This is a genomic window from Gemmobacter aquarius (genome assembly GCF_003060865.1).
GTDB lineage: Bacteria > Pseudomonadota > Alphaproteobacteria > Rhodobacterales > Rhodobacteraceae > Paragemmobacter > Paragemmobacter aquarius.
The window spans coordinates 3313751-3368786 of the sequence record NZ_CP028918.1; the positions used below are offsets into that span (position 1 = coordinate 3313751).

Genomic DNA, 55036 nt, shown 5'->3' on the forward strand with positions numbered 1-55036 from the left:
ACGTCAACCCTTCCGCTGTCTTGGCCCTGTCCCGCTGACCTGCGGGCAAAGCAATTAGGTGGCGCACGCTGCTGCGCGCGTCGGCTCTAGATTTTGCGCGTCATTAGCAGAGGTCCATGCACCCCGCAATCGCTTAGGTCGCGCATCGTCAAAGGAATAATCCAAGTTTTTCTGTGCGCGCTGCGGCCGCCAAGGCACCTGCGACGCTTTGCTGCAAGCCGCCACCGGGCGGGGCGGGGAATCAAACGGCCAACCGGCCTGAAACCAGAGTTTGACACAAACTCTGCATCGGAAATTGACGCAATTTCCGGGCGCTCCGCATCAACCCGCACGACCTCGAAATCCGCGTCGGATTTCGGCGCGGAATTTGCGTCAAATTCCGCCTTCCCCGCGTGTCATCGCCGGTTCCGGCACGCCCTTGCCCACGCCCTCCAGCACCCGCAGCGGGCGTCGCACCACCGCGCCCAATCCGCCCCGTGTCGGCGCGTAAACCTGCTTGCTGGCCTCGACCATCAGCACGCCCCCTGCCAGCCACGGGCCGAAGCGGCGACCGAAACTTTCCCAGAAATCCGCCGTCCGCAGCCAGAACCGGCTTTGCGCGGGCGGGGCGAACAGCGCGGCGCAGGTGCGTTCCGGCGTAAAACCATGCCGTTTGATCTGGGTTTCCAGCTGGCTCATCGAATAGGGGCGGCCAAAGCCAAAGGGCGTGCCGTCGCGCCGCGCCCATAGCCCCGACCGGTTGGGCACGATGAACAGCGCCTTGCCCCCCGGCCCCAGCACGCGATGCGCCTCCTGCAACACTTCCGAAGGATGTTCCGATGTTTCCAGCCCGTGCAGCATCACCAGCCGGTCGATGAAGCCCGTGGAAATCGGCCAATGCTCTTCCTCGCACAGCACCGACACGTTCTCCAGCCCCGCAGGCCAGGGCATCACCCCCTGCGGCCCCGGCATCAGCCCGATCACCCGCCGCGCCTCGGTCATATAAGGGCGCAACAAGGGCACCGCGAAACCGAAGCCCGCCACGGTCTGCCCCGCCTGCACCGGCCACATGTTTACGACCTGATCGCGGATCGCCCGCTGCGCCACGCGGCCCAACTGCGTGCGATAATAGAAATTCCGAAGGTCGAGCACATCGAGGTGCATTGCACTTGGCTTTCCTGCCGGTCCAGACTGGCACCAGAATAGCGAAGAACGGAGCGAAGGCCATGGCGCTTGAACTGGTGACGATCCCCTGCCTCAAGGACAATTACGCCTACCTCCTCCACGATCCCGCAACCGGCGCCACCGCCTGCATCGACGTCCCCGAAGCGCCGCCGATCCTTGCGGCCCTGGCCGAACGCGGCTGGCAGCTTTCAGAAATCTGGCTGACGCATCACCACTGGGACCATATCGACGGCGTCGCAGCCCTTGTCGCGGCCACGGGAGCCCGCACCTTTGGCGCCAAAGCCGACGCCCACCGCCTGCCCCCGCTCGACACCGCGCTTACGGGCGATTTCACCTTTGCAGGGCATGCGGTGCAGGTGATCGACGTTCCGGGTCACACCGTCGGCCACATCGCCTTTCACCTGCCGCAAGCGAAACTCGCCTTCACCGCCGACAGCCTGATGGCCGCAGGCTGCGGCCGCCTGTTCGAAGGCACGCCCGACCAGATGCACGAAAGCCTGCAGAAACTGGTGACACTTCCCCCCGAAACCCTGATCTGCTCGGGCCACGAATACACCACCGGCAACATCCGTTTCGCGCTGACCCTTGAACCCGCGAACGCCGCGCTTATCTCTCGGTCAGAACTGGTGGCAAGCCTTCGCGCTGCAGGGAAACCCACCGTGCCCGTCATGCTTTCCGAAGAACTGGCAACCAACCCCTTCCTCCGCACCCACAGCGCGGAAATAAGGGCCAACCTGAACCTTGGCACCGCATCCGATGTCAAGGTTTTCGCCGAAATCCGGTCCCGCAAGGACAGCTTCTAGGCAAAACACCCGCCGTCCGTTCACTTTTTATCACCCTTCGGCGGCAAACCGAAATTAGCGCCAAATAGTCCTTGAAGTGTGGCGAATAAAGCCGAACTCTAGAACCATGAGGCCACGGTCGGAGCGGGTCTTGCAGACCCCGACCGACCCGCAGGACAGGAGCACCAAACGTGCCGTCATTTTCAACCACCCTCGAGCAGGCCATTCACGGCGCCTTGGCGCTGGCGAATGCACGCAGACACGAACTCGCCACGCTGGAGCATCTCCTTCTGGCCCTGATCGACGAACCCGATGCCGCCCGCGTGATGAAGGCGTGTTCGGTCAACCTCGATGATCTTCGCAAGACGCTGGTGGAATTCATCGACGACGACCTTTCCACCCTCGTCACCGATGTCGAAGGCTCCGAAGCGGTGCCCACCGCCGCCTTCCAGCGCGTCATCCAGCGCGCCGCAATCCACGTGCAGTCGTCAGGCCGCACCGAAGTGACCGGCGCCAACGTGCTGGTCGCGATCTTCGCCGAACGTGAATCGAACGCCGCCTACTTCCTGCAAGAGCAGGACATGACCCGTTACGATGCGGTAAACTTCATCGCGCATGGCGTGGCGAAAGACCCGTCCTACGGCGAATCCCGCCCCGTTTCCGGCGCCGAAGAGCATCAGGAAACCCCGAAAGCCGAAGCAGGCGAGGCGAAGGAATCCGCCCTGTCGAAATACTGCGTCGACCTGAACGTCAAAGCCCGCAAGGGCGATGTCGACCCCCTGATCGGCCGCGATGCCGAGGTAGAGCGTGCCATTCAGGTCCTCTGCCGCCGCCGCAAGAATAACCCGCTTCTGGTGGGCGATCCGGGCGTGGGCAAAACCGCCATCGCCGAAGGTCTGGCATGGAAGATCGTCAAGAAAGAAGTCCCCGAAGTTCTGGCCCATGCCACGATTTTCTCGCTCGACATGGGCGCGCTTCTGGCTGGCACCCGCTATCGTGGCGACTTTGAAGAACGCCTGAAAGCGGTCGTCAAGGAAATGGAGGATCACCCCGACGCGATCCTGTTCATCGACGAAATCCACACCGTCATCGGTGCAGGTGCCACGTCGGGTGGCGCGATGGATGCAAGCAACCTGCTCAAGCCCGCGCTTCAGGGCGGCAAACTGCGCTGCATGGGTTCGACCACCTATAAAGAATTCCGCCAGCACTTCGAAAAAGACCGCGCCCTGTCGCGCCGCTTCCAGAAGATCGACGTGAACGAACCTTCGGTCCCCGATGCGATCAAGATCCTGATGGGTCTGAAACCGCATTTCGAGGAACATCACGACCTGCGCTACACCTCTGACGCCATCAAGTCGGCAGTGGAACTGGCCGCGCGCTACATCCACGACCGCAAACTGCCCGACAGCGCAATCGACGTGATCGACGAGGCCGGTGCCGCCCAGCACCTGCTGCCCGAAGGCAAGAAGCGCAAGACACTCGGCACCAAAGAGATCGAGGCTGTCGTGGCGAAAATCGCCCGCATCCCGCCCAAGAACGTGTCCAAGGACGATGCCGAAACCCTGCGCGACCTTGAAAAAACGCTCAAGCGCGTGGTCTTCGGTCAGGACAAGGCCGTCGAGGCCCTGTGTTCGGCGATCAAACTCGCCCGCGCCGGCCTGCGCGAACCCGAAAAGCCCATCGGCAACTACCTGTTCGCCGGACCCACGGGCGTGGGTAAAACCGAGGTCGCCAAGCAGCTCGCCTCCTCGCTCGGCGTGGAACTGCTGCGCTTCGACATGTCGGAATACATGGAGAAACACGCGGTTTCCCGCCTCATCGGTGCGCCTCCGGGTTATGTCGGCTTCGATCAGGGCGGCATGCTTACCGATGGCATCGACCAGCACCCCCATTGCGTCCTGCTTCTGGACGAAATGGAAAAGGCGCACCCCGATGTCTACAACATCCTCTTGCAGGTCATGGACCACGGCAAACTGACCGACCATAACGGTCGCACGGTCGATTTCCGCAACGTCATCCTGATCATGACCTCGAACGCGGGCGCGTCGGAAATGTCGAAATCGGCCATCGGTTTCGGCCGTGACCGCCGCACGGGTGAAGACACCGCCGCAATCGAGCGGACCTTTACCCCCGAATTCCGCAACCGCCTTGACGCGGTGATCTCCTTCGCCCCCTTGGGCAAGGAAATCATCCTGCAAGTGGTCGAGAAATTCGTGCTGCAACTCGAAGCGCAGCTTCTGGACCGTGGCGTTCACATCGAACTTTCGCCCGAAGCCGCACTTTGGCTGGGTGACAAGGGTTATGATGACAAGATGGGCGCCCGCCCGCTTGGCCGCGTGATTCAGGAATACATCAAGAAGCCGCTGGCCGAAGAACTGCTGTTCGGCAAACTGACCAAAGGTGGCGTGGTCAAGGTTCTGGTCAAGGACGGTGAAATCGTCCTGAACGTCGAAGAACCCGCCAAGCCGCGCCTTACGGGGTCGAAACCGCCCCTGCTAACGGCGGAATGATCAGGCTATCAGCGATATCATTGGCCCTCGCCCTTCCGGCGGGGGCCTTTGAATTGGTGCAGCCGGTCGATTGCACCATCGGCACCACCTGCTTCGTGCAAAACTACTTCGACCATGACGCCAGCCCCGGCGTGGCTGACCCGTTCTGTGGCCCGCTGGGCTATGACGGCCATGACGGCACCGATTTCGCCATTCCGACCCTTACCGAGATGGAGGCAGGTGTCACCGTCCGCGCAGCGGCGGGTGGCACCGTCCGCGCGATCCGCGATGGCGTGCCCGACACCCAACCCTTCCCCGCAGGGCAGGATTGCGGCAACGGCCTCGCCATCACGCACGCAGACGGCTGGGAAACCCAGTATTGCCACATGAAACAGGGCAGCATCCTCGTCGCCGCAGGCCAAGCGGTCACGGCGGGCACCCCCCTCGGCCAGATCGGCCTGTCTGGCAACACGCAATTCCCCCACCTGCACCTCTCGGTCCGCAAGGGCGGCAAGGAACTCGACCCCTTCGCCCCCGAAGCCACCACCTGCGGCGGCGTGACCGATGATCTCTGGCGCGACCCGATGCCCTATCTTGCCGGCGGCATCGTCGGCATCGGCCTTTCCCCCGCCGTGCCGGAATTCGATGCGATCAAGGCAGGCACCGCGCCCACCGCCAGCGCGACCTCTCCCGCGCTCGTCATCTGGGCGCATCTGTTCGGCCCGCGTCAGGGCGACGAACTGACCCTTTCCATCATCGGACCCGAAGGTGAGGTGATTTCCGACACAGTCACCATCGACCGCACGCAGGCCCGTTCCTTCCGCGCCATCGGTCGCAAGGGCGCGAACTGGCCAGCTGGAGATTACACCGCCAGCGTGGTCCTTACCCGCGACGGGGTCGAACTCGACCGAAGCTCTGAAATAATGAACCTGCGTTAAGCCTTTTTGCCGTTTCGTCTGCACAGGGTGTGCATCGGTTGTGCATCGCGCCTACCGCTCGGTCAGCTTCAACTCGATCCGCCGGTTCATCGCCCGCGACGCCTCGTCATTTCCGGCCGCCACGGGGCGATATTCGCCAAATCCGGTCGCCGCCAACCGCTCGGGCGGAAAGCCAAGACCCGTCTGCATATAGCGCACGACTGACAGCGCGCGGGCCTGCGAAAGCTCCCAGTTGTCGCGGAAAAGCCCGTTGCCCGACAGCGGGATATTGTCGGTATGGCCGTCAACCCGAATGATCCAGTCGATGCCTTCAGGGATTTGATCCTTGATTTCATTCAGGATTTTCACCACCCCCGCAATCTGCGCCTGCCCTTCGGGTGCCAGATCGGCAGCACCGGGCTGGAACAGGACCTCGGACGAAAACACGAACCGGTCGCCGACAACCCGCACGCCCTGCCGCCCGTCCAGCAGTTGCGACAGCTTGCCGAAGAATTCCGACCGATACTTGGCAAGGTCCGCATTTTCAGCCGCCAACCGCACCCGTTCGGCCGCTTCCATCTCGGCGCGCTTCCTCTGTTCCGAAGCCACCTGCGCCAGCGCCGCGTTAAGCTGTGAGCCGAGGTTTTCCAGCTGGACCTTGGCCGCAGCATCCTTGTCCGCCGCCTCGTTCAGCACCGCTTGCAGGCTTGCCAACTGCCCCCGCAAAGACGCGATCTGTTCGTTCAAAAGCGCCATTTTGCGCTGCGCGTCCAGTGACTTGGCCTGTTCCTCGCTCAGCGCCTGACGGGCAATTTCCAGCGCCGCATCCTTGCCCGTCACACCCTCGGTAGCCTGCGCCGCCGCTGTCTTGGCCGCCGCCAAAAGCGTTAACGTATCCTCGGCTTCCTTGCGCTTTTCCTCCAGCGCCAAGGTCATCGCGGTGATCTCGTCATCCGAAGATTTCAGCCTTTCCCGCAGCTCTTCCAAGGCCTTGGCATCCACCAGACGCGCCGCCTCGGCATCCGAAAGCCGCGCGGTGGCCTCGGTCGATTGCTTGCGAAGCGTCTCGACCAATGCGGCCAAAGCCTCGCGCCGCGCCGCCGCCAACCGCGCCTCTTCGGCCTGCTTGTCGATTTCGCCCCTTGCCTGCGCCAGCGCAAGCTGCGCCGCCTCTTGCTCGGTCAGCAGTTTTTTCTGTGCATCCTCAAGCTCTTGCACCGAAGCGGTCAGGGTCTGCTTGTCGGCAAGCAGCGACGCCACCTGCGCCTCGAAGCTGACGATCTTGCCCTGCGCCGCCGCCAGATCACCCTGCGCCGTGGCCAACTGACCGGAAAGTGAAGCGATCAGCGACGCCTGCTGTTCCCCCTTGGCCTGTGCCGCGGCCAGTGACGCATCCAGCGTTGCGACCTGCGCCGTCAGGTCCGCCGCCCTCTGCTTCTCGATGCCCAGCGCATCGGCCAGTTGGGCAATCTGGTCGGTCAGGCTATCCAACTGATTCGATTGGGTATTTATCTCGTCGCGCAGCACAACCTGCATCATGGTAAAGATGGTCAGGATGAACATCATCACCATCAAAAGCGTGGTCACGGCGTCCACGAACCCCGGCCAGATCATCGCTGAATCGCGCCGTGACCGCAGGCCCATGGCTTACCCTCGCCCGACCGTGCCGCGCGACAGCGTGCGGATCGCAGCCGTCAGCGCCGACAGATCACCGCGCAGATCGGCGATGCTTTCCTGTCGTCCTGCCGAGATTTCTTCAAGGATACGAAGCAGTTGCACATCGATCGACCGCAGCCGCATCCGGCTTTCGGCATCCGCGCTCGCCCCGCCCTCGGCCCCCGTAAGCGCCGCGATCAACCTATCCTGCCCGTCGGCAATCCGGCCCAGCACCGCCACCTGCCCGCTTTCCGCCTCCATCCGTTCGGCCAACCTGCTGATGGCACGCGACAGATCGTCGATCTTGTCCTCGACCATGACCCGCGTGATGTCGGATTGGGTGTAAAGCGTTTGCAGCGCGTCCATTTGCGCGCCCATCTGGTCAAGCACCGCCGCCATAGCGCTGCTATCTCCACCCTCGCCCTCGGACGCCAGACTGACGCGGGTGATCGACGACAGCCATTCCTCCAACTCGCGGTAAAACCGGTTCTGCCCGTGGCCCGCGAACAGTTCCAAAAGCCCCACGACCAGCGACCCGGCAAGCCCCAGCAGCGACGACGAAAACGCCGTGCCCATGCCGCCCAATTGGCTTTCAAGGCCCCCATCAGCTTGGAAAACACCTGTATCCCCGTCTCGCCCTCTTTCGGGGCAAGCGAGCGGATCGTTTCAACCACCGCCGGAACCGTTGTAGCAAGACCGTAGAACGTGCCCAAAAGACCAAGGAAAATCAGCAGGTTCGTCAGATAGCGCGTGATATCGCGCGCCTCGTCGATGCGCGTCGCCACGGATTCGAGGATCGAACGCGATGACGAATTGCTCACCTGCATCTTCTTGGCCCGTGACCGCAGCAATGACGCGAGCGGCGCCAGCAAACGCGGCGGGCGGGTATTTTCGTGGCCCGGAATATGGCGCACGAAATCCTCGATCCAGCTGACCGATTGCATCAGGATCAGCACCTGCCAAAAGCAGGTCAGGACGCCCAGAAAGAACACGCCCGCGATGAACCCGTTCAGCAGCGGATTGGTGCGGAAAATCTCGGTCACCTGATTGTGGATGACCCAAGCCCCCGCCGCGACCAGCACGACGACGACAAGCATCGTCACAAGCTGCCGGATCGGCTGGCTAAAGGTCGTGGCCGGTTCGGCCCGGAACTTGTCCATCAGGTCACATCCAAACGATTTTATACCGGCTTACCATAACAGTCCGGCGCCCCGTGCCAAGGGCCAGCCCGTCATGCCGAAAGCAGCCGCACCCGTGCGCTAAGCCAATCGAGGTCTGCATCCGCAATGCCAAGTTCCCCAAGATGTTCCGCCGTTGAATAAAGGTAATCGCGGTTCGGCCCGCGCCCGCCCTTGGCCGATGCGATGATCGCGGCTTGCTCTTCCAGCGGCAGGCCGCCGCAATACTGGTCATGCGCGGGGTCGATCACATAGGCCAGCGCCACCACCTCGCGGCCATCCGACAGGGTGACGCCAAGCCATTCCTCCAGATAGGCCGAAGAGATCAACTCGCGTTCGCGCAGGCGGGCCAGCGTTTCCTCCTCAAACCCCGGTGCGACGCGAAAGGCCACGCCGTCGCAATGCGCGCCCGAAGCGCGGTCGAGCGCCAGCACCAGACCGGGGTCGTCCACCGTACCGCGGTGATGGATCGACCGCATGCAAAAGCTGCGATGCCAATCGCGCAGCCGCGCAACATGCCGTTCGGCCACCGGAAAATCGGGGTGCCAGATCAGCGAACCGTAGCCGAAGACCCAAAGCATCCTGTCCATTCACTGGCCCTCATGGTGTTACCCTTGTAAACAACAGCCGGAACAACTTGGAAAGGGCATCCGGATGCGGGCGATGCTGATTGCGCTTCTGGTCGTCTCGGGGCTGTGGGCGGGCTATTGGGTCGTAGGGTCGCGGGCGATGGAAAGCGCGGTCGATCAATGGTTCGCACAGCCGCATGGCGAGCTGACCGCGTCGCGCAGCGATGTTTCGATCAGCGGATTTCCAAACCGTTTCGATCTGACCGTCACCGATCCTGTCCTTGCCGATACCACGCTCGGCTGGGGGTGGAGTGCGCCCTTTGCACAGGTTTTCATGATGACGTGGAAACCATGGCACCTGATCGCAGCACTGCCGCAGGAACAGCGCATCGATACGCCGATGGGGCCGTTCACGCTTCGGTCGAGCCAGCTTGAGGGCAGCCTTGTCGTCATCCCCGGCACGGCGCTTGCGCTAGATCGCACCGTGCTGTCGGGCGAAGGGTTGGCGCTATCCGGCAAAAGCGGCTGGGAGGTTGCGGCAACGAAAGCGACCTTTGCCACGCGCCTGATGCCCGATGACGCAAAAGCGCACGAGATCGGGTTCGACGCGACGACGGTCAGCCCCGACGCCAGCTTTCTCATGGCGCTTGCGGGGCGGTCAGATCTTCCCGAACAGATCGAGGAAATCCACCTCGATGCGGTGGCCACCCTGACCGCCCCGCTTGACCGCTATTCGCAACAGAACGCACCACAACTGGCGCGCCTTGTCGTCAAGCAGGGCCTGCTGCGCTGGGGCACCTTGGTGGTTTCCGCCGAAGGCATGGTCGAACCGGACGCGAACGGGCTTGCCAGTGGCCGCATCGACCTGCGGGTCGAAAACTGGCGCGAACTTGTGCCCGTGCTGGTCGCGGCGGGCCTGATCACGGCCGAGGTCTCCCCGACCGTCACCCGCGCGATGGAGCTTTTGTCCGCACAGGGCGACAACCCGACGATCCTGACCGTGCCACTGTCGTTCCAATCGGGCCGGATGAGCCTTGGCCCCCTGCCGCTTGGCCCCGCACCGCGTCTCAACTAGCGGCAGTAGGGGCCGGAGCGATAACTTGCCGTGTCAAAATGCAAGTGGTCTTCGTGATAGCCATCGGAACCGGGGCCGAGCGTGGTGCCGAATATACCGCAGGCCGCCTTGTGCGCCTTGCGCATCTGACGGTTATAATCGCGTGACACCGACCATTCGCTGCCATCCGAAAACACGAAAGCCGCGATGTCGACCGCCTTGCCGCGCCCGTGCTCGCTGATCTTGTTGCCGCGCACATTGTTACGGGGGCGGCAGACATAGCTGCCGGCAATCTGCAACTCGACCACCTCTTTCGACATGGCGGGTCGCATTCCCTTTTCGATCCAGGTTTTCAATGCGCTTGCCGTTTCGCAGTTTATCGTCGCCGTGCCACGCAGGCGGATGCCGTCGATGGAAGTGATGCGAACGGGCTCGTCTATCCCGCAGCCTTTGACCTTTGACGTGACCGGGGCAAGTTCGTCTCCCCTGATGTCGGGATCGCCGCAGACGAACCCGTCGGTCGCCACCGGTTTACGTGGCTTGCGGTTGCCGAACAGCCCGCCCAGCCCGCCCTTTTCCGGCTTTACCGGCGCCGAGGCGAGCAGAGTTGCAGGACGCGGCATAGGCCTGATCATTCCCGGCAACGCCTTCGCCACGGTAACGGCCAGCAATGCCGGAACCGGCGCAGCGAGGGCGGCAGGGCGTGGCATGGGCCGCACGACCGGCGCTGCAAGCGATGGCGGAAGTTGTGCCAGCGCTTCTGGCGGAACGGCTTGGGGCAGCTCTGTCACGGGCGGGCGCGGCTTCGGTCGGGGCGCCGTGGCGGCAGCCACTTCGACCGGGCGCGGCAGCGGACGGGGCGAGGTCGTCATCTCGGCCTGCGCCGCACCGGCCGCCAGCAATAGGGCGGCAAGGGCGTAGCGCCGCACCTAAACGTCCTTTTTCGTCGCCGCGACGCGGCCGAAATCGGGCGCCGAGGTGTCCTGACCCGCCTCGATGATACCGCGCCGTATCGCGCGGGTGCGTGTGAAATAAGCGTGCAACTCGTCACCATCCCCCATCCGGATGGCGCGCTGCAGGACGAACAATTCCTCGGTGAAACGGCCGAGGATATCCAGCACGGCATCCTTGTTGGTCAAAAACACATCACGCCACATCGTCGGGTCGGACGCGGCGATACGGGTAAAATCGCGGAATCCCGAAGCCGAATATTTGATCACTTCGGAATTTGATACGCGGCGCAGGTGATCGGCAACGCCGACCATCGTATAGGCGATCAGATGCGGCGTGTGCGACACCACGGCCAGCACCAGATCATGGTGGCCTGCGTCCATCTCGTCGACATTCGCCCCCATGCCTTCCCACAGGGAACGCAAACGAGCGGTCGCGTCAGGGGTCGAGGCTTCAGTCGGGGTCAAAAGGCACCAGCGGTTCTGGAACAGTGTCGCAAAACCCGACCGCGGCCCTGAATGTTCCGTTCCGGCAAGCGGATGCGCCGGAACAAAGGCGACACCGGCGGGAATATGCGCGGCGACCGCCTCGATCACCGCTTGTTTTACCGAGCCGACATCGGTCACGCAGGCGCCTTGCTTCAGATGCGGGGCCATCGCGGCGGCGATTTCGCCCATCGCTCCGACCGGAACGCACAGGACGACCAGATCGGCCCCCTCGACCGCCTCGGCGGCTGTTGCATAGACACGGTCGCACAAGCCGATTTCCAGCGCGACCGCCCGCGTCTCGGCGGATTTCGCATGTCCGACGATATCGTTTGCCAGCCCGAACTGACGGATTGCCAATGCCATGGACGAGGCGATCAGACCCAGCCCGATAAACGCGACGCGGTCATACAACGGGGCATCGGCGCGGGTCATTTCACACCCTTGAACTGCGCCACGGCATGCGCGACGCGGCGACAGGCGGCTTCGTCCCCGATGGTGATCCGCAAGCAATGCGGCAGCTTGTAGGACGACACCCGCCGCACGATCAGACCCTGCTCTTGCAAAAACGCATCGCAGGCCCCCGCTTCGTCTTCCGACGCGAAACGGGCCAGAACGAAATTTGCCATCGACGTATCCGAGGGCACGCCGAGTTCGGCCAAGGCTTCGGAAAGCCAATGCCGCATGCGGGCGTTCTCCGATCGGCACTTGGCCACAAAATCCTGATCACGCACTGCCGCCTCGGCGGTTTCGAGTTGCGTCGTCGACAGGTTGAACGGCCCGCGGATGCGGTTGAGCACATCGACGATCGCACGCGGCCCGTAGCCCCAGCCGATCCGCAACCCGCCCAGCCCGTAGATCTTGGAAAAGGTGCGGGTCATGAACACATTGCTGCGGGTTTCGATCAGCGCGGCCCCGCCGTCATAACCGTCGACATATTCGGCGTAGGCCCCGTCCAGCACCAGAATGGCCTGCTTCGGCAGACCCGCAGCCAGACGTTCGACCTCGGCCATGGAAATCATCGTTCCGGTCGGATTGTTCGGGTTGGCGATAAACACAAGCCGCGTCCGCCGGTTACAGGCGGCGAGGATGGCATCGACATCGGTCGTCCGTTCGCGTTCGACCACTTCGACCGGGGTCGCGCCCACGGCCAGCGCCGAAATCCGGTACATCAGGAAACCGTGCTCGGTAAAGACCACCTCATCCTTCGGACCGGCATAGGCCTGGCACAGAAAGGTGATGATCTCGTCGGACCCGACACCGCAAATGATGCGGTCAGCATCGAGCCTGTGCACCTCGGCTATGGCGGCGCGAAGATCGGCGTGATCGGTGCCGGGATAGCGGTGCAAAGAGTGGACAGTGCGCGAGAACGCCTCTTTCGACTTGTCCGAGGGGCCAAAGGGATTCTCGTTCGACGATAGCTTGACCGCGTTCTGCACACCCGCAACATGCGCCTTGCCGCCCTGATACAGCGCGATATCAAGGATGCCGGGTTGCGGTCGAATGGCGTCGGTCATGGAACTACCCCCTGTCAGGCGGCTTCTAACGATGGCCCAAGCGCAAGGCCAGTGGGTTTATCAGGATGAACGGTCGCCGCCCTTATTTGCTGCGCGATTGCAGCCAGTCCATCAGCGCCATCAGCACGCCGGACACGACGAATGTCAGATGGATCACCGTCAACCACATCAGCGTGCGATCATCTGCGGCTGGCGAAGAGGAATCACCTATTTCCATGAACCGCTTCAGAAGATGGATACCCGAAATCGCGACGATCGAGGCGATAAGCTTCATCTTCAGGCCGCCGAAATCGACCTTGCCCATCCATTCGGGGCGGTCGGTCCCCGCGTCGAAATCGAACTTCGACACGAAGTTTTCGTAGCCAGAGAACATGACGATCAACAAAAGATTGGCCGCCAGCGTCAGGTCGATCAGCGTAAGGACGACCAGAATGGTCTTTTCCGGCGAAAGGGTCAGGATCTGCGGCGCATAATACACCAATTCGCGCAGGAAAATCACGGTCAACATCGCCAGCGCGATGATCAGACCAAGATACATCGGCGCCATCAACCAGCGCGAAGCAAACAACCCACGTTCGAAACGGTCTTCGATTTCACTCTTTTTCATGGCGCGACAATTGGAGCGAAGCGCACAAAAAGCAAGAGGCCCGCCAGACAGGCGGGCCTCCCGGTGCACAGATGCGACAGATCAGTTCTTCGCGTAGTATTCGACGACCAGGTTCGGTTCCATCTGGACCGGATAGGGCACATCGCCCAGGCCCGGCGTGCGGATGAACTTTGCAACCATCTTGGAATGGTCGACTTCGATGTAGTCGGGAACGTCACGCTCGGTCAGGGCAACGGCTTCAAGAACCAGACCCATCTGCTTCGACTTCTGACGGACCTCGATCACATCGCCTTCCTTGACGCGGTAGGACGCGATGTTGACGCGCTTGCCGTTCACCATCACGTGGCCGTGGTTGACGAACTGGCGGGCGGCAAAAATCGTCGGAACGAACTTGGCGCGGTAAACGACGGCGTCGAGACGACGCTCGAGCATGCCCACCAGCATCTCGCCGGTATCGCCCTTGACCCGTTCAGCTTCGCCGTAGATCTTGCGGAACTGCTTTTCGGTCAGGTCGCCGTAGTAACCCTTGAGTTTCTGCTTGGCGCGCAGCTGCGTACCGAAGTCCGACAGCTTGTTCTTGCGGCGCTGGCCGTGCTGGCCAGGGCCGTATTCGCGCTTGTTCACCGGGGACTTCGGGCGTCCCCAGATGTTTTCGCCCATGCGGCGGTCGATCTTGTGCTTGGCAGAGGTGCGTTTGGTCACCGCTGATCTCCTTCGAGGTTGTGAAGGGCGTTGTCCTTTCCCCCTTGCAGGGGCGACAGGTTTCCCCTTGCGGGGTCCACCAACACCAATGAAAAACCCCGGCCTTTCGACCGGAGTTGCGCGGCTTATACGCCTGCGTGAAGCAGAGTCAACACTCAGGCCGCGATATCGTGGCGCAGGATCGACGCCTCGGATGCCGACAGGTTGCGCCGCGCATAATCGCCATAGCTTTGCGGGTTCGCCTCGATCCCCGGCATCAGCGCAAGCAGGCCTTCGCGCTGGTCGGGTTCGATCATGTCGAGCGCGGTGTTGGACGGATGGAAACTTTCCGTCTCGAGCCCGTTGGCGAAGACGATGTTGTGCCGTTCGAGCAGGATATGGACGTAGGTGACATCCCGCACCGCGTAATCGACCGTGACCGTCAGGTCGTTCAGCAGATCCTGCGCGCGCACCAGAACCTCGGGCGTATTGAACAGCGCCTGTGCCGAGGGGCCGCGCAGCAGCATCCGGTGTTGCGGCGACACCAGCAGATCGGGTTCGGGACGGCCCACGCCGAAAGCTCCGCTGCGAAAGCGCACGGGGCGCAGGTGCGGCATGGCGTAAAGCCGCGCACCGGTCATCCGCCTGCTGCCCGACCACAAGATTTCGGCCGGACCGTTGTCTTTGGTCAGGACGCGGTCACCCGGACGCAGGCTGCGGATCAGGCGCGACCCCGAAGGCGTGGCGATAAGCGTGTCCGGAGTGAAACAGATCACCCCGCCCGCTTCGGCATGGCCCGCTGCTGTATGGGTCCGGTCAATCTGGGTGCGGACGACCCACAGATCGCGGTCCTTGGGTGGCACGTCGCCAAAGAACATCAATAGCCGCGCACCGCTCGAGGGCACTTCGATCAGGATGATCGAAAAGCTCTGCGTGCCATCGGTGACGATGAACCCCTGATCGGCTGCGTCCTCGTCCTCCGCTGCCTCGGGTGTGTCAAGCGGCTGCCGACCCAGCGCCGCACCGACCAGACGGCGCACCATGCGCGCCGCACGTTTTTGCATCTCCGCCTTACCTTCGGGCAATTCGAGAAGCAGCGTATCGTTCGGACGGTCCACACGGACGGCATCACCCGTCCACCGCCACACCACGCCTACGGTCAGCGCACCCAGCGAGGATGCGGCCAGTCCGTCAACTTCTGTCTGTGCCCAAGATATGACGAACGTGCCGCGAGAGCCCGTTTTCATTGCCTGTTACTGCCTGCTCGTTCTTATTTTTATGCAGGCAGGCTAACAGCCCTACAGACTTTTGGCTATATCTTCCGCGCAACAGTGCGCGCAAATGTTCAGAATTTGACCCGAAGATTGACCGATCCCACGACTTGCGTATCGGGCTGGGTGATGAATTCCTTGCCCAGCCATGTCAGGCCATAGAACATCTCGGACCGTTCGCCCTGCCAGTGGATTCCGGCCCTTGCGCGGCTGCGCGTTTGTTCGAGCTGTGCCGCATCGCCGGCGACGAAGTATTCGCTGTCATAGACACGGGCGATGTCGCCGCCGACTGTAAGACTAAAGCCTTCGACGCGGCTGCCCGATACGGCGCGGTACCTTTGGCCAGTGGGGCCGTCGCGCAGCATCAACGCTTCGCGGGTGTAGCCGCCAAAGCTCAGGTCGGCACCGACGCGCACAAAGTCTTCCACCCCGGCCTGTGCTTCGATGAACGGACGCATCTCACCCTGCGGAAGCGCGATGCGGCGACTGATCTCGGCCACCGCGGTCGGAAAGAAGTTGTCGCCTATCTGGTCACCGAACACCTGCGGCTCGGGCAGCCCGACCAGATCGTGAATGCGCGCCTGCAGATTGCTTGCTCCGCTCTGCGGGCCGGTGATGACAAGATTTCCACCCAAGCTGGTGTCGAACCCTTGCCAATCGAAATGCGTGTGCAGACCGAAGGTCAGCGATCCGACATAGCGCCGGTCGTCCGGATCGGGCGAGACGAGATCGGCGGGAGCGATCGTTTCGCCCACGGCGCGGAATTCGAGGATATCACCCGGTGTGGTAGGCAGATGACCCAGCCATTCGCTGCCGCGCACGCGCGACAGAGTATAGGACCCCGTCCGCCAACGGTCACGCGTATCGCCAAAGACATCATTGGTGAAAAGCCGGCCCCAGCCAAGCGTCACACGCTCTTCCTGTGCGTTTGCAGGTGCGGTCGAGAGCGTCAGAACGGCGAGGAGTGCAAGCAAGGGCTTGTTCATAAGGATATCCAGCACATTAGGCCCCCCGGCCCGTACTTTTTATAGCGACCGCTCGCATCCGGCTAGCCCCGAGCACACCAAATCGTAACGCCGCCAGAAAGCGTGACAAAAACATCTGCAACCGCCGATCCGATGCCGGAATCAGCCTGCAAATTCGTCAAATGAAGTGTCGATTTCGTCATTTGACGAAACTGCACGACAGGTGAAGTCCGGCTGTTTCGACATTTTCGTCAAAGAAACGCATGAATCGACACGGACCATAAACGTTCATCATTAAAACGTTTCCACACTAAAGTATGTTGATGCATATCAAACGGACCGTCGTCGACCAGTGTGACGAGTGACCGTGTTAGTGACTTAGCGAGTGCGTGGTTTTTGTGCTTCGTTGGTGTAAGTAACGAGTATAGGTCGACGACGGTCACTTCCCCCGCAACCCCCGGGCTCCGATGATATCGGTGGTCCCGGCAGGACGGCGAAGGACGGGCGCTATCATCGAAATTCGTTATGCCCGCCCAACCCAAGCCCGACGTTCCCGCCCGCTTTTATGTTTTGCACGTCTTTCCTACCGGCTCTGACATCTGAACGGCAGGCGTGGTGGCGCCATAAGCCTTAAGCTGTGCCAAGTTGCGTTGGCGCGATCAAAGGGCAGCCTTGGCCGCGACCTCCCATCCGGGCAGGACCGAGGGCGCCGCGAAGTAATATCCTTGCAGGCAATCGACCCCCAGCGCCGCCAGCCATGCCGCATCCTCGGCTTGTTCGACCCCCTGCGCGACACAGACCATGTCGAACTGACGGGCAATGGACAGGAAAGCGGCCATCAGCACCTGATTGTCGGCATCGGTCGCGATGCCTCGCGTGAACTGCGCGTCGATCTTCAGAATATCAAATGAAAACTCGCGGAAATGCCGCAATGCCGTCTGGCCCGCGCCGAACCCGTCGAGCGCAAAGGAAATCTGCTTTCGGCGCAGATCGGACATGAAGCCCGCAACCACCTCGGGCACCGTCATCGCGCTCGACTCGGTGATTTCGAGGATCAGCCGTTCACCTATGTCCGGCGCGGCCAAAAGACCGTTTTGCAGGATACGCATCCAGCGCGGCCAGCCGATCGACCGGGCCGACATGTTGATCGACAATCGCAGGTCGGCATGGCGACGCAGCGCGTCAAGCCCCATGGCAAGGGCGGCGCAATCGATCTCGCGCCCCAACTCCTGGGTTTCGACCACCCCCATGAATTCACGCGCCGGAATCACCCGCCCCGTCGGATCGAGCACGCGCATCAGCCCTTCGTGAAAGCCGTTGCGCCCCGGATTGGCGGCCACCACTACCGGCTGATAGGCCAGCCGCAGCCGACGGTCCTTGACCGCATCGGCCACCATCGCCAGCACATGACGGTCGTTTTCGGCAACGGCCCATGACAGCGGGCTTTCCCCCGAAATACCGCCCGGTTTATCCATCTTCATAAGTCACCCCCATGACCAACAACGTGGACAGGTTTGCGCCCAAGCAGTAAAGGCGGGGTAAAGCGAGGCGGAAAATATGGCTGACCGTTGCCCGTGGTGCGGGACAGACCCGCTTTATGTCGCTTATCACGACACCGAATGGGGGATCCCGCTGCGCGACCCGCGCGCGCTGTGGGAATGTCTGATGCTCGAAGGATTTCAGGCCGGGTTGTCGTGGATCACGATCCTGCGGCGACGCGAGACGTTCCGTGCAGCCTTTGCAGGGTTTGACCCCGCCGTGATTGCAGGCTGGGGTGAGACCGAAGTGCTGCGCCTGTTGGGCGATCCGGGCATCATCCGGCATCGCGGCAAGATCGAATCCACGATCAAATCGTCCCGCACCTATATGGCAATCGAAGCGACCGAGGGCTTCACGCCCTATCTGTGGAAACACGTCGACCACCGCCCGCAGCAGAACCGTCGCACCAGCATGGCCGAGGTTCCGGCGCAGACGGCCGTTTCGGCGGCCCTGTCAAAGCAATTGAAAAAAGATGGATTCAATTTTTGCGGCCCGACGATCACCTATGCCTTCATGCAGGCGGTGGGCATGGTGAACGATCATCTGGTGACCTGCCCCGCACATGACGGTGCCGTGGCACGGGCCTGACCCGTCAGCCGCCTGCCATCAGCGCGGCCAGTATGGCCTTGGCGTTGTCGCTGTCCCAATGCGCGTCGCCGATCAGCCGTGCGACCTCTTGGCCCTCGGGGTTCAGGATAACGGTCACCGGCAGGGCCATCACCCCCACCGAACGCGCAAGGTCCGATTTCGGATCGCGCAGGATCGGCAGGTTTTTGACGCCTGCTTCCGCGTAGAACCGCTGGATACCTTCGACCGCATTGCGCCCCGTCGCCACCGGCAGCACGGCGAGTTCGGGCATGGCGGCTTGCAGGTTGTCGAGCATCGGCATTTCCTCGCGGCAGGGCGCGCACCATGTGGCCCAGAAGTTCAGCACCACCCATTTGCCGCGCCAATCGGCCAAGGGGTGCTCGGCATCGGCCTCGTCAAGAAAGACCGCAGCGGGCAGATCGACCGGCGTTTCGTGCAGCGCCAGTTTCTTCATGTCGCCTGTCCGCAAGGCGGCCACATCTGCCGCCGCCGGATTTGCACCAAGCAGCATTGCCGTATAAAGCACCGCAATCAGTTTCGCCCGCATAACCACCTCGCAAAGGCCGCATCATGTCCGATACCGCGAACCCCAAAGCCGCCAACCAGATGTGGGGCGGGCGCTTTGCCGAAGGTCCGGACGCGATCATGACGGCGATCAACGCCTCGATCGGGTTCGACAAACGGCTTTACGCGCAGGATATCGCAGGCTCTCGTGCCCATGCGGCGATGCTGGCCGCGACGGGTATCCTGACCAATAAGGACGCATTGGCGATCGGGGAAGGGCTTCTCACGGTCTTGTCAGAGATAGAGGCCGGAGATTTCCCGTTCCGTGTGGAGTTGGAAGACATCCACATGAACGTGGAAGCACGACTGAAAGAGATCATCGGTGAACCGGCAGGTCGTCTGCACACGGCGCGGTCGCGCAACGATCAGGTCGCGGTCGACTTCCGCCTGTGGGTGCGCGACCAGTGCGATGCCGCGATCACGGGGCTGGAAGCATTGATGCGGGCCTTTGTCGCGCAGGCCGAAGCCGGGGCTGATTGGGTCATGCCGGGCTTCACGCACCTGCAAACGGCGCAGCCCGTGACATGGGGGCATCACATGATGGCCTATGTCGAAATGCTGGGCCGCGACCGTTCGCGCTTTATCGACGCCCGCGCCCGCATGAACGAATGCCCGCTTGGTGCCGCTGCCTTGGCCGGAACCTCCTTCCCGATCGACCGGCACATGACGGCAAAGGCGCTCGGCTTTGACCAGCCTACGGCAAACAGCCTCGATTCGGTGAGCGACCGCGACTTTGCGCTGGAATTCCTGTCGGCCAGCAGCATCTGCGCCATGCACTTGTCACGCTTTGCCGAAGAACTGGTGATCTGGTCGTCGGCGCAATTCCGTTTCGTGCGCCTGTCCGACAAATGGACGACCGGCAGCAGCATCATGCCGCAGAAGAAAAATCCCGACGCGGCGGAATTGCTGCGCGCCAAGCTGGGCCGCATCCTTGGCGCAACCGTGGCTCTTTTCACCATCATGAAAGGATTGGCGCTGACCTATTCCAAGGACATGCAGGAAGACAAGGAACAGGTGTTCGACGCCGCCGATACCTTGATGCTCGCGCTGGCCGCCATGACCGGGATGGTTTCCGACATGACCGCCAACCGCGATGTTCTGGCAACGGCCGCGGCAAGCGGCTTTTCCACCGCGACCGATCTGGCGGACTGGCTGGTACGGGCCCTTGGCCTGCCCTTCCGCGACGCGCATCACGTGACAGGCACCCTTGTCGCCATGGCGGAAGCCAAGGGTTGCGATCTGCCGGACCTGACGCTTGCCGACATGCAATCGGTGCATCCCGGAATCCGGGCCGAGGTCATGGATGTGCTGGGCGTTGAAAATTCCGTGCGGTCGCGCAAGTCTTACGGTGGCACCGCTCCGGATCAGGTAAAGGTGCAAGTGGCACGCTGGAAAGCGGCGCTGGCTTGATGCGCGGCTGTCGATTAACCTGTGTAGACGCCTGCAAAACCCTTTCAATCTGGAAAACGACCATGAAACTGCTTCCTGTTTTGCTGCTCTCCTTTCTGGCCGCCTGCGGAGCGGCAGGTGACCCCGAGCGCCCCGCCCCCGGCGTGCCTGCCCCCGGCGTGACAATCTCGGGCGATGCAAGAGTGGGCATCGTCGGCACGATGTGATGCTGCGGCTCGTGGCGGGCTGCGAATTGCGCCACCCGCATCATCTGATATAGCAGCCCACAAGGCGGCTTAGGGTTAGGCGGGTGCGATGGACCATTTCCTGTACAAGAACGGTACGCTTCATGCCGAAGACGTGGCTCTGACCGATATTGCGGCCTCGGTCGGAACGCCGTTCTACGTCTATTCCGCAGCCACCCTGACCCGCCATTACCACCTGTTCACCGAGGCGCTTTCGCCGCTGCCGCATATGGTCTGCTTTGCGATCAAATCCCTTTCGAACGTCGCCGTGCTGAAACTGCTGGGCGATCTGGGCGCGGGGATGGATGTGGTTTCAGGCGGGGAATACCGCCGCGCCCGCGCCGCTGGCGTTCCGGGCGACCGCATCGTCTTTTCCGGCGTCGGCAAAACACGCGAGGAAATGCGTCTGGCCCTGACCGGCGGCATCCGCCAGTTCAACGTCGAAAGCGAACCCGAACTTCGCGCGCTGTCCGAAGTGGCGACAAGCCTTGGCCTCAGCGCTCCCATCACGATCCGCGTGAACCCTGACGTCGACGCCAAGACCCATGCCAAGATCGCCACCGGCAAGTCGGAAAACAAATTCGGCATCCCGATTGCCCGCGCGCGCGAGGTTTACGCCGAAGCCGCCCGACTGCCGGGGATCGAGGTGATCGGGGTCGATGTGCATATCGGCAGCCAGCTGACCGAGTTGGCCCCCTTCGAGCAAGCCTATCTCAAGGTTGCCGACCTGACGCGCCAGCTTCGCGCCGATGGCCACAATATCCGCCGCCTCGACCTTGGCGGCGGTTTGGGCATTCCCTACACCCGTTCGAACGAGGCCCCGCCCTTGCCGATGGACTATGGCGCCCTGATCAAGCGCACCGTGGGCGATCTGGGCTGCGAGATCGAGATCGAACCCGGTCGCCTGATTTCGGGCAATGCCGGTCTGCTGGTCGCATCCGTGATCTATGTGAAGAATGGCGAAGGGCGCGATTTCCTGATTCTCGACGCCGCGATGAACGATCTGGTGCGCCCGTCGATGTATGACGCGCATCATGACATCGTGCCTGTCATCGAACCCGCCCCCGCCGTCGAAGCGGCGGTTTACGACGTGGTCGGCCCCGTCTGCGAAACCGGCGACACCTTTGCCAAGGGCCGTCCTGTGGCCCCCTTGGGCGAAGGCGATCTGGTCGCGTTCCGCTCGGCGGGGGCTTACGGCGCGGTGATGGCATCTGAATACAACACCCGCCCCTTGGTGCCCGAGGTGCTGGTAGGCGGGGATCACTTCGCTGTCATCCGGCAAAGACCGACCTTTGACGAAATCCTGAACCGCGATACCATCCCTTCATGGTTGTGAAACGGTCGGTCCCCCGGGGTCGCCCAGGCGGCGGAGGCCGATGACAGACGATATCGCCAGCACACTCAAGGCCATTGCCCGCCCGCTCCAGCTAACGTTGGTCGGAATGTGGGCCGAACGGCTTGTGCGGTGCTTCTGGCCACTCTGGTCCATCGTCATTGCCACGCTTTCGGCGCTGGCTTTCGGCCTGCAAGACGCGCTGCCTATCGAAGTCGCGTGGCCTGCGTTGATTCTGTCCGGTCTTGCCGCGCTGGGTTTTCTCTGGACCGGCCTGCGCCGGTTCCACAGACCCACCCGCACCGATGCGCTGATCCGGCTTGACCAGCGCTTGCCCGGTCGCCCGCTTGCCACGCTGACCGACACCCAAGCCATAGGCAGTGACGACCCCGCATCGCTCGCGGTGTGGCAGGCGCACCGTGCGCGCATGGCCGCCCGCGCGGCCCGTGCGACCGCAGTCGAACCAGACCTGCGCCTTGCCAGCCGTGACCCGTTCGCCCTGCGCTATGTCGCGCTGACCGCATTCGTGATGGCAATGATCTTCGGGTCGCTCTGGCGCGTCACCTCGGTCGAGGCACTCGCCCCCGGTTCCGGCGCGAATATCGCCGCAGGGCCGACGTGGGAAGGTTGGGCACAGCCCCCTGCCTATACCGGCAAGCCCACGATCTATCTGAACGATGTCGAGCAGACCTCGCTTGACCTGCCGGTCGGCACTCGCCTGCAATTCCGGCTGTACGGCGAGGTGGGCGAGTTGACGCTTTCCGAAACCGTATCGCAGAGCACCGAGGTGGCACCCGCTTCGGAACCCGTGCATGACTTCGTGCTGCGGCAATCGGGCAAGGTTTCCGTTGACGGCACGGGGGGGCGGGCGTGGGAGTTCACGGCAACACCCGATACGAAACCTTCGGTGGTCGCCGACGCGACTCTGGAACGCGAAGCCGACGGGAAGCTGAAACAGAAGTTCACCGCAACCGACGATTACGGCGTGACGGCAGGGCAGGTCAGCATCGCGCTCGATCTGCCGGCGGTGCAGCGCGCCTATGGTCTGGCCGCCGACCCCGAACCGCGCGAGCCTGCGGTGCTTGACCTGCCGATGCCGGTGAACGGCAGCCGCGCCGACTTTACCGAAACACTGGTCGACGACCTTTCGAAACATCCGTTTGCCAACCTGCCCGTCGCAATGACCTTTCAGGTCACCGATGCCGCCAATCAGCAGGGCACCGCCGCGCCGCTGCACGTTACCCTGCCCGGCAAGCGGTTCTTCGACCCCTTCGCTGCCGCTCTGATCGAGATGCGCCGCGATCTGTTGTGGAACCGCACCAATGCGCCGCAGGTCGCGCAGATCCTGAAAGCCGTGACCCACCGGCCCGAAGGTTTTATCCGCAACCAACGCGCCTACCTTCGCCTGCGTGCGGTGATGCGCGACCTCGATACACAGGCTGCAAGCCTGACGCCCGAAGCGCGTGACACCATGGCCGAAGAACTGTGGCAGATCGCCCTTCTGGTGGATGAGGGTGATCTCGCCTCGGCGCTTGAAAACCTGCGCCGCGCGCAGGACCGGCTGGATCAGGCGATCAAGAACGGTGCCGACAAGTCGGAAATCGACCAGCTGATGAAAGAGCTTCGTCAGGCGATGAACGATTATATGCGCCAGCTTGCGCAGGAAGCCGAAAAGAACCCTGACCAGCAGCAGTCGCAAAACCTCGAAGGCATGCAGATGTCTGCCGACCAGTTGCAGAAAATGCTCGACGAGCTGCAAAAGCTGATGGAGGAAGGCAAGACCGCCGAAGCGCAGCAGTTGATGGAATTGTTGCGCCAGATGATGGAAAACATGCAGGTGGTGCAGGGCCAGGGCCAAGGTCAGGGCGGCCCCGGCCAACAGGCAATGCGCGATTTGCAAGACACGCTGCGCGGCCAGCAGGGCCTGTCCGACGATGCTTTCCGCGATCTGCAAGACGGGCAAGAGGGCCAGCAAGGCGAAGGCGAAGGCCAACAGGGCGAAGACGGCAAGGGTCTTGCTGACCGCCAGCGCGAATTGCGCGACAAACTGGGCCAGTTGCAGGGCGGCCAGTTGCCCGGCGATGGATCGGAACAGGGCGAGGAAGGCCGCCGCCAGCTTGACCGCGCGGGCCGTGCCATGGACGAAGCCGAGGATGCGTTGCGTGACGGCGACCTGCCGAAAGCCCTCGACCGGCAGGCCGAGGCGATGGAAGCGATGCGCGACGGGATGCAGAATTTCGGAGATGCCCTGGCCGAAAACCAGGGCCAGCCGGGCGATGCCCCGCAAGGCGAAGAATTCGGTCAGGCCGACCCGAACGGCCAGCGCGATCCGTTGGGCCGCGAGCCGGGCAATTCGGCGCGGATCGGATCGGACCGCAACATGCTGCAAGGCCAGGACGTGTATCGCCGCGCACAAGACCTACTCGACGAGATACGCCGTCGGTCAGGCGAACAGATTCGCCCCGAAGGCGAACGTGATTACCTGCGCCGTCTGCTGGATATGTTCTAGGCCTATCCGCCGTCGGTGGCGGTCACGGCCCGGATCGCTTCGGTCGCCTGACGCATCGCGGCATCCAGCCACAACCGCCCGCTGTCGATCTGCGACACATAGCTGTCCAACACGGGCTTGGCCCCCGGAAGCTGCTCGGCAAGACGCGGCGCCATGGCATAGGCACCGACCCCCGCTGCGGCGACCAGCACCGAAACCATGAAGCCGCTCCGGAAGCCTCGTCTTGCAGCGGGAGGCTCGTCCTCGTCCGCATCGTCGGCGGGGGCTGCGGTGCGCAGGCTCGAATTGATCTCTTCGATATCGGGCAGCAGGCTGCGCCGCGATCCCGGACGCGCAGGAGCAGGCGCAGGCGCGTCGGGATCGACGCCCTTCAGACGGGCGATGCGACGCGCAGCTTCAGACACCGGCGGTGCTGCCAGCGGCATTTCCGTCTGGGTCTCGATCGGGGTCGCCTCGGCCTTGCGGGCGGCAGCCTCGCGCTCGGCTTCCTCGCGCAGGACGGCCATCAGGTTTTCGTCAAGGGTCCGCTGAACGGGGACAGGTTGTCCGGCTGGCGGCGCGGCGGTGTCTTCCTCGACGCCAAAAAGCGCCTCTTCCTCGGCCTTCTCGGCCTCGTATCCGGCAGGCAGCTGGAACCAGCCATGGCCGCAGTTGGAACATTGCACGTCGCGGCCGCCATCGGGGATGGCAGCATCGTCAACTTCGTATTCTGCATCGCAGTTCGGACAGATCAGGCGCATTGCGGCAAAGTCCCTACGGATCGGGTCAAGCGCATTCGCGCCTTGACCAGACCACCCCTGTTTAACATACCCCACGGCAGCAACCATTCCCATGCGATTGCAACCTACACCACCTTGGGCAATGCTGCGCCCGCAAGCAAGGGCAGAAGAGGCATCCGTGATCGCGTTTGACAATGTCGCCTACAACTATGGCGGAGGCGAGCTTTTGTCCGAGGTCTCTCTGCGGCTGGCTCCGGGGTCGTTCCATTTCCTGACCGGTCCTTCCGGAGCGGGCAAGACGACCTTCCTGAAACTCGCCTATGCCGAACTGCTGCCGACCGCCGGGCATGTGACGATCTTCGACAATGACGTGCGCGGCCTTGGCCGCAATGACGTGGCGATGACGCGCCGCCGCATCGGCGTGGTGCATCAGGATGTGCAGTTCCTCGACCACCTGCCGCTCGCCGCGAACGTGGCTCTGCCGCTGACCGTATCGGGACGCCAGCAAAACCCGCGCGATCTGATGGACTTGTTGCAATGGGTCGGGCTGAACAAACTGGCCGATGCCCTGCCCCCGTCGCTGTCAGGGGGCGAGCGGCAAAGGGCTGCGCTTGCGCGGGCGATCATCATGGGGCCCGATGTGATTCTGGCGGATGAGCCGACCGGCAACCTCGACTGGGAAATGTCCCTGCGCCTGCTGACGCTGCTGACCGAGTTGAACCGCATGGGAAAGACGATCCTTGTCGCGACCCATGACCTGAACCTGATACGCCAAGCCAAAAGCCTTGTCGCAGCGCGTGTGCTGCGGATCAGGAACCGCCGTATCCAGCTTGCGGGGGCAGACCTGTGATTTCATCCCTCGCCATCCTGTTTTCACCCGACCGTCAGGCCGACCGCGTGGTGCCGCCCACGGGCCATACCGCGTGGCTCACCACCTTTACCGCCGCCGCGATGACGTTCCTGGCGGTTTTCGCGCTGGCGCTTTCGCTGGCGGCGGGGCGTTTGGCAGACCGCTGGTCGGACGCCTTGGCGAACACGGCGACCATCCGCATCTCGGCCCCGCCCGAGCAGATGAAGCAACAGACCGATGCCGTCCTTGCCGTGCTTGGCACGACACCCGGAATCGCCTCGTCCCGCGCCCTGACCGATGACGAACAAAAGGCCCTGCTCGCGCCGTGGTTCGGCCCCGATCTACCGGTCGAGGCCCTGCCCCTGCCGCGCCTGATCGAGGTGACCGAATCGCCCGATGGCTATGACAGCGAGGGGCTGCGCCAACGCCTGCTGGCCGAAGCCCCCGGCGCCGTGCTCGATGACCACACGCGCTGGCGCCGCCCTTTGGCGAATGCCGCATCGCGGCTGAATATGCTGGGCGGGCTGTCGATCTTTCTGATCGGGGCGACCATGGCCGCGATGATCACGCTGGCCGCCAATGCCTCGCTTGCCGCCAACGCGCAGGTGATCCGCGTGCTGCGGTTGGTGGGGGCGCAAGATGATTACATCGCCGCCGCCTTCGTGCGCCGCTTTACGCTGCGCGCCGTGATCGGGGCGGCCATCGGGGCCGTGGCGGGCATGGCCGGCGTCGCACTGCTTCCATCGGTGGATGAGGCGGGCGGCTTTCTGACCGGGCTTGGCTTTCAGGGGGCGGGCTGGCTATTGCCGCTGCTTTTGTTGCCGGTCGCGGGCATCGTCGCCCTTTTCGCCACCCGTGCCGCCGCGTTCCGCAAATTGCGAGAGGTTCAATGACCAACCCGTTCCGCTGGCTCTTGTCGCTTGTCTTCATCGTCCAGATGTATCTGGCGATGCTGATCCTAGCCATCGTCTACATGCCCTATGCGATCTGGTCGCGGGCGGGCGCATGGGCGGGCATCCACGCCTTTTGCCGCTGGGTCCGCTTTTCGGCGGCCATTCTGGTCGGGCTGCGGTCTGAAATCCGCGGCACCGTGCCCGAGGGCGAGGTGCTGATCGCCGCGAAACACCAAAGTTTCTTCGACATCATCCTCATCACTTCGGCGGTGCGGCGGCCAAAGTTCGTCATGAAGAAAGAGCTGAAATGGGCCCCGCTGCTTGGCCTTTACGCGCTGCGCATCGGCTGCATTCCGGTGGATCGCGGCAAAAAGGGCCGCGCCATCGCTGAAATGAAACGCGCCGTGGCCGAAGGGGCCAAGGTGCCCGGTCAATTGATCATCTATCCACAGGGCACCCGCGTCGCTCCCGGTGCCACCCTGCCCTACAAGGTCGGGACCGGCATCATCTACGCGCAGATGGACAAGCCCTGCATCCCCGCCGCGACCAACGTCGGCGTGTTCTGGCCACGTCATGGCATCCTGCGCAAGCCGGGCTTGGCGGTCGTGGAATTCCTGCCCGCAATCGCGCCGGGCAAATCCATTTCGGATTTCATGGCCGATATCGAAGCCGTGATCGAACCCGCTTCCGACCGGCTGATGGCCGAGGCGGGCTTTACGGCACCCTAGGCTTCGAAGCGCGTCGCACCCCTGCGCTTTTCATCGACCGGTTGCGACAGGACCACCGCCTGATGCGCCCGCTGGTCGCAGCTTGCACGCGGGCAGATGCGGCAGTTGATGCCGATTTCGGTCATCTGCGCCCCGCCCAGCGCGAATTGCTCGGCGTAGCCGATGGCGGGGGCATGTTCCACCGCACAGCCCATCGCCACCGCAAGCCGGTTGTCCTGCCGGTGCCGCGCCCATGTCGGGCGATCGACGGTGCGCGAAAAGACGAAGAACTGCGACCTGTCGGGCATTTCCACGAACTGCTGCACGATCCGACCCGGCGTGCGGAAAGACGTGTGCACATCCAGACGCGGGCAGGCTCCGCCATGTTCGGCAAGGTGGAAGCCGGTCGCGTTGAAGCGTTTCGTCACGTTGCCGCCCTTGTCGATCCGCATGAAGAAGAACGGCACGCCCTGTGCCCCTTCGCGTTGCAGAGTGGTCGCCCTGTGGCAGGCCTGTTCAAAGCTGACACCAAAGCGCGTGGCGATATGGTCGAGGTCGTATTTCGTCGCACGCGCCTCGGCGAGAAAAGCCTCGTAGGGCATCAGCACGGCAGCGGCGAAATAATTGGCAAGTTCCACCCGCAATCGCCCCGTGCCGCGCGGATCGGTAATGCCCGACCGCGTGACAAGCGAATCGAGCAGGGCGCGCTGCTCCAAGAGCCCCGCCATATGCACCAACTGGAAGGTGCGGTTGGTGTGGTCGAGCGCTTCCGAAAGCAGGATCTCGCGCCGCGCCTCGTCATATTGGCGCAGCGTACCGGGCAGGTCTTCGACCCGCACCAGCCGCACCACGACGCCGACCCTTTCGCGCAGGCGGCGCTTGAGCGCGCCGTAAATCTCGTCCGGTTCGACGATCTGGCCTTCCCAAAACCCTTCGGCGGCCTCTTCCAATTCACGGAAATGGTTTTTGTGGCGCCGGAACTCGTTGTGGACCGCCGCTTCGGGTGATGCCGCAAGCGACGGAGCCTCGCCTTCCGACAGCGACAACAGCTGGTCGGTGGCAGCAAGATAGGCCCCGTGAAGCCGCAGGAACGATGCAACCAAGGCCGGCGCATGCACAAGCGAAGCGCGTAACTGTGTAAGGTCGGGCTTCTGGTCTGTGAACAGCGGGTCCTGCATCGCAGCCCGCAAATCGGCCAACTGGCTGGTGCCGTCTTCATCCGCCAACTCGCGCCAATCGACGCCGTAGACTTCGAACATCCGCAGCATCACCGCAACGGACACAGATCTTTCATTGTTTTCCAATAGGTTGACATAAGACGCACTGATCCCGAGCGACCGCGCCATCTGGCTTTGCGTCTCGCCGCGTTCCTGCCGCAAGCGGCGAAGATGGGGACCGATAAAGGTTTTCTGCATACCACCGCACACATTGCACGTTCCGTTATGTTTACAATATTACAATTGCACCACTTTGTAAATATTCGCGCTTACAGCGAAACCCGCTTTCATTTTGCACAAATTCTCATCGGTGCAAGAACGCCTTCAACAGCGGAGGAAACGCATCATGAAAACCGGCATCCAGCACCTTTACATCCCCGGCCCGACCAACGTGCCCGAAGTCGTTCGCCAAGCCATGAACGTTCCGATGCAAGACCACCGCGCCCCGGATTTCGGCGATCTGACGATGGGCCTATTCGCAGACCTGAAAAAGGTTTTCAGAACCGAAACCGGCCGTGTCATGATGTTTCCCGGTTCCGGCACCGGCTGCTGGGAAGCGGCGATCACCAACACCCTTAACCCCGGCGACCGCGTGCTGATGGCCCGTCACGGCCAGTTCAGCCACCTGTGGATCGAAATGGCCAAGAAGCTCGGCCTCGATGTCGAAGTGGTCGATGTGGCTTGGGGCGCCGGCGTTCCGGTCAACGAATTCGCCCGCATCTTGGGCAATGACCGGCATGGCAAGATCAAGGCGGTCTTCGTCACCCATAACGAAACCGCGACTGGCGTGACATCGGACGTGGCGCTGGTGCGCCGCGCGATGGACGAAGCCTTTCACGACGCGCTTCTGTTTGTCGACGGCGTGTCGTCCATCGCCTGCATCGATTTCCGCATGGACGAATGGGGCGTCGACCTCGCCGTGACCGGCACGCAAAAGGGCTTCATGCTGCCCGCCGGCCTTGGCATCGTGGGCGTCAGCCCCAAGGCGATGGCCGCCGCCGAAAAGAACACCCTGCGCCGCTGCTTCTTTGACTTTGCCGACATGGCCAAGATGAACGACACCGGCTATTTCCCCTACACCCCGCCGACCCAACTGCTGCACGGGCTGCGCCGCGCGCTGGACCGGATGATGGATGAAGGGCTGGACAACGTGGTCGCCCGCCATCGCCGCCTTGCAACGGGCGTTCGCAACGCCGTTGCCGCATGGGGTCTGGATGTCTGCGCCGAGCATCCTTCGGTCTATTCCGACACCGTGACTGCCATCAAAACCCCCACGGGTGTTGACGCGCGCGAGGTGATCAAGATCGCTTACGACCGTTACAACTGCTCGCTCGGTTCGGGGCTTGGCCCCTTGGCAGGCAAGGTGTTCCGCATCGGCCATATCGGTGATCTGAACGAAGGCATGTGCCTGACCGCCATTTCCATCGCCGAAATGTCGCTGGCCGCCGCGGGCGCACAGGTGCGCTTTGGTTCGGGCGTTGCTGCCGCACAAGACGTTTACGCCGAACCCTTCGCCCGCGCCGTCCAGCGCAATGTCGCTGCACGCATCGCTGCCGAATAAACCAACAGGAAGATCATGTCCCACACTTTGTACCCGCTGCGGCGTCAACGCCTGCAGCGATCGGAACTCGCTGTCCCGTCGTCAAACCCTGCAATGATCGACAAGGCCGCAAACGGCCCCGCCGATTACGTCTTCCTCGACCTTGAGGATGCCGTTGCACCGCCGGAAAAAGAACAGGCGCGCAAGAACTGCATCCAGGCGCTGAACGACATCGATTGGGCCGCCAAGGGCAAGACCGTGTCGGTTCGCATCAACGGGCTTGATACGCATTACATGTACCGCGACGTGGTCGATGTGATGGAACAGGCGGGCGACAAGGTGCATACCCTGCTGGTGCCCAAGGTCGGCGTGCGCGACGACCTTTACATGGTCGAAGCGATGGTCAACCAGATCGAACAGGCCAAGGGCTATTCCACCCGCGTCGGGCTTGAGGCGCTGATCGAAACCGCGCTTGGCATGGCCAACGTGGAAAGCATCGCGCAATTCGGTGGCCGCTTGGAGGCGATGCACTTCGGCGTGGCCGATTACGCGGCCTCGATGCGCGCCCGCACCACCAACATCGGCGGCCTCAATCCGCATTACCCCGGCGACCAGTGGCACGCCGCGATTTCCCGCATGGTCATCGCCTGCCGCGCATACGGCCTGCGCGCCATCGACGGGCCGTTCGGTGATTTCAGCGACCCCGAAGGTTACAAGGACGGCGCACGCCGCGCTGCCGCCTTGGGCTGCGAAGGCAAATGGGCGATCCACCCGTCTCAGGTCGAAATGGCCAACGACGTCTTCAGCCCGACCGAGGCCGAAGTGACCAAGGCCAAGCGCATCATCGAAGAGTTGAAGATCGCCGAAAGCCAAGGCAAGGGCGCTGCCAGCCTCGACGGCAAGATGATCGACGCCGCTTCGGAAAAGATGGCCCGCAACGTGCTGGTCGTCGCCGAAGCCATCGCTAACCGCTCGTAAGGGAGTTTCCGGATGGACATTCACGAATACCAAGCCAAGGAAATCCTCGCCCGTTTCGGCGTTCCGGTCCCGCGCGGCGGTCTGGCCTATAGCCCCGAACAGGCGGGCTACCGCGCCCGCGAACTGGGCGGATCGGCATGGGTGGTCAAGGCGCAGATCCATTCCGGCGGGCGCGGCGCGGCGGGCGGGGTAAAGCTGTGCCGGTCGGAAGCCGAGGTGCAGCAATTCGCCGCCACCCTGTTCGGCAAGCAGCTTGTGACCAAGCAGACCGATGCGAACGGCAAGGGCGTTTACCGTCTGTGGGTCGAAGGTGCCTCGGACATTGCCAAAGAGATGTACCTGGGCTTCGTGCTCGACCGCAAATCCGAACGGATCATGATCGTGGCTTCGGCGCATGGCGGGATGGAGATCGAGGAGCTGGCCGAAACCGACCCTGACAGCCTGCAACGCATGACGCTCGACCCCGCTGTTGGCCTGTCCGAGTTTCAGGCGCGGGAACTCGCGTTCAAGCTGGGGCTGAAGGGCGGGCAGATCGCGCAGATGGTGACGATCCTGAAAGCCTGCTACCGCGCATACCGCGACCTCGACGCGGTGATGGTCGAGATCAATCCGCTGGTCATCACCGGCGCGGGCGACCTGATCGCGCTGGATGCCAAGATGTCCTTCGACACGAATGCCCTTTTCCGCCGCCCCGAAATCGCCGAACTGCGCGACCGGTCACAGGAAGACCCGCGCGAATCGGCTGCGGGCGACTATGGGCTTGCCTATGTCGGCCTTGATGGCGACATCGGCTGCATCATCAACGGCGCGGGTCTGGCCATGGCGACCATGGACATGATCAAGCTTGCCGGAGGGGAACCCGCCAATTTCCTCGATATTGGCGGCGGGGCCAGCCCCGAGCGGGTGGTGCGGGCTTTCCGCACGGTGCTGGCCGACCGCAATGTCAGCGTGATCCTTGTCAATATCTTCGCAGGCATCAACCGCTGCGACTGGGTCGCCGAAGGCGTAGTCCAAGCCTACCGCGAGGTTGGCATGACCATTCCGGTCGTCGTCCGCCTCGCAGGCACGAATGTCGAGGAAGGCAAGCGCATCCTCGCCACGTCGGGCCTGCCGCTCATCACCGCCGACACGCTGGCCGAGGCTGCCGAAAAGGCCGTCGCGACCCGTATGAAATCCGCTGCATAAGGGGAACGACAATGGCAATTCTGATCAACGAACGCACGCCTGTCATCGTTCAGGGCATGTCGGGCCGCATCGGCCAGTTCCACGCAGGCGACATGATCGCGCATGGCACCAATGTGGTGGGCGGCGTAACCCCCGGTCGGGGCGGCGAAACCCTGCTCGGCCGCCCGCTCTTCAACACCGTCCGCGAGGCGGTCGAGGCGACGGGGGCGGAAGCCTCCCTCGTCTTCGTGCCGCCGCCCTTTGCCGCCGACGCGATCATGGAGGCGGCGGATGCGGGCATCAAGACCGCCGTCTGCGTGACCGACGGCATTCCGTCGCAAGATATGATGAAGGTCAAACGCTTCCTGCGCCGCTACCCCAGCGACCGCAAACTGCGCCTGATCGGTCCGAACTGCGCGGGCATCATCTCGCCCGGCAAGGGGTTCATGGGCATCATGCCGCCGCATATCTACATGCCCGGCCGCATCGGCATCGTCGGTCGTTCCGGCACCTTGGGATATGAGGCTGCAAGCCAGCTCAAGGCGCTGGGGATCGGGGTTTCGACAAGCGTGGGCATCGGCGGCGACCCGATCAACGGGTCGTCCTTCCGCGACATCCTCGAACTCTTCGAAGCCGATCCCGAAACCGATGCCGTAATGATGATCGGCGAAATCGGCGGCCCGCAGGAAGCCGAAGCCGCGGTTTACGCCCGCGACCACATGAAAAAGCCGGTCGTGGCCTATATCGCGGGCCTGTCCGCGCCCAAGGGCCGCAAGATGGGCCATGCGGGGGCGATCATCTCGGCCTTTGGCGAAAGCGCGCAGGAAAAGGTGGAAATCCTGTCCGCCGCTGGCATCACCATCGCGCCGAACCCGTCTTCGATGGGCGAAACGATGGCCGCCGTGCTGGCGTCGCGCCGCGCTGCGGCCTGAGAAACGGCAGGCGGGTGGCCCTTTGGCCGCCCGCTTCAGTTTGCCAGACGGAAATCTTCGCCGGTGCTTTGCGCCATGACCATTCGGCCATTGGGCAGATCATTGCCGTCAAGCTTCCAATCGATATCCGCTTCCGACAGGCCGTAATGCACCCAGCGGGCGCGAAGGCGTTCGCGCAGCACAGATTCGGGCACATCCACCAGAACCGCCACGTCGAACAGCGGGCGCAGGCGCGACCAAGGGCTGTCAGCCAACAGCAGGTAATTGCCCTCGACCACGATCACCGGCACATCCGCCGGAATCATCCGCGCTCCGGCACGGGCGATTTCGATGTCGCGGTCGAACACCGGCACGGCGACGAAATCTTCATCACGCGCGCGGATGCGTTTCAGGGTGTGATACAGCCCGCCGACATCGAAGGTATCGGGCGCACCCTTGCGCGGACGCAGGCCCGCAGGAACCAGATGCAGGTCGTCGTAATGATAGCCGTCCATCGGCAGCACCGCCGCCATTCCCGCCTGCCGCGCGTTCAGATCGTCGACGATCCGCTCGGCCACGGTGGATTTACCCGAACCGGGCGGTCCGGCGATGGCCGCGATCACCCGCCCCTGCCCCGCCTTGGCGAACAGCAGATCGGCCAGACCCACCGGATCGATCAGCGGCGACATCAGGCGGCCAGCCCTTTGGACCCCATCTCGATGAATTTCTGGCGGCGGTCCTTGATCAGGGCATCGCGCTTCTTGCCCGACAGCTCTTTCAGCATCGTCTCGATGCCCTTGCCGACCGCTTCAATGGTTTCCTTTTGCCCGCGCTGCGCGCCGCCCATGGGTTCTTTGATGATGCGGTCGATCACGCCCAGCTTTTGCAGGTTCTGCGCGGTCAGGCGCAAGGCTTCCGCCGCTTCGCGCATCTTTTCGGCGTCTTTCCAAAGGATCGACGCACAGCCTTCGGGGCTGATCACCGAATAGACCGAATGTTCCAGCATCGCCACGCGGTTGGCCGTGGCAAAGGCCACAGCGCCGCCCGATCCGCCTTCGCCGATCACCACGGAAATCAGCGGCACGCCGATTTGCAGGCACTTTTCGGTCGACCGCGCGATGGCCTCGGCCTGTCCGCGTTCTTCCGCGCCTTTGCCCGGATAGGCACCGGGGGTGTCGACAAGGGTGATGACCGGCAGGCCGAAACGGTCGGCCATATCCATCAGGCGGATCGCCTTGCGATAGCCTTCGGGCCGCGCCATGCCGAAATTCCGCTCGATCCGGCTTTTGGTGTCATTGCCCTTTTCATGGCCGATAATCATCACCGGCTGATCGTTGAACCGCGCGATTCCGCCCATGACGGCGTGATCGTCGGCAAAGTTCCGGTCCCCCGCCAGCGGCGTGAATTCGCTGAAAAGCTGGTCGATGTAGTCTTTGCAATGCGGCCGGTCGGGATGGCGGGCCACCTGACATTTGCGCCATGCGTTCAGGTCTTTGTACAGATCCCTCAGCAGCGCCTCGGCTTTGCGGTCCAGCGCCTCGGCCTCTTTCGACACGTCCATACCGGAATTGGACCGCGCCATGGCGCGCAGCTCTTCGGCCTTGCCTTCGATCTCGGCCAGCGGCTTTTCGAATTCCAGATAGTTCATCGGCGCACTCCACGCGGGGCAGTCTTTATCGGGCAGTCGGCGATATATGCCGATTGCAGCCCGCAAATGCAACTCAAGCCAAGGGGAAAGGGTCCGAAACAGCAACGCCCCGTGGGCCGGCCACGGGGCGTGCATCCTCCCGTTTGCTGCGAGGGGCCTCCTCTCCCCTTGGTCGCAGCGCGGGTGTTCTTTGCGAAACGCTGAAAAATCAGCCCTCGGTGGGGAAAGACTGCGCGTAAGGCAGGCAGTCTGTCAACGATTCAGTGTCAGCCCGCGATCAACTCGGCCTGACGCACGATCACCTCGGCCTGTTTGATCGATGCGATATCGACCAGACGGCCCTTGTAGACGGTTGCGCCTTCGCCCCGCGCCTTGGCCTCGTCCATTGCGGCAAGGATTTCACGGGCCTCGGTCACGGCGGCGTCCGAAGGGGTGAAGACCTCGTTCGCCAGCGCCACCTGCTTTGGGTGAATTGCCCATTTGCCCACCATGCCCAGCGTGGCCGAGCGCAGCGCCTGCGCGCGAAAGCCTTCGTCGTCGCTGAAATCGCCAAACGGGCCGTCGACCGGCAGCACCCCATGCGTGCGGCAGGCCGCAACGATGGCCGCCTGCGCCCAATGCCACGGGTCGGACCAGTGCTTTGCGCCGTTTTGCAGCATGTAGTAGTTTTCCTGAGTTCCGCCGATGCCGGTGGTCTGCATCCCCATGCTGGCCGCGAAATCCGCCGCCCCCAGCGACATGGCCTGCAAACGCGGGCTGCTTGCGGCAATCGCCTCGACATGGGCGATGCCTGCCGCCGATTCGATGATGACTTCAAAGGCGATAGGTTTCTTGCGCCCCTTGGCCCGCTCGATCGCCGTTACCAGCGCGTCGACGGCATAGACATCCTCGGCACAGCCCACTTTCGGGATCATGATCATATCCAGCCGGTCGCCCGCCTGTTCCAGCAGATCGACCACATCCCGATACCACCACGGCGTATCCAGCCCGTTTATCCGAACCGACAGCGTCTTCTTGCCCCAGTCGATATCGGACACGGCGGCAATAACGTTGGCGCGGGCGCTTTCCTTGTCGCTCGGGGCCACCGAATCCTCGAGATCGATGTTGATGACATCTGCCGCACTCGCCGCCATTTTAGCGAACAGCGCCGGGCGCGATCCCGGCCCGAACAACTGGCACCGGTTCGGGCGGGCGGGCGCAGGCGGTTGCAGGCGGAAGCTCATGGCGGTCTCGCAATTTTGTTTCAAGGTGGGCCGAGACAATCGCTATAATCTTGCGTAGGTACACGCAAGCCGCTTTTCGCAGGTGCAGCATCCGGGGCCTGCTTGACAGCCCGCGCCGCAGCGCCGAGCGTGAACCCCACAGAACAGGACCGCCATGATCAGCGTCTCGCAAGATACTTTCCGCCTCGCGCAGGTCTTTACCATCTCGCGCGGGTCACGCACCGAAGCGCGCGTGATTACCGCAGGCATCACGCGGGGCGGCGTGACCGGATGGGGCGAATGCGTGCCCTATGCCCGCTACGGCGAAACGGTCGAAAGCGTGGCCGCCCAGATCGCCGGCCTGCCCGCCGATATCGACCGCATCGCCCTGCAATCCGCCCTGCCCGCCGGAGCCGCCCGTAACGCGGTGGATTGCGCTTTGTGGGATTTGCAGGCGAAAATCGCGGGCAAGCGGGTGTGGGAACTGCTTGGCCTGCCCGCCCCGCAGCCGGTGGTGACCGCCTATACCCTGTCGCTCGACACGCCTGACGCGATGCGCGAGGCGGCGCGCACCCACGCGCATCGCCCGATCCTGAAGATAAAGCTCGGCACGCCCGATGACATGCCGCGACTGGAAGCCGTGCGTCAGGGCGCGCCGAATGCCAAGATCCTGATCGACGCGAACGAAGGGTGGACCGCCGGCATATACGCCGATCTCGCCCCGCACCTGATCCGGCTTGGCGTGGCGCTGGTGGAACAGCCGCTTCCCGCCGGACAGGATGACATGCTGGCCGAAATTGCCCGCCCCCTGCCGGTGGCCGCGGATGAAGCCTGCCATGACCGTTCATCGCTGGCGAAACTGCGCGGAAAATACGATGTGGTGAACATCAAGCTCGACAAGACCGGCGGCCTGACCGAGGCGCTTGCCCTGCGCGAACAGGCCATCGCCCAAGGCTTTGGCATCATGGTCGGTTGCATGGTCGGCTCATCCCTCGCCATCGCCCCCGCCACGATCCTCGCCCAAGGGGCCGCGCATGTCGACCTTGACGCGCCGCTGCTTCTGGCCGAAGACCGCCCGCATCCGATGTTTTATGACGCGTCAGGTGTGCATGCACCGCCGCGCGATCTTTGGGGGTAAACCATGAACCGCACCGTATACGTGAACGGAGACTACCTGCCCGAAGCCGAAGCCAAGGTTTCGGTCTTCGACCGCGGCTTCCTGATGGCCGACGGTGTGTACGAAGTCACTTCTGTCCTCGACGGCAAGCTGATCGACTTCGACGGCCACGCCAAACGCCTGCACCGGTCGCTTTCGGAACTCGACATGGCCGCCCCTTGCACCGACGAAGAACTCCTCGCCATGCACCGCGAATTGGTGGTGCTGAACGGCATCGACCAGGGCATGATCTATCTGCAGGTCACGCGCGGCAATCCCGGCGACCGCAGCTTCGTCTTCCCCGATGCATCCGTGAAACCGACCATCGTCGCCTTTACCCAGAACATCCCGAACCTTGCCGATGCCCCTGCCGCCAAAACCGGTTTCAAGGTCATCTCGATCCCCGACATCCGCTGGGGTCGCCGCGACATCAAGACGGTGCAACTCTTGTATCCGTCGATGGGCAAGATGATGGCCAAAAAGGCGGGCGTGGACGATTCTTGGTTCGTCGAGGACGGGGCCGTGACCGAAGGCACGTCGAACAACGCCTATATCGTCAAGGGCAACAAGATCATCACCCGCCAACTGACCAGCGACATCCTGCACGGGATCACCCGCGCCTCGGTCTTGCGCTTTGCCGCCGAAGCGCAGTTTGAGGTAGAGGAGCGCCCCTTTACCATCGCCGAAGCCCAAGCCGCGGACGAGGCCTTTTCGACAGCGGCCTCGATCTTCGTCATGCCGGTGGTCGAGATCGACGGCCAAGCCGTGGGCACGGGCAAGCCCGGCCCCGTCGCCACCCGACTGCGCGAAATCTATCTGGACGAAATGCGCAAAGCGGCGCTTTGATCCGGCAGGGCGGGCACTGCCCGCCATGTTCCCCGTTCAGCTTGCGCCCAACTGCACCGTCACATTTACACCCGCAGCCGCGACCACGCTGAAATCGCTGGCGGTGACATCTGCCAGATCGACCCCCTGCAGCACGAACAGCGGCGAGCCGTCGGTCTGGGCGTTTTCAAACAGCAGCCCTTCCAGCCCGCCCGAAACCTGCCGCACCACAAGGCGGAAGACATCGCCCGCAGTTGTCCCGTCCAGTCTGACGACCAGCTGATCATCGCTCGACACGAAGTCGGTGACCGTCATTGCCCCCGATTGCGCTGCAGGAAGGTCGTCGACCCCATAGTTGGCCTCGAAACTGTCGTTCCCGATCCCGCCCGTTACGGTGTCGGTGAAGCCGCCGCGCAACACGTCATTGCCCGCACCGCCCGAAAGCGAATCGCGCCCGCCAAGAATACCGTCCAGCGTGTCGTTGCCCGCTCCGCCGATCAGCGTATCGTCTCCGCGTTCGCCAAGCAGGCTGTCGTTGCCTTCGCCGCCTTCGACCGAATCGTTGCCATTGCCGCCACGGATGGTGTCGTTACCACCGTCGCCAAGCAGCGTGTCGTTGCCGCTGCCGCTGCGGATGACGTCGTCACCATCGCCGCCGCGCACATCGACCTCGGTCACGGTCGTCGCGCCACGGAATTCATCGGCACCCGCGCCCAGAAGCACGGTATCGCGCCCCGAATCGGCAAATCCGGTCACGAGGTCGTCACCGTCGCCGCCATAGAGGCTGTCGTTGCCGCTGCCCCCCGTCAGCGTGTCATTGCCCAAACCGCCTCGCAACTCGTCGCGGCCTGCGCCTCCGGCCAGAAGATCGCCACCCGTTCCGCCGTCGATATCATCGTTGCTCTGACCGCCGAACATGCGGTCATCACCGCCACCGCCCAGCAAGGTGTCGGCTCCGGCACCGCCGGTGATCAGGTCGCGGCCAAGCGCGCCGTCAACTTCGTCTGCACCGCCATAGGCGAAGATGCGATCGTTGCCGTCGGTTCCGGTCAGAATGTCGGCCCCGTTCGTCGCCTTGGCAGAAGCCGTTGCAAATGTGGCGACCGAAGGCTGCGCGGAATCGTCAAGGCCGGGAATGTCTACAGTCGCGACAGAGGAATCATCGGCCGGGTCGGGTTCGTCTTCGTTTGGCGCGTCCGATGAATTGTTGGTCATCAGCGCCAAAGGCAGACCCAGCAAAAGCAACAATAATTCCATGACACCCCGACCACTCTTTACGCTTCATCAACCAAAGGATGTCGTACCGTCAAAAGTGGGTCAAGATATCACCGCAAAGTTGCCCCGATCAATCCGAGCAGGATCGACAATGAAGGGTCGGGCGCAAGGCTGATGCTTGGCCGGAAACAGTCAGTCCGCGCCGGGGCCTTCGTGCGCCCTGATCGATTCTGCAAAGGCTGCCTTTTGCCCGTCAGAGGCTTCGGCCTGATGCAGGGCTTTCCAGTCTTCATAGGGCATCCCGTAGACCAGCGTCTTTGCGGCGTCCTTGTCGAGCGCCACGCCCTGTTCGACCGCGGCCTCGAACATCCAGCGTGACAGGCAGTTGCGGCAAAATCCGGCCATGTTCATCAGGTCGATGTTTTGCACATCGATGCGGTCTTGCAGGTGGTCGCGCAGGCGGCGAAAGGCTGCGGCTTCAAGCGCTTGCAGGGTTGCGGGGTCAAGCTCGGCCATGATGTCTCTCCGTTACGGGCGGCAAGGATGCCGCGCTTTGGCGCGGAATGCTACAGTCCAAGGTCAGCCAGACTGTCGCAGAGCAAGGGCGCCAACCGCCCCGCCCAACCCGCCTGCGCGCCCGCGTCCGCGATCAGGTCGTTTCGCAACTCGATCAGCGTGTTCAGCCGCCCCTGCTGCAACGCGTGCCGGTCGATGGCATCGCCCGGCAAATGGCCCGAATAGGGTTCGTTGTCGCCGACACACAGGTCAGGCTCGCCGCGCAAACGGTCGATCAGCACGCGCGACAACCGCTCGTCCAGATGCGAATGCAGCACCCCCACATGCCAGGGGCGCGGGCTGCGGCCCTTGAGGCAGGGGGTAAAGGAATGCACCGCGACGATCACCGTGTCGGGCCGCCGCGCCGCAAGCCGCGCAAGGGCCGCATGGTAGGGGCGGTGCAGGCGGTCAAGCCGTTCGGCAACCTCGGCCTCGCCCGCGTGGCGGTTGGCGGGAATGATCGTGCCGTCATACAGCTTCATCACCAGCGTCGGGTCATCCTCGCCCCGGTTCGGATCGATCACCAGCCGCGAGAAATCGGTCAGGATGCAGGGGCTGTCCAGCGCCTCGGCCAGATACCGCGCGAGGCCTGCGGCACCGACATCATAAGCGATATGGCGCGACATATCCGCAGGGCCGATCCCCAGCGACCCGCCCCCGATCCAGTCGGGCACATGGTTTGACGCATGGTCGCAGGTGACAAGCCAGCGCCCGCCCCGCCCTTCGCCGATGATATGATAGGCATCCACGCGCAACGCACCCCGCCGGTCATCATTAGTTCATCATTTATTCTGAACAATGGACAAGCGCCAGTTGCCCCGTTGCCGAGATTGGGCCATAAGACCGGCGGCCCACCACCCACGACCGACGCAAAACTGCATAAGGAACGAGGCATATGAGACGCCTTCGGAACGTAAAGATCGTGGCCACGCTGGGCCCGGCCTCGAATGACTACACCATGATCCGCGCCCTGTTCGAAGCGGGGGCAGATGTGTTCCGCCTGAACATGTCGCATGGCACGCATGACGATATCCGCGCCCGCCACGTGATCATCCGGCAGGTGGAACAGGATACCGGTCGCCCGATCGCCATTCTGGCCGACCTTCAGGGGCCAAAACTCCGCGTTGGCAGCTTTGCCAATCCGGCGGGCGAGGAACTGGTTGAAGGCGCAGCCTTCCGCATGGACCTCGACGCCACGCCGGGAGACATTTCCCGTGTGCAACTGCCGCACCCCGAGATTTTCGCCGCCCTCGAACCCGGTTCGTCGCTGCTGGTGAACGACGGCAAGATCCGCCTGCGGGTCGAAACCTGCGGCAAGGATTTCGCCAATTGCACCGTCACCGTGGGTGGCGCGATTTCCAACCGCAAGGGCGTGAACGTCCCCGACGTGCTGCTGCCGCTCGCCGCGCTGTCGGACAAGGACCGCAAGGACCTCGAATTCGCCTGCGAGTTGGGTGTCGACTGGCTGGCGCTGTCCTTCGTGCAGCGCCCCGAGGATGTGATCGAAGCGCGTGACCTCGCCAAAGGCCGCGCAGCGATCCTGTCGAAGATCGAGAAACCCGCCGCCGTGAAAGCCTATGATGCCATTCTGGCCGTGTCTGACGGCATCATGGTGGCCCGAGGCGATCTGGGCGTCGAACTGCCGGTCTATTCGGTCCCGCCGATCCAGAAGCGTCTGGTGCGCGGTGCCCGCGCTGCCGCCAAACCGGTGATCGTGGCGACGCAGATGCTGGAATCGATGATCGAATCGCCCATGCCGACCCGCGCCGAAGTGTCTGACGTGGCGACCGCCATCTACGAAGGCGCCGATGCGATCATGCTGTCGGCCGAATCCGCCGCCGGCCGCTACCCGATCGAGGCCGTGGCCACGATGAACAACGTGGCGATCAGCGTCGAAAGCGACCCGACCTATCGCCAGGTCATCGAATCGAGCCGCACCGTCAACCGTTCGACCGTGGCCGACGCCATCGTGGCCGCCGCGCGCGAGATTGCGGAAGCTGCCGACATCAAGGCGATCTGCTGCTTCTCGCAATCGGGCACCACGGTCAGCCTTGTCGCCCGCGAACGCCCGCGCGTTCCGATTCTGGCGCTGACCCCGCTGATGGGGACCGCACGGCGCATGTGCCTGACCTGGGGCGCGCATTGCGTGATCACCGAAGAACAGGACCGCTTCAAGGGTGCCGTCATCTCGGCCGTCCGCGCGGCGCGCGACTACGGGTTTGCCGAGGAGAAAGACCAGATCGTGCTGACCGCAGGCGTTCCGTTCAACGTGCAAGGCACGACGAACATCCTGCGCGTGGCCCCCTGCGACGAACGGCTGATCTACAAAGCAGACCCCGAGTAAGCGCAGGATGCACCGCGCAGAGCCAACCCTGACCTACGGTCTTGCCCTCTGCGCGGAGCGTGCCTGAATGGTGCTCGACCCGGACCTTGCCCTTGTCGTCGGTCTGGGTCTGGTACTCTTCTCCAGCCTTTCGCTTGTTGCCGCCTGGATCGACCGCCGCCGCCCCTGGGTCGGCGGCGTGATATGCGCGGCGGGCCTTGGCCTTGTGGCGCTGGCCTTTTCGACCAGCCCCGAGGGCTATGGCGTGACCAGCTTGCCGATGGTGATCTTTGGCGTGCTGGGAAGATACGTGCTTTAGGCAAGCGCGCCGTTTTCCCCCTTGCACCCCTGCCGGACCCTGCCTATACGACACGCCTTGCTATACCCGCGCGGCCGGCCAACGTGGCATGCCGAGTCGCGCCTGCAACCACGGAGATGGAAATGCCCAAGATGAAGACCAAATCGGCCGCCAAGAAGCGCTTCAGCTTCACCGCGTCCGGTCGTGTGAAAGCCGGCGTCGCCGGAAAACGTCACGGCATGATCAAACGTACGACGAAATTCATCCGCGACGCGTCCGGGACCATGATCCTGAACCCGTCCGACGCGAAGATCGTCAAAAAATACATGCCCTACGACCGGTAAGGAGAGCGACAGATGTCCCGCGTTAAATCAGGCGTCGTAACGCACGCCCGCCACCGCAAGGTGATCAAGAAGGCCAAGGGCTACTACGCCGCCCGCAGCACCAACTTCCGTACGGCCACGCAGGCTGTCGACAAGGCCCAGCAGTATGCGACGCGCGACCGTATGGTCCGCAAGCGCAACTTCCGCGCTTTGTGGATCCAGCGTATCAACGCCGCTGTCCGGCTGTTCGACCTCGAAATGACCTATTCGCGCTTCATCAACGGTCTGGCGAAAGCCGGGATCGAAGTGGACCGCAAGGTTCTGGCCGATCTGGCCGTGCACGAGCCGGAGGCGTTCAACGCCATCGCAGCGCAAGCCAAGGCCGCTCTGGCCTGATCGCCTGCCCAAGTTTCGTGAAAGGCCCTGCCCAACGGCGGGGCCTTTTGCTTTGGTGCCGCAGGGGTGGGTGAATCACCCACCCTACCGACCCCGCCTTTCGGCGTTCGTCATTCGCCCGAGGGGCGGGGGCCAGCCCCCGCACCCCCGGAGTATTTGAACAAGGATGAAGGGGGCGGGGGCCCCCCTTCCCCTTGCATCGCGCCTGTTCCAAGGCTAGCACCGTGCCGCACCCCAAGGAGGCTTCGCATGGACGGGCTCGACACGCTCAAGGCCAAATATCTGACCGCCGTTGCCTCGGCTGCGGACGAATCCGCGCTGGAAGAGGTTCGGGTGGCAGCCCTTGGCAAGAAGGGCGAGATTTCGGCGCTGATGGCGGGGCTTGGCAAGATGGAGCCGGACCAACGCAAGGCGGCCGGCGCCATGCTGAACGTGGTCAAGGACGAGATCGACGCCGCGTTGCGTGCGCGCAAGGCGGGGCTGGCCGATGCAGCGCTCGATGCGCGGCTTAAGGGCGAATGGCTGGACGTAACGCTGCCTGCCCGCCCGCGCCGCGTGGGAACGATCCACCCTGTTTCGCAGGTCATGGAAGAACTGACCGCCATTTTCGCCGACATGGGCTTTGCGGTGGCCGAGGGGCCGCAGGTGGAAAGCGACTGGTATAACTTCGACGCGCTGAATATCCCGCCGGAACATCCCGCGCGGCAAGAGCATGACACGTTCTTCATGAACCGTGCGGCAGGCGACGACCGACCGCCCCATGTGCTGCGGACCCATACCAGCCCCGTGCAGATCAGGGCGATGACCGAACAGGGTGCGCCAATCCGCGTGATAGCACCCGGCCGCGTGTACCGCATGGACATGGACCAGACCCACACGCCGATGTTCCATCAGGTCGAGGGCCTGTGCATCGACCGCGACATTTCCATGGCCAACCTGAAATGGGTGCTGGAAGAATTCTGCCGTGCCTTCTTCGAGGTGCCGTCCGTCGAGCTGCGTTTCCGCGCCAGCCACTTCCCCTTTACCGAACCCTCGGCCGAGGTGGACATTCGCTGTTCATGGGAGGGCGGGCAATTGAAGATCGGCCAAGGCGACAAGTGGATGGAAATCCTCGGGTCCGGCATGGTGCATCCGAAGGTGCTGAAGGCAGCAGGCGTGAACCCCGACGAATGGCAGGGCTTTGCCTTCGGCATGGGCATAGACCGCATCGCCATGCTGAAATACGGCATCCCCGACCTGCGCGCCTTTTTCGAGAGCGACCTGCGCTGGCTGCGCCATTACGGCTTTGCAGCGCTTGATCTTCCGACATTGCCCGCTGGCCTGAGCCGCTGAGGAACCAAAATGAAATTCACGCTGTCCTGGCTCAAAGACCATCTCGACACGACCGCATCGCTCGATGACATCCTTTACGCCCTGACCGACCTTGGTCTGGAGGTGGAGGACGTGTCGAACCGCGCTGCCCGTCTGGGCGCGTTCACGCTGGCGCGCGTCACCCATGCCGAACAGCACCCCGATGCCGACAAGCTGCGCGTTTGCCGCGTGCAGACGGACGAGGGCGAAAAGCAGATCGTCTGCGGTGCGCCCAATGCGCGGGCGGGGATCACGGTCGTGCTGGCAAAGCCGGGCGATTATGTGCCCGGCATCGACGTGACGCTGGGCGTGGGCAAGATCCGTGGCGTCGAAAGCCACGGCATGATGTGTTCGGAACGCGAACTGGAACTGTCGGACGAACACAACGGCATCATCGAGCTTGACGGCGGCGAGGTCGGGCAGAAATTCACCGACTGGCTGGCCGCGAACCGCCCCTCGGTCGTGGACCCGATGATCCACATCAAGATCACCCCGAACCGCCCGGATGCGCTGGGTGTGCGCGGCATCGCGCGTGACCTTGCCGCGCGGGGCCTCGGCACGCTGAAGCCGCTTGCCGCACCGCAGATCAGGGGCGCTTTCCCCTGCCCGATCACCGTGACCATCGATCCCGCGCTTAAGGCCAAGGGCTGCCCGCTTTTCACCGGTCGCCTGATCCGAGGCGTGAAGAACGGCCCGTCTCCGGCATGGCTGGCCGACCGGCTGACCGCGATCGGGCTGCGCCCGATTTCCACGCTGGTCGATATCACCAACTACTTCACCTTTGCCCTGAACCGCCCGCTGCATGTCTTCGATGCGGCCAAGGTGCATGGCAACCTGCGCGTCCATCCTGCGAACGGTGGCGAGGAACTGCTGGCGCTCGACGGCAAGACCTATGGCCTGCAAGCCGGCATGATGGTGATTTCCGATGACAAGCAGCCTGAGTCGCTGGCTGGCATCATGGGCGGCGAGCTGTCCGGCTGCACGGCAGACACGGTCGATGTCTTCCTCGAATCCGCCTTCTGGGACCCGATCACCATCGCCACCACGGGGCGTGCGCTGAAAATCAACTCGGACGCCCGCTACCGCTTCGAACGCGGCGTCGATCCGGCCTTTACCCTGCCGGGGCTCGACCTTGCCACGCAGATGATCCTCGACCTCTGCGGCGGCGAGGCGTCCGATCTCGCCCTCGACGGTGCCGTGCCCGATACCGCCCGCGCCTACCGCCTGAACCCCGCCCGCGTGATCAGCCTTGTCGGCATGGATATCCCCGAGGCTGAACAACGCCGCACGCTCGAAGCGCTCGGCTTCACGCTGGACGGCGATATGGCCACGCCACCGACATGGCGCCCCGATGTGCTGGGCGAGGCCGATCTGGTCGAAGAGGTCGCCCGCGTCGCCTCCTTGACCAAACTGGTCGGCAAGCCGCTGACCCGTGGCACCGCAGGCGTGCCCAAGCCTATCCTGACCCCCGCACAGGTGCGCGAACGCGGCGCACGGCGCACGCTGGCGGCGCTGGGGTATAACGAATGTGTCACCTACAGCTTCATCGACCATGAAGCAGCCACCCTGTTCGGCGGCGGGGCCGATGCGGTCAGGATCGACAACCCGATCTCGTCGGAAATGAGCCACCTTCGCCCCGATCTGCTGCCCGGCCTGCTGCGCGCAGCAGCCCGCAATCAGGCGCGCGGCTTTGCCGATCTGGCACTCTTCGAGGTCGGCCCCGCTTTCGACGGCGGCGAACCGGGTGAACAGCATGTGCAGGCGACCGGCCTGCTGGTCGGTGCAACCGCGCCGCGCGACCCCTTCGCCTCGCGCCGCGCAGTCGATGTGTTCGACGCCAAGGCAGATGCCGAAGCGGTGCTTTCCGCCCTTGGCGCGCCCGCCCGCGTGCAGATCAACCGCAAGGTCGCAGCGTGGTGGCACCCCGGCCGCTCTGGCAACATCGCCCTCGGGCCGAACTCCCTTGCCACCTTTGGCGAGGTACACCCCAAGGTTCTCGCCGCAATGGGCGTCAAGGGCCCGGCCGTGGCGTTCACGATCCTTGTGGCCAACGTGCCCCTGCCCAAGGTGAAGACCCCCACCCGCCCCGCGCTGACCCTGCGCGACCTGCAAGCGGTGGACCGTGATTTCGCCTTTGTGGTCGATACATCCGTCGAGGCGCTTACCGCGATCAACGCCGCCACCGGCGCCGACAAGGTGCTGATCGAAAGCGTCCGCCTATTCGACCAGTTCACCGGCGACAAGGCCGAGGCGCAGATGGGCGCGGGCAAGAAGTCCATCGCCCTGACGGTCCGCCTGCAACCGGTCGACAAGACCCTGACCGAAGCCGAAATCGAGGCCGTTTCCGCCAAGATCGTGGACAAGGTCACCAAGGCAACAGGCGGCACGCTACGAAGCTGAGGCAAAAGGCAGGAGAAACCCCCTGCCCCTTCACCTTTGCCCAAATACTCACTGCAACATCTGCCCCCTCAGGCACCGATCGGGGCGAGGGCGCCTCCCCTCCCCCTAGGGGGGAGGGGTTGGGGGTGGGGGTGGCAGATCACTTCCGCCCGAACATCCGCCCGAAGAACCCCCGTGCGCGGTCGCCCACGCGGTCGGCCCGGTCATCCAGTTCGTCGATGGATTGCCGGACGTCGATCACCGCCGGATCGATCGTGCGCTCGCGGAACTGCAGCCACATGCGGCGGATCATGAACAGCGCCAGCAAAAGCAGCGTCAGGATCACGATATTGGCCCAAGGGATGATCGTCGCATCGGGGCCGTCCACCTGACGCAGCGCGATCACGTTGGGAAAGATGGTGAACAGCTGGTTGCGCCAGCCGTAATGCGTCACCGCAACCCAGACCGGAGCGGCCTTGGTCGACACCAGCTCCTTTGCCTCGGTCGCAAGGCTGAAGCTGTCCATCTTGAAATAGGGCGGCCAGCCCCAGCCCGTATCCTCGTTGCGATATTCCATCGTGCCACCATCGGCAAAGACGGCATTGACGAAAAAGATGTCACGGCTTGTCGAAGCGGCATTGCCCACATCGGGCGAGGCGAAGAACCATGAATTCGCGCCGATATCCATGCGGCGGTTTTCGGTGCCGACGATGCGGACGATATCGTGCTGCGGCAGCGTGTAGTGGAAGAAGCCGAACAACAGCAGCGCCACCAGCCCCAGAAGGCTCCATTTCACATAGCGCATCGCATCACCCCTCGAAATTGAGCCATACCAGAACCAGCACGGTCCCTATCGGCAGGATGTAAACCAGCCAGAGCAGCTTGCGTTTCAAGCCATGCTCGTATTCGTCCATCCCTTGCGCGATATAGTCATCACGGCCGCCCCGCACATCCCCGTCGATGCTGCCTTCGTCATATTCCTTTTCCAGCCGCTCGCGCCGGACCGACCGCGCATAGACGAGCGCCAGCCAGTAAACCAGCGTCAGGACGATCAGGCCAAAGACGGCCAGGCGCAGCAAGCCGATCATTGCGGTTTTTCCCCATAGACCTTGGCTCGAACCTTGGCCTCGCCCTTGCGGCGTTCCACCTCGATGGCACGGCCGAACCAGACGAAAGCGATGATCGGCCCCCAGAACATACCCGACATCAAGGCCCGCGAGACGAAAAAGACACTCCGGCCCAGCGGATCGCCCAGAAAGGCGATGACGATATCATTGCCTTCGCGGCGGTAGAGTTCGGCAAAAAGCAGACTTGCGAAAAGCAAAACAAGCCCGATTGCGGCAAGCATCCCGAGGGCGAGGGCCTGTTGCGTCATCACCGGCGAAGAGACGGTCAGCACCGGAACGAACACGGCAAGCGCAAGCAGCACCGCCACGGGCAGGATCGTATTGCTCAGGCCAAAGGCTTCCATCCCGCTCATCCGATGCCGCGTCCCCTTGTCTTTGTGCCAAATCCCGCGCCTTGCGTCACCCTGAACCTATCGGCTCCGGTCACACGGCGATGTTGTCGATCAGTCGCACGTCATCCAGCCATGCCGCCGCCAGCAGGCGCAGCGGGCGGGTCGCATCGGTGATCGGGCCAAGCCGGTCGGCATCGACCAGTTCGATATACTCCACACGGTCGAACCCTTCCTTCAGCACGGCCGCCCTTGCCCGCCCCAGCGCACCTTGCAGGGGGGTGCCGTCGCGAAACTCGCGCGCGGCGGCCAGCATGGCGGCGTAAAGCGCAGGCGCCTTGCTGCGCGCCTGTGACGTCAGCCGCTGGTTGCGCGACGACATCGCCAAACCGTCCGGGTCGCGCACGGTTTCGCAGCCAACGATTTCGACCTTCAGGTTCAGGTCGCGCACCAGCTGGCGCACCACCTGCAACTGCTGCCAATCCTTCTGGCCGAAATAGCCCCGATCGGCCTGCGTCATGCCGAACAGCTTGGTCACCACCGTGGCCACGCCATCGAAATGCCCCGGACGCAGCGCACCTTCCAGCGGGGCGGAAACACCCCCGACCGAGATATTGGTCACGAAACCCCCGGGATAAACCTCGTCCACCGGCGGGGCAAAGACGGTATCGACACCGACGGTCGCAAGCAAAACAGCGTCATTCTCTTCGGTGCGCGGGTATTTCAGCAGATCGTCGGGATTGTTGAACTGCTTGGGGTTCACGAAAATCGTCGTGATCACGCGCCCGCACTCGCGCCGCGCCGCACGGGCCAGCGACAGGTGCCCTTCATGCAGCGCGCCCATGGTCGGAACCACCCCGACGCTATGGCCCTCGGCCTTCCATGCAGCGACCTGCCCCCGCAATTCGGCAACGGTGCGAAGGATCAAGATTTCACCTTGTCGGCAAACCCGTGTTCGGCGGCGGGAAAGGTACGCGCGCGCACTTCGGCGGCATATGTGGCGATGGCCTCATCGGCAAGGCTGCCCAATTCGGCGTATCGTTTCACGAATTTGGGGCGGAAATCGGTGAACAGACCCAGCATGTCGTCGACCACCAGAACCTGCCCGTCGCAATCCGGCCCTGCGCCGATGCCGATGGTGGGGATCCTCACCGCCCTGGTGATGTCACCCGACAGACCGACCGGCACTTTCTCGAGCACCAGCGAAAACGCCCCCGCAGCCTCGCAGGCCTTGGCATCGGCCATGACGCGGGCGGCATCGGCATCGCGCCCGACGACCTTGTACCCGCCCAGCGTGTTGATCGATTGCGGTGTCAGCCCCACATGCGCCATCACCGGCACACCCCGCGCCGTCAGGAAGGCAATGGTTTCGGCCATATGCACCCCCCCTTCCAGCTTGACCGAAGGCGCCCCCGTCTCGGCCATCAGGCGCGATGCGTTGCGGAACGCCTGCTGCGGGCTTTCCTCGTAGCTGCCAAAGGGCATGTCGATGACCGCCATGGCACGCGACAGGCCACGCACCACCGCACGGCCATGCAGGATCATCATCTCGAGCGTGACGCCGATGGTCGACGGCAGGCCATGCAGCACCATGCCGACCGAATCCCCGACCAGCGCGATATCGCAATGCGGATCGACCAGCCGCGCGACAGGCGTGGTATAGGCGGTCAGCACCACCAGCGGCACACCCCCCTTGCGAGAGGTGATTTCGGGGGGAAGCACCGAACGAAGCGGGGCAGATGCGCTCATGGGTGACAGGCTCCCTGTCTTTCAACTTTGCCCGATATAGAGGCACAGCCACACCGCAACGGCAAGATTGCCGCGCTGCATTGCAGCGACATTTTCAGCGGACGGGCCTTGACCGACCCACACAGGCACCGCCTTCTGTCCAAACAGCATATCGGAACCAGCATGAACCATATCGAACGTATCACCCAAGCGGGCATTGCACCCGAAGTAACGCGCCCTGCGCCAGAGCGGCTGATTTCCGGCGATCCGGTCCACACCACCTGGAATATCGAAGAGCGCGACGGGATCTATTGCGGCCAATGGCAATCGACGCCGGGCAAGTGGCGAATTTCTTACACCGAATGGGAATATGTCTATATCCGCTCGGGCCATTCTATCTTGACCGACAGCCAGGGCAACGAAACACAGCTGAGGACAGGCGACGGTTGCATCATCCGTCCCGGCTTTGCGGGAACCTGGGAAGTGGTCGAAACGACGCTCAAGGATTACGTGATCCGCTGAACGAAAGGGGCGGGGATGTCCCCGCCCGCTTTGGCCTTAGTTCGTCACCGCAGCTATCTCTTCCTCGCCCGTCAGCACGGCAAGCGTGGGGCAATCGGCTTCGGCAATGCCTTTGTTGCGGCACAAGCGAAGGCGGCGCTTTTCATCCTTGGCCGCCTGCTTTTCAGCCTCAAGCGCTGCGACACGCTCGGCTTCGACCTTTGCGGCCTCGTCGTCGATGATCTTTTGCTTGTCGACGTCCAGTTGCGCGCGGTTTTCCGGCGTGTCGGGCACGGCGCGGCCATAGGCGTCGTCCATATAGGGCCCTTCGGCGGCAAGGCTTTCTTCCAACGTGCGCACCACGACCTTGTCGCCCACCTCGACCCGGTTGAACAGGTCGATGGCGTCCTGATTGAACAGGCGGATACAGCCCGCGCTGGTCGCCCGCCCGATCGAGGCATTCTGGATGGTGCCGTGAATCCGGAACATCGTGTCGCGGCCATTGCGGTAAAGATACATCGCCCGCGCGCCAAGCGGGTTCTCCAGACCGCCGGGCAGACCGGCGGCATATTCGGCGTAAAGGTCGGGACGGGTTTTCACCATGTTCGCGGTCGGCTGCCAGCTGGGCCATTCAGCCTTGCGGCCCACATAGCCCGTGCCCTTGAACGACAGGCCTTCACGCCCGACGGCGATGCCGTAGCGGATGGCACGATTGCCTTCGAGAACATAGTAAAGCCGCCGCGCGTTCACATCGACGACCACGGTGCCGGGCTTTTCGTCGCCCGCAAAGTCAACCTCGGTCCGCAGATTCGCACCGAAGAGTTCAAGCGGGTCGACGGCGGGGATCAGGAATTCACCATCCTGCACCGCCTGATATTCCGGCGGAATCGCAGGCGGCGGCGCTTCGGCTGCGGGTTTCGGGGCGCAGGCGGCTGCGGTCAGCAGGGCCAGAACGGCGGCGAATCTGGGCAAGAGGTGAAACACGATGCAGGGACCCGTAAGCTGAAGCGCATAAGTCGCGCGTGACGTGCCCAAAAGCACTTTAGTATATGAACCCGTCAAGCCCCGCTTCGGTTTCAAGGCAACAAATTCGTGACCAAATGCGCGGTTGCCGTCAATTCGGCCCGGTTCGCCTTGTGCTGGCGATACCAATCCCCATTTCGGACAGGAACCGAAACGGAGGACAGCCGATGAAATGCCCGGTCGACAACGAAACACTTGTGATGGCGGACCGGGGCGGAGTCGAGATCGACTATTGCCCCAAATGTCGTGGCGTCTGGCTGGACAGGGGCGAGCTTGACAAGATAATCGAGCGGTCGGTCGCAGCCCCTGCGGCAGCAGCGCCCGCCCCGCAGGCCCGCGCTCCCCAACCGATGTCACAGCAGCATGCGCCCCAAGGCTATGCGCCAGACCCGCGCTACCGCGACGACGATGACCACCGCCACGGCTACAAGCGCAAGAAGCGCGAAAGCTTTCTGGGCGAACTGTTCGACTTTTGACCGAGAGGGGTGGGTGCACAGCACCCACCCTACGGCTTTGCCCACTTACCAGCGCGTCAGGGCAGCTTCGTCGCTGTCCTTGGCGGCGACCCATGACGCTCCGTCGCTGCCGATCTCCTTTTTCCAGAACGGCGCGCGGGATTTCAGGTAATCCATCAGGAATTCGGCGGCGGCAAAAGCATCGGCCCGGTGCGGCGCTGCGGTCGCGACCATCATGATAGCCTCATCGGCGCCAAGCCGCCCGTAGCGGTGGATCACCAGCGCGTCGGTCAAAGACCAGCGCGTTGCAGCCTCGGCCGCGATTGCAGCCAACGCTTTCTCGGTCATGCCGGGGTAATGCTCGATCTCCATCGCCGACAGGCTGCCACCATTGTCGCGCACCAGTCCGACGAATGTCACAGCCGCCCCCGCCCCCTTTGCCCCTGCGATAAAGGCGGCGGTTTCCTGTCCGATATCGAAGGCATCCGCCTGAACCGCGACGCGCATCCTAGCCACCCGTCATGGGCGGAAAAAACGCCACCTCACGCACGCCGGCAAGCGGGGCATCAAAGGACGACAACTCCTGGTCCAGCGCGACCCGCAACGAGCCAAGGTCGGCAAAAGCCGCCTCGTAGCGCGATTCGCGCGCGACAAGCTCGGCCACCAGCCCCGCCACGGTCGCGGCATCCGTCTCGACCCGTTCGCGCGGCAGGCCGATGCGTTCGCGGACCCATGCGAAATAGATGACGTCGATCATTTGTCCTCACGCAGGAATGGCAGGGATTTGCGGAAGTAATCCCACCCCGTCATCAAGGTGAGCATGGCCGCCACCCAGATCAAGGCCAACCCGACCATCGTCGCGTAAGACGAACACCCCCGCGTCCCGCAGGACCGGATCGGATCGGCCAGACCTTGCGTCACCAGTTCGGCATATTGGTCTGGCGTCATGCCGCGGCGGGCGATGCCTTCCAGATGCTCAAGCCCCGTGCCCAGAAACAACACCGCAATCGCCACCATCTGCGCCGTGGTCTTCCATTTCGCCAGGTTGGTGACACGGAGAAGCCCCGCCTTGGCGCCCAGAAACTCGCGCAGACCCGACACGAACACTTCGCGGAACAGGATAGCTGTGACCGGCAGGATCAGCCACGGATTCATACCTGAATACCCCGTGATGATGACCAGAGCGATCACCACCATCGCCTTGTCGGCAATCGGATCGAGCATCGCGCCGAACTTGCTTTCCTGCTTCCACGCGCGGGCGATATAGCCATCGAACCAGTCGGTGATGGCGGCAGTCACAAACAGCGCAAGGGCGAACCAATCCGCGAGCGGCCGGTGGAAATACAGGAACATCAAAGCCACACCCGGCGCGGCGAACAGACGGCAAACCGTCAGCGTATTTGGTAACGTCCATTTCATAAGCAGATGGATAACAGGCAATCTGCGGGATTTAAAAGCGGAAAGGCAAAGCGGCGCAAGGTTGACGCGACGGGCGGGCTTGGCTAGCAGCCGTTACCTTGTAGCCGAAAGGGGCAGACCGATGGCGCGAACGAAAAAAGGCAGGGCCGTGTCGGGCTGGCTGGTTATCGACAAGCCAGCGGGGATCACCTCGACCGCCATCGTGAACAAGGTGAAATGGGCATTTCAGGCGCAAAAGGCCGGGCATGCCGGTACGCTCGATCCCGCGGCGACGGGGGTTCTTGCCGTGGCTCTGGGCGAGGCGACAAAGACCGTGCCCTACATCACCGATGCGTTGAAATGCTACCGTTTCGTCGTCCGCTTCGGTGCGGCGACCACCACCGACGATGCCGAGGGCAGCGTGATCGCGACTTCGGTCCAGCGCCCCGACGATGCCGCGATCGAAGCCGCCCTTGCCGCCTTCCGGGGCGATATCCAGCAGGTTCCGCCACAGTTCTCGGCGGTCAAGGTCGATGGCGAACGCGCCTATGATCTTGCGCGTGACGGCGAAGCGATGGACCTCGCCGCCCGCCCGCTCTGGGTGGAAAGCCTGACGCTGCTGGCTCGCCCCGATGCCGACCATGTCGAACTGGAAATGGTCTGCGGCAAGGGCGGTTATGTCCGTTCCATCGCGCGCGATCTGGGCCAATCGCTCGGCTGCCTTGGCCATGTGCTTTGGCTCCGGCGCGAATGGTCGGGGCCATTCACCGCCGCGCAGGGCGCCACGCTGGAAGACATCGACCGCCTAGCCCGCACCGACGAGATCGACGCGCTTTTGCAGCCCCTCGAACTCGGCCTGGCCGATCTGCCCGAGCTTCCCGCCACGCCCGAAGGGGCTGCGCGGCTCAAAAACGGCAATCCGGGCATGGTGCTCGCCTCGTCCGTCGATTGGGGAGAAGAGGCGTGGGCCAGCTATCAGGGCCGGGCGGTCGCGGTCGGTATCTATAAATCGGGCGAATTGCACCCCACCCGCGTGTTCAACTGACCCGCCCTTCCGCTTTCATGCGCGCTCAAATATCCTCGGGGGGTCCGGGGGCAGATGGCCCCCCGGCTTTGGCCGAAAGCGCAACCGATGATCACGCGGCACCACCTGAAAGGCGATGCCGAAAGCACGGCGGTCTATTCGCCGTGTGAACGCTATCGCTACCTGCTGACCCGCGTCTGGAATCCGGCCGGTCAAAAGGCGCTTTTCGTCATGCTCAATCCCTCGACCGCGACCGAGACGCAGAACGATCCCACCGTGGAACGCTGCGAAAGACGGGCGCGGGCGCTTGGCTTCGGGGCCTTTCGCGTGACCAACATCTTCGCCTTCC

General features: G+C 63.3%; 57 protein-coding genes and 2 pseudogenes (2 of these 59 cut by a window edge). 28 read left to right on the forward strand and 31 right to left on the reverse strand.

From position 1 onward, the window contains the following. Positions 1 to 2, reverse strand: partial view of a F0F1 ATP synthase subunit delta gene (locus HYN69_RS15990; protein WP_108436621.1) — a 2-nt sliver only. The gene continues 559 nt to the left of window position 1, outside the view; only 2 of the gene's 561 nt are visible here; the start codon is cut by the window's left edge — 2 of its three bases fall inside, at positions 1 to 2; its stop codon lies off the left edge, out of view. A 370-nt stretch (positions 3 to 372) separates the two neighbouring features. Then, on the reverse strand, positions 373 to 1143 hold the full coding sequence (locus HYN69_RS15995) for a class I SAM-dependent methyltransferase (protein ID WP_108436622.1): 771 nt from the start codon (positions 1141 to 1143) through the stop codon (positions 373 to 375). Between the two features lie 62 nt (positions 1144 to 1205). Between HYN69_RS15995 and gloB the strand changes: the two genes are divergently transcribed. From gloB to HYN69_RS16010, 3 genes are all read left to right on the forward strand, one after another. Continuing rightward, the gene (gene gloB / locus HYN69_RS16000) at positions 1206 to 1967 is read left to right on the forward strand and encodes a hydroxyacylglutathione hydrolase (RefSeq protein WP_108436623.1); all 762 of its coding nucleotides are present in this window, start codon (positions 1206 to 1208) and stop codon (positions 1965 to 1967) included. Between the two features lie 170 nt (positions 1968 to 2137). Continuing rightward, on the forward strand, positions 2138 to 4456 hold the full coding sequence (clpA, locus tag HYN69_RS16005; RefSeq protein ID WP_108436624.1) for an ATP-dependent Clp protease ATP-binding subunit ClpA: 2319 nt from the start codon (positions 2138 to 2140) through the stop codon (positions 4454 to 4456). Then, the gene (locus HYN69_RS16010; protein ID WP_108436625.1) at positions 4453 to 5373 is read left to right on the forward strand and encodes a M23 family metallopeptidase; all 921 of its coding nucleotides are present in this window, start codon (positions 4453 to 4455) and stop codon (positions 5371 to 5373) included. The genes clpA and HYN69_RS16010 overlap by 4 nt, the downstream gene beginning before the upstream one ends. A gap of 51 nt (positions 5374 to 5424) precedes the next feature. Here HYN69_RS16010 and HYN69_RS16015 read toward each other — a convergent pair whose 3' ends face one another. From HYN69_RS16015 to HYN69_RS16025, 3 genes and pseudogenes are all read right to left on the reverse strand, one after another. After that, complete coding sequence (locus HYN69_RS16015) at positions 5425 to 6996, reverse strand: peptidoglycan -binding protein (protein ID WP_108436626.1); 1572 nt, start codon at positions 6994 to 6996, stop codon at positions 5425 to 5427. A 3-nt stretch (positions 6997 to 6999) separates the two neighbouring features. Beyond that, a pseudogene (locus HYN69_RS16020) lies at positions 7000 to 8168 on the reverse strand (biopolymer transporter ExbB). A gap of 71 nt (positions 8169 to 8239) precedes the next feature. Further along, positions 8240 to 8776 (reverse strand): gamma-glutamylcyclotransferase, encoded by a 537-nt coding sequence (locus HYN69_RS16025; RefSeq protein WP_108436627.1) that lies wholly within the window; start codon positions 8774 to 8776, stop codon positions 8240 to 8242. Between the two features lie 64 nt (positions 8777 to 8840). Here HYN69_RS16025 and HYN69_RS16030 point away from each other — a divergent pair, with 64 nt between their 5' ends. After that, on the forward strand, positions 8841 to 9830 hold the full coding sequence (locus HYN69_RS16030; protein WP_108436628.1) for a DUF2125 domain-containing protein: 990 nt from the start codon (positions 8841 to 8843) through the stop codon (positions 9828 to 9830). On the opposite strand, the gene HYN69_RS16035 is transcribed toward HYN69_RS16030, so the two are convergent. The 8 genes from HYN69_RS16035 to HYN69_RS16070 form a co-directional block, all read right to left on the reverse strand. Next, on the reverse strand, positions 9827 to 10738 hold the full coding sequence (locus tag HYN69_RS16035; protein ID WP_230426444.1) for an extensin-like domain-containing protein: 912 nt from the start codon (positions 10736 to 10738) through the stop codon (positions 9827 to 9829). The two genes, HYN69_RS16030 and HYN69_RS16035, sit on opposite strands and share 4 nt — an antisense overlap. Continuing rightward, entirely contained in the window at positions 10739 to 11680 is a 942-nt protein-coding gene (locus HYN69_RS16040) for a prephenate/arogenate dehydrogenase family protein (RefSeq protein ID WP_108436629.1), read from the reverse strand. Further along, positions 11677 to 12762 carry a histidinol-phosphate transaminase gene (gene hisC / locus HYN69_RS16045; RefSeq protein ID WP_108436630.1) on the reverse strand — a complete coding sequence of 362 codons (1086 nt, stop codon included), beginning with the start codon at positions 12760 to 12762 and terminating at the stop codon, positions 11677 to 11679. The genes HYN69_RS16040 and hisC overlap by 4 nt, the downstream gene beginning before the upstream one ends. A gap of 82 nt (positions 12763 to 12844) precedes the next feature. Further along, positions 12845 to 13369 (reverse strand): TIGR00645 family protein, encoded by a 525-nt coding sequence (locus tag HYN69_RS16050; protein ID WP_108436631.1) that lies wholly within the window; start codon positions 13367 to 13369, stop codon positions 12845 to 12847. A gap of 81 nt (positions 13370 to 13450) precedes the next feature. Next, positions 13451 to 14071: a 30S ribosomal protein S4 gene (gene rpsD / locus HYN69_RS16055; protein WP_108436632.1), complete on the reverse strand. Its 621-nt coding sequence runs from the start codon at positions 14069 to 14071 to the stop codon at positions 13451 to 13453. 155 nt (positions 14072 to 14226) lie between these two features. Continuing rightward, a complete protein-coding gene (locus tag HYN69_RS16060) occupies positions 14227 to 15297 on the reverse strand; it encodes a Hint domain-containing protein (RefSeq protein WP_108436633.1) in 1071 nt (356 codons plus the stop codon). Between the two features lie 98 nt (positions 15298 to 15395). Further along, positions 15396 to 16307 (reverse strand): lipid A-modifier LpxR family protein, encoded by a 912-nt coding sequence (locus HYN69_RS16065; protein ID WP_159082504.1) that lies wholly within the window; start codon positions 16305 to 16307, stop codon positions 15396 to 15398. Between the two features lie 638 nt (positions 16308 to 16945). Continuing rightward, complete coding sequence (locus HYN69_RS16070; RefSeq protein ID WP_108436635.1) at positions 16946 to 17767, reverse strand: EAL domain-containing protein; 822 nt, start codon at positions 17765 to 17767, stop codon at positions 16946 to 16948. A gap of 76 nt (positions 17768 to 17843) precedes the next feature. Between HYN69_RS16070 and HYN69_RS16075 the strand changes: the two genes are divergently transcribed. Then, complete coding sequence (locus HYN69_RS16075; RefSeq protein ID WP_108436636.1) at positions 17844 to 18413, forward strand: DNA-3-methyladenine glycosylase I; 570 nt, start codon at positions 17844 to 17846, stop codon at positions 18411 to 18413. Between the two features lie 4 nt (positions 18414 to 18417). On the opposite strand, the gene HYN69_RS16080 is transcribed toward HYN69_RS16075, so the two are convergent. Next, positions 18418 to 18960, reverse strand: coding sequence for a TlpA family protein disulfide reductase (locus HYN69_RS16080; protein WP_108436637.1), 543 nt, complete (start codon positions 18958 to 18960; stop codon positions 18418 to 18420). 23 nt (positions 18961 to 18983) lie between these two features. Here HYN69_RS16080 and argH point away from each other — a divergent pair, with 23 nt between their 5' ends. The 4 genes from argH to HYN69_RS16095 all read left to right on the forward strand — a co-directional run bounded on the left by argH (position 18984) and on the right by HYN69_RS16095 (position 24453). After that, positions 18984 to 20387 (forward strand): argininosuccinate lyase, encoded by a 1404-nt coding sequence (argH, locus tag HYN69_RS16085; RefSeq protein ID WP_108436638.1) that lies wholly within the window; start codon positions 18984 to 18986, stop codon positions 20385 to 20387. Between the two features lie 62 nt (positions 20388 to 20449). Continuing rightward, positions 20450 to 20593: a hypothetical protein gene (locus tag HYN69_RS21020; RefSeq protein WP_174213633.1), complete on the forward strand. Its 144-nt coding sequence runs from the start codon at positions 20450 to 20452 to the stop codon at positions 20591 to 20593. Between the two features lie 88 nt (positions 20594 to 20681). Continuing rightward, complete coding sequence (lysA, locus tag HYN69_RS16090; RefSeq protein WP_108436639.1) at positions 20682 to 21947, forward strand: diaminopimelate decarboxylase; 1266 nt, start codon at positions 20682 to 20684, stop codon at positions 21945 to 21947. A gap of 40 nt (positions 21948 to 21987) precedes the next feature. Then, complete coding sequence (locus HYN69_RS16095; protein WP_108436640.1) at positions 21988 to 24453, forward strand: TIGR02302 family protein; 2466 nt, start codon at positions 21988 to 21990, stop codon at positions 24451 to 24453. A 2-nt stretch (positions 24454 to 24455) separates the two neighbouring features. On the opposite strand, the gene HYN69_RS16100 is transcribed toward HYN69_RS16095, so the two are convergent. Beyond that, the gene (locus HYN69_RS16100; protein WP_108436641.1) at positions 24456 to 25193 is read right to left on the reverse strand and encodes a zinc-ribbon domain-containing protein; all 738 of its coding nucleotides are present in this window, start codon (positions 25191 to 25193) and stop codon (positions 24456 to 24458) included. Positions 25194 to 25350: 157 nt separating this feature from the next. Between HYN69_RS16100 and HYN69_RS16105 the strand changes: the two genes are divergently transcribed. The 3 genes from HYN69_RS16105 to HYN69_RS16115 are packed head-to-tail and all read left to right on the forward strand — an operon-like array spanning position 25351 to position 27643. After that, positions 25351 to 26022 (forward strand): cell division ATP-binding protein FtsE, encoded by a 672-nt coding sequence (locus tag HYN69_RS16105; RefSeq protein ID WP_108437264.1) that lies wholly within the window; start codon positions 25351 to 25353, stop codon positions 26020 to 26022. After that, on the forward strand, positions 26019 to 26915 hold the full coding sequence (locus HYN69_RS16110; protein WP_407925234.1) for a cell division protein FtsX: 897 nt from the start codon (positions 26019 to 26021) through the stop codon (positions 26913 to 26915). Before HYN69_RS16105 ends, HYN69_RS16110 begins: the two co-directional genes overlap by 4 nt. Then, positions 26912 to 27643 carry a lysophospholipid acyltransferase family protein gene (locus HYN69_RS16115; RefSeq protein WP_108436642.1) on the forward strand — a complete coding sequence of 244 codons (732 nt, stop codon included), beginning with the start codon at positions 26912 to 26914 and terminating at the stop codon, positions 27641 to 27643. The genes HYN69_RS16110 and HYN69_RS16115 overlap by 4 nt, the downstream gene beginning before the upstream one ends. Here HYN69_RS16115 and HYN69_RS16120 read toward each other — a convergent pair. After that, entirely contained in the window at positions 27640 to 29037 is a 1398-nt protein-coding gene (locus HYN69_RS16120; RefSeq protein ID WP_108436643.1) for a helix-turn-helix domain-containing protein, read from the reverse strand. The genes HYN69_RS16115 and HYN69_RS16120 overlap by 4 nt on opposite strands. 148 nt (positions 29038 to 29185) lie before the next feature. Between HYN69_RS16120 and HYN69_RS16125 the strand changes: the two genes are divergently transcribed. The 4 genes from HYN69_RS16125 to sucD are packed head-to-tail and all read left to right on the forward strand — an operon-like array spanning position 29186 to position 33453. Then, positions 29186 to 30400 (forward strand): pyridoxal-phosphate-dependent aminotransferase family protein, encoded by a 1215-nt coding sequence (locus HYN69_RS16125; protein WP_108436644.1) that lies wholly within the window; start codon positions 29186 to 29188, stop codon positions 30398 to 30400. 15 nt (positions 30401 to 30415) lie between these two features. Then, positions 30416 to 31357: an HpcH/HpaI aldolase/citrate lyase family protein gene (locus HYN69_RS16130; RefSeq protein WP_108436645.1), complete on the forward strand. Its 942-nt coding sequence runs from the start codon at positions 30416 to 30418 to the stop codon at positions 31355 to 31357. A gap of 12 nt (positions 31358 to 31369) precedes the next feature. Then, on the forward strand, positions 31370 to 32542 hold the full coding sequence (locus HYN69_RS16135) for a malate--CoA ligase subunit beta (protein WP_108436646.1): 1173 nt from the start codon (positions 31370 to 31372) through the stop codon (positions 32540 to 32542). Positions 32543 to 32553: 11 nt separating this feature from the next. Further along, on the forward strand, positions 32554 to 33453 hold the full coding sequence (gene sucD / locus HYN69_RS16140; RefSeq protein WP_108436647.1) for a succinate--CoA ligase subunit alpha: 900 nt from the start codon (positions 32554 to 32556) through the stop codon (positions 33451 to 33453). Positions 33454 to 33488: 35 nt separating this feature from the next. On the opposite strand, the gene HYN69_RS16145 is transcribed toward sucD, so the two are convergent. The 3 genes from HYN69_RS16145 to HYN69_RS16155 all read right to left on the reverse strand — a co-directional run bounded on the left by HYN69_RS16145 (position 33489) and on the right by HYN69_RS16155 (position 36303). Beyond that, positions 33489 to 34121, reverse strand: coding sequence for a nucleoside/nucleotide kinase family protein (locus HYN69_RS16145; RefSeq protein ID WP_108436648.1), 633 nt, complete (start codon positions 34119 to 34121; stop codon positions 33489 to 33491). Beyond that, complete coding sequence (locus HYN69_RS16150) at positions 34121 to 35080, reverse strand: acetyl-CoA carboxylase carboxyltransferase subunit alpha (protein WP_108436649.1); 960 nt, start codon at positions 35078 to 35080, stop codon at positions 34121 to 34123. Before HYN69_RS16150 ends, HYN69_RS16145 begins: the two co-directional genes overlap by 1 nt. 266 nt (positions 35081 to 35346) lie before the next feature. Beyond that, the gene (locus HYN69_RS16155; RefSeq protein WP_108436650.1) at positions 35347 to 36303 is read right to left on the reverse strand and encodes an L-malyl-CoA/beta-methylmalyl-CoA lyase; all 957 of its coding nucleotides are present in this window, start codon (positions 36301 to 36303) and stop codon (positions 35347 to 35349) included. Between the two features lie 154 nt (positions 36304 to 36457). Here HYN69_RS16155 and dgcA point away from each other — a divergent pair, with 154 nt between their 5' ends. Both dgcA and HYN69_RS16165 read left to right on the forward strand, forming a co-directional pair. Next, positions 36458 to 37420, forward strand: a complete 963-nt coding sequence (gene dgcA, locus HYN69_RS16160) for an N-acetyl-D-Glu racemase DgcA (protein ID WP_108436651.1) — start codon at positions 36458 to 36460, stop codon at positions 37418 to 37420. 3 nt (positions 37421 to 37423) lie between these two features. Beyond that, on the forward strand, positions 37424 to 38284 hold the full coding sequence (locus HYN69_RS16165; protein ID WP_108436652.1) for a D-amino-acid transaminase: 861 nt from the start codon (positions 37424 to 37426) through the stop codon (positions 38282 to 38284). 36 nt (positions 38285 to 38320) lie between these two features. Here HYN69_RS16165 and HYN69_RS16170 read toward each other — a convergent pair whose 3' ends face one another. The 3 genes from HYN69_RS16170 to HYN69_RS16180 all read right to left on the reverse strand — a co-directional run bounded on the left by HYN69_RS16170 (position 38321) and on the right by HYN69_RS16180 (position 40782). Continuing rightward, positions 38321 to 39520 (reverse strand): calcium-binding protein, encoded by a 1200-nt coding sequence (locus HYN69_RS16170; protein WP_108436653.1) that lies wholly within the window; start codon positions 39518 to 39520, stop codon positions 38321 to 38323. 150 nt (positions 39521 to 39670) lie between these two features. Next, positions 39671 to 39994 carry a DUF1244 domain-containing protein gene (locus HYN69_RS16175; protein ID WP_108436654.1) on the reverse strand — a complete coding sequence of 108 codons (324 nt, stop codon included), beginning with the start codon at positions 39992 to 39994 and terminating at the stop codon, positions 39671 to 39673. A gap of 50 nt (positions 39995 to 40044) precedes the next feature. Further along, positions 40045 to 40782: an N-formylglutamate amidohydrolase gene (locus tag HYN69_RS16180; RefSeq protein WP_108437266.1), complete on the reverse strand. Its 738-nt coding sequence runs from the start codon at positions 40780 to 40782 to the stop codon at positions 40045 to 40047. A 146-nt stretch (positions 40783 to 40928) separates the two neighbouring features. Between HYN69_RS16180 and pyk the strand changes: the two genes are divergently transcribed. The 6 genes from pyk to pheT all read left to right on the forward strand — a co-directional run bounded on the left by pyk (position 40929) and on the right by pheT (position 47123). Next, entirely contained in the window at positions 40929 to 42377 is a 1449-nt protein-coding gene (gene pyk, locus HYN69_RS16185) for a pyruvate kinase (protein ID WP_108436655.1), read from the forward strand. 67 nt (positions 42378 to 42444) lie between these two features. Beyond that, positions 42445 to 42675: a hypothetical protein gene (locus HYN69_RS16190; RefSeq protein ID WP_108436656.1), complete on the forward strand. Its 231-nt coding sequence runs from the start codon at positions 42445 to 42447 to the stop codon at positions 42673 to 42675. A 122-nt stretch (positions 42676 to 42797) separates the two neighbouring features. Further along, complete coding sequence (gene rpmI / locus HYN69_RS16195) at positions 42798 to 42998, forward strand: 50S ribosomal protein L35 (RefSeq protein WP_108437267.1); 201 nt, start codon at positions 42798 to 42800, stop codon at positions 42996 to 42998. A 12-nt stretch (positions 42999 to 43010) separates the two neighbouring features. Beyond that, on the forward strand, positions 43011 to 43373 hold the full coding sequence (gene rplT, locus HYN69_RS16200) for a 50S ribosomal protein L20 (protein WP_108436657.1): 363 nt from the start codon (positions 43011 to 43013) through the stop codon (positions 43371 to 43373). 249 nt (positions 43374 to 43622) lie between these two features. After that, entirely contained in the window at positions 43623 to 44705 is a 1083-nt protein-coding gene (gene pheS / locus HYN69_RS16205; RefSeq protein ID WP_108436658.1) for a phenylalanine--tRNA ligase subunit alpha, read from the forward strand. 9 nt (positions 44706 to 44714) lie between these two features. Next, positions 44715 to 47123, forward strand: coding sequence for a phenylalanine--tRNA ligase subunit beta (pheT, locus tag HYN69_RS16210; protein ID WP_108436659.1), 2409 nt, complete (start codon positions 44715 to 44717; stop codon positions 47121 to 47123). A gap of 139 nt (positions 47124 to 47262) precedes the next feature. Here pheT and HYN69_RS16215 read toward each other — a convergent pair whose 3' ends face one another. The 5 genes from HYN69_RS16215 to panB form a co-directional block, all read right to left on the reverse strand. Further along, positions 47263 to 47907, reverse strand: coding sequence for a DUF1523 family protein (locus HYN69_RS16215; RefSeq protein WP_108436660.1), 645 nt, complete (start codon positions 47905 to 47907; stop codon positions 47263 to 47265). Between the two features lie 4 nt (positions 47908 to 47911). Next, complete coding sequence (locus tag HYN69_RS16220) at positions 47912 to 48190, reverse strand: hypothetical protein (protein ID WP_108436661.1); 279 nt, start codon at positions 48188 to 48190, stop codon at positions 47912 to 47914. Continuing rightward, complete coding sequence (locus tag HYN69_RS16225; protein WP_159082505.1) at positions 48187 to 48582, reverse strand: hypothetical protein; 396 nt, start codon at positions 48580 to 48582, stop codon at positions 48187 to 48189. The genes HYN69_RS16220 and HYN69_RS16225 overlap by 4 nt, the downstream gene beginning before the upstream one ends. Before the next feature lie 70 nt (positions 48583 to 48652). Then, positions 48653 to 49486 (reverse strand): pantoate--beta-alanine ligase, encoded by an 834-nt coding sequence (gene panC / locus HYN69_RS16230; RefSeq protein WP_407925235.1) that lies wholly within the window; start codon positions 49484 to 49486, stop codon positions 48653 to 48655. Continuing rightward, a complete protein-coding gene (gene panB, locus HYN69_RS16235) occupies positions 49483 to 50307 on the reverse strand; it encodes a 3-methyl-2-oxobutanoate hydroxymethyltransferase (protein WP_108436664.1) in 825 nt (274 codons plus the stop codon). Before panB ends, panC begins: the two co-directional genes overlap by 4 nt. A 162-nt stretch (positions 50308 to 50469) precedes the next feature. On the opposite strand from panB, the gene HYN69_RS16240 reads away from it, so the two are divergent. Continuing rightward, positions 50470 to 50808 (forward strand): cupin domain-containing protein, encoded by a 339-nt coding sequence (locus HYN69_RS16240; protein ID WP_108437268.1) that lies wholly within the window; start codon positions 50470 to 50472, stop codon positions 50806 to 50808. 255 nt (positions 50809 to 51063) lie between these two features. Here the strand turns inward: HYN69_RS16240 and HYN69_RS16245 are convergent. Continuing rightward, positions 51064 to 51774, reverse strand: a pseudogene (locus HYN69_RS16245) (L,D-transpeptidase); the annotation flags it as partial. Positions 51775 to 51977: 203 nt separating this feature from the next. On the opposite strand from HYN69_RS16245, the gene HYN69_RS16250 reads away from it, so the two are divergent. Further along, the gene (locus HYN69_RS16250; protein ID WP_108436665.1) at positions 51978 to 52286 is read left to right on the forward strand and encodes a TFIIB-type zinc ribbon-containing protein; all 309 of its coding nucleotides are present in this window, start codon (positions 51978 to 51980) and stop codon (positions 52284 to 52286) included. Between the two features lie 45 nt (positions 52287 to 52331). On the opposite strand, the gene HYN69_RS16255 is transcribed toward HYN69_RS16250, so the two are convergent. The 3 genes from HYN69_RS16255 to pgsA are packed head-to-tail and all read right to left on the reverse strand — an operon-like array spanning position 52332 to position 53684. Continuing rightward, a complete protein-coding gene (locus HYN69_RS16255) occupies positions 52332 to 52772 on the reverse strand; it encodes a molybdenum cofactor biosynthesis protein MoaE (protein ID WP_108436666.1) in 441 nt (146 codons plus the stop codon). Position 52773: 1 nt separating this feature from the next. Then, entirely contained in the window at positions 52774 to 53022 is a 249-nt protein-coding gene (moaD, locus tag HYN69_RS16260; protein ID WP_108436667.1) for a molybdopterin converting factor subunit 1, read from the reverse strand. Continuing rightward, a complete protein-coding gene (pgsA, locus tag HYN69_RS16265) occupies positions 53019 to 53684 on the reverse strand; it encodes a CDP-diacylglycerol--glycerol-3-phosphate 3-phosphatidyltransferase (protein WP_108436668.1) in 666 nt (221 codons plus the stop codon). The genes moaD and pgsA overlap by 4 nt, the downstream gene beginning before the upstream one ends. Positions 53685 to 53805: 121 nt before the next feature. Here pgsA and truB point away from each other — a divergent pair, with 121 nt between their 5' ends. Continuing rightward, positions 53806 to 54708, forward strand: a complete 903-nt coding sequence (truB, locus tag HYN69_RS16270; RefSeq protein WP_108436669.1) for a tRNA pseudouridine(55) synthase TruB — start codon at positions 53806 to 53808, stop codon at positions 54706 to 54708. 87 nt (positions 54709 to 54795) lie between these two features. Continuing rightward, positions 54796 to 55036, forward strand: partial view of a DUF1643 domain-containing protein gene (locus HYN69_RS16275; RefSeq protein WP_108436670.1) — the start only. Its footprint extends 272 nt past the window's final position; the window shows 241 of its 513 coding nt (coding positions 1-241); its start codon is at positions 54796 to 54798; its stop codon lies beyond the right edge, outside the window.

Excerpts from the sequence above, each read along its gene's own strand:
- HYN69_RS15995 (WP_108436622.1), bottom strand. The coding sequence starts at position 1,143 with ATGCACCTCGATGTGCTCGACCTTCGGAATTTCTATTATCGCACGCAG.
- gloB (WP_108436623.1), top strand. The coding sequence starts at position 1,206 with ATGGCGCTTGAACTGGTGACGATCCCCTGCCTCAAGGACAATTACGCC.
- HYN69_RS16010 (WP_108436625.1), top strand. The coding sequence starts at position 4,453 with ATGATCAGGCTATCAGCGATATCATTGGCCCTCGCCCTTCCGGCGGGG.
- HYN69_RS16015 (WP_108436626.1), bottom strand. The coding sequence starts at position 6,996 with ATGGGCCTGCGGTCACGGCGCGATTCAGCGATGATCTGGCCGGGGTTC.
- HYN69_RS16025 (WP_108436627.1), bottom strand. The coding sequence starts at position 8,776 with ATGGACAGGATGCTTTGGGTCTTCGGCTACGGTTCGCTGATCTGGCAC.
- HYN69_RS16030 (WP_108436628.1), top strand. The coding sequence starts at position 8,841 with ATGCGGGCGATGCTGATTGCGCTTCTGGTCGTCTCGGGGCTGTGGGCG.
- HYN69_RS16040 (WP_108436629.1), bottom strand. The coding sequence starts at position 11,680 with ATGACCCGCGCCGATGCCCCGTTGTATGACCGCGTCGCGTTTATCGGG.
- hisC (WP_108436630.1), bottom strand. The coding sequence starts at position 12,762 with ATGACCGACGCCATTCGACCGCAACCCGGCATCCTTGATATCGCGCTG.
- HYN69_RS16050 (WP_108436631.1), bottom strand. The coding sequence starts at position 13,369 with ATGAAAAAGAGTGAAATCGAAGACCGTTTCGAACGTGGGTTGTTTGCT.
- HYN69_RS16060 (WP_108436633.1), bottom strand. The coding sequence starts at position 15,297 with ATGAAAACGGGCTCTCGCGGCACGTTCGTCATATCTTGGGCACAGACA.
- HYN69_RS16065 (WP_159082504.1), bottom strand. The coding sequence starts at position 16,307 with ATGAACAAGCCCTTGCTTGCACTCCTCGCCGTTCTGACGCTCTCGACC.
- HYN69_RS16070 (WP_108436635.1), bottom strand. The coding sequence starts at position 17,767 with ATGAAGATGGATAAACCGGGCGGTATTTCGGGGGAAAGCCCGCTGTCA.
- HYN69_RS16075 (WP_108436636.1), top strand. The coding sequence starts at position 17,844 with ATGGCTGACCGTTGCCCGTGGTGCGGGACAGACCCGCTTTATGTCGCT.
- HYN69_RS16080 (WP_108436637.1), bottom strand. The coding sequence starts at position 18,960 with ATGCGGGCGAAACTGATTGCGGTGCTTTATACGGCAATGCTGCTTGGT.
- argH (WP_108436638.1), top strand. The coding sequence starts at position 18,984 with ATGTCCGATACCGCGAACCCCAAAGCCGCCAACCAGATGTGGGGCGGG.
- HYN69_RS21020 (WP_174213633.1), top strand. The coding sequence starts at position 20,450 with ATGAAACTGCTTCCTGTTTTGCTGCTCTCCTTTCTGGCCGCCTGCGGA.
- lysA (WP_108436639.1), top strand. The coding sequence starts at position 20,682 with ATGGACCATTTCCTGTACAAGAACGGTACGCTTCATGCCGAAGACGTG.
- HYN69_RS16095 (WP_108436640.1), top strand. The coding sequence starts at position 21,988 with ATGACAGACGATATCGCCAGCACACTCAAGGCCATTGCCCGCCCGCTC.
- HYN69_RS16100 (WP_108436641.1), bottom strand. The coding sequence starts at position 25,193 with ATGCGCCTGATCTGTCCGAACTGCGATGCAGAATACGAAGTTGACGAT.
- HYN69_RS16115 (WP_108436642.1), top strand. The coding sequence starts at position 26,912 with ATGACCAACCCGTTCCGCTGGCTCTTGTCGCTTGTCTTCATCGTCCAG.
- HYN69_RS16120 (WP_108436643.1), bottom strand. The coding sequence starts at position 29,037 with ATGCAGAAAACCTTTATCGGTCCCCATCTTCGCCGCTTGCGGCAGGAA.
- HYN69_RS16125 (WP_108436644.1), top strand. The coding sequence starts at position 29,186 with ATGAAAACCGGCATCCAGCACCTTTACATCCCCGGCCCGACCAACGTG.
- HYN69_RS16130 (WP_108436645.1), top strand. The coding sequence starts at position 30,416 with ATGTCCCACACTTTGTACCCGCTGCGGCGTCAACGCCTGCAGCGATCG.
- HYN69_RS16135 (WP_108436646.1), top strand. The coding sequence starts at position 31,370 with ATGGACATTCACGAATACCAAGCCAAGGAAATCCTCGCCCGTTTCGGC.
- sucD (WP_108436647.1), top strand. The coding sequence starts at position 32,554 with ATGGCAATTCTGATCAACGAACGCACGCCTGTCATCGTTCAGGGCATG.
- HYN69_RS16145 (WP_108436648.1), bottom strand. The coding sequence starts at position 34,121 with ATGTCGCCGCTGATCGATCCGGTGGGTCTGGCCGATCTGCTGTTCGCC.
- HYN69_RS16150 (WP_108436649.1), bottom strand. The coding sequence starts at position 35,080 with ATGAACTATCTGGAATTCGAAAAGCCGCTGGCCGAGATCGAAGGCAAG.
- HYN69_RS16155 (WP_108436650.1), bottom strand. The coding sequence starts at position 36,303 with ATGAGCTTCCGCCTGCAACCGCCTGCGCCCGCCCGCCCGAACCGGTGC.
- dgcA (WP_108436651.1), top strand. The coding sequence starts at position 36,458 with ATGATCAGCGTCTCGCAAGATACTTTCCGCCTCGCGCAGGTCTTTACC.
- HYN69_RS16165 (WP_108436652.1), top strand. The coding sequence starts at position 37,424 with ATGAACCGCACCGTATACGTGAACGGAGACTACCTGCCCGAAGCCGAA.
- HYN69_RS16170 (WP_108436653.1), bottom strand. The coding sequence starts at position 39,520 with ATGGAATTATTGTTGCTTTTGCTGGGTCTGCCTTTGGCGCTGATGACC.
- HYN69_RS16175 (WP_108436654.1), bottom strand. The coding sequence starts at position 39,994 with ATGGCCGAGCTTGACCCCGCAACCCTGCAAGCGCTTGAAGCCGCAGCC.
- pyk (WP_108436655.1), top strand. The coding sequence starts at position 40,929 with ATGAGACGCCTTCGGAACGTAAAGATCGTGGCCACGCTGGGCCCGGCC.
- HYN69_RS16190 (WP_108436656.1), top strand. The coding sequence starts at position 42,445 with ATGGTGCTCGACCCGGACCTTGCCCTTGTCGTCGGTCTGGGTCTGGTA.
- rpmI (WP_108437267.1), top strand. The coding sequence starts at position 42,798 with ATGCCCAAGATGAAGACCAAATCGGCCGCCAAGAAGCGCTTCAGCTTC.
- rplT (WP_108436657.1), top strand. The coding sequence starts at position 43,011 with ATGTCCCGCGTTAAATCAGGCGTCGTAACGCACGCCCGCCACCGCAAG.
- pheS (WP_108436658.1), top strand. The coding sequence starts at position 43,623 with ATGGACGGGCTCGACACGCTCAAGGCCAAATATCTGACCGCCGTTGCC.
- pheT (WP_108436659.1), top strand. The coding sequence starts at position 44,715 with ATGAAATTCACGCTGTCCTGGCTCAAAGACCATCTCGACACGACCGCA.
- HYN69_RS16215 (WP_108436660.1), bottom strand. The coding sequence starts at position 47,907 with ATGCGCTATGTGAAATGGAGCCTTCTGGGGCTGGTGGCGCTGCTGTTG.
- HYN69_RS16220 (WP_108436661.1), bottom strand. The coding sequence starts at position 48,190 with ATGATCGGCTTGCTGCGCCTGGCCGTCTTTGGCCTGATCGTCCTGACG.
- HYN69_RS16225 (WP_159082505.1), bottom strand. The coding sequence starts at position 48,582 with ATGAGCGGGATGGAAGCCTTTGGCCTGAGCAATACGATCCTGCCCGTG.
- panB (WP_108436664.1), bottom strand. The coding sequence starts at position 50,307 with ATGAGCGCATCTGCCCCGCTTCGTTCGGTGCTTCCCCCCGAAATCACC.
- HYN69_RS16240 (WP_108437268.1), top strand. The coding sequence starts at position 50,470 with ATGAACCATATCGAACGTATCACCCAAGCGGGCATTGCACCCGAAGTA.
- HYN69_RS16250 (WP_108436665.1), top strand. The coding sequence starts at position 51,978 with ATGAAATGCCCGGTCGACAACGAAACACTTGTGATGGCGGACCGGGGC.
- HYN69_RS16255 (WP_108436666.1), bottom strand. The coding sequence starts at position 52,772 with ATGCGCGTCGCGGTTCAGGCGGATGCCTTCGATATCGGACAGGAAACC.
- moaD (WP_108436667.1), bottom strand. The coding sequence starts at position 53,022 with ATGATCGACGTCATCTATTTCGCATGGGTCCGCGAACGCATCGGCCTG.
- pgsA (WP_108436668.1), bottom strand. The coding sequence starts at position 53,684 with ATGAAATGGACGTTACCAAATACGCTGACGGTTTGCCGTCTGTTCGCC.
- truB (WP_108436669.1), top strand. The coding sequence starts at position 53,806 with ATGGCGCGAACGAAAAAAGGCAGGGCCGTGTCGGGCTGGCTGGTTATC.